Raw genomic sequence first — 56,436 nt, forward strand, 5'->3', positions numbered from 1 at the left:
ACTGGAACGTCCATGACTTGCCCACGTCCCCTCCCCGACGCTCTTCCGATCTGCCCGCTGAGCGCCGCCGTCCGCACCCGCGGATCGCCGGGCACGGCCCCCACCGCGGCCGTCACCCCCCAGGGCAGCGCCGCGTACAGTCCCGCCCCGCCCGAGGGGGCGGTGTGCTCGCCCAGCAGCGCGACCCGGCCGGGGGCGTGCCACACCCCGGCCGGCGGCTCCGCGAACAGGGCGTCGAAGCCCTTGGCCAGCTCGTCGGCGTCGGGCGCCCCCGTCGGCCATTCCCCCCGCGGCCCCGCCGACCGCATGCCCAGCGCGGCTCTCCACCGCGCCCCCGCGCCCCCCACGTGCTCACCTTTCCCCCGGTCGACCGCCGTCCCTTCAAGTCTGCCCAAGTCCGGGAGCGTCCGGTGTGGGACCTTCGCAACAGAGTGGGTAGGCCGTTAGCGTTGCGGGTCGGTGAGGCGGGGGAGGGTGCGGTGGCCGCGGTGCTGGACAGGGCACGGGAGACGGTCCGGCACTACCGGAACGCGTCCATGGACGCCTACTGGGCGCTGCGGCGGCGCCGTCCGGGTGTGGACCACCTGGTGCGGGCCTATGAGCGCTACGCCGACCGCAACGGGAACCAGCTGGCGGGCGCGGTCACCTACTTCGCGTTCCTGTCGTTCTTCCCGCTGCTCGCGCTGGCGTTCGCCGCGGTCGGGTTCGTGCTGGCCACGCTTCAGATCGAGCTGGGGGACCAGCTGGACCAGGCGCTGGACGACGTGCTGCCCGGGCTGTCGCAGCAGCTGCCCATCGACCAGATCGCCGACGCCCGGGTGGGCGCGGGGCTGTTCGGCCTGGTGGGCCTGCTCTACGCGGGCCTGAACTCGGTGTCGGCGCTGCGCGAGGCCCTGCACTCGATCTGGCTGAAGAACCCCAAGGAGGGCCCCAACATCCTCCTCAGCAAGGGGACGGACCTGTTGGTGATGCTCGGTCTGGGGCTGGCCCTGCTGCTGTCGGTCTCCCTCACCGGTGTCGCCCAGGCGGCCACGCAGTGGTCGCTGTCCCTGGTGGGGCTGGACGGATCGATCGTGGCGAACATCGCACTGCGGCTGCTGGCCCTGGCCATCGCCATCGGCGCGAACACGCTCATCTTCATGTTGACGTTCGCGCTGCTGTCCGGCAGCGGACGGCCCGCCCGCATGATGTGGCGGGGCGCCCTGCTGGGCGCGGTGGGGTTCGAGATCCTCAAGGCCGCCGCGGCCCTGCTGCTGGCCGGAACGCTGAGCAACCCGGTGTACGCGTCGTTCGCGGTGCTGGTCGGCCTGCTGGTGTGGATCAACCTGGTGATGCGCCTGGTGATGTTCAGCGGCGCGTGGACGGCGACCTGGCTGCCGGTGCCGCCGCCCTACACGGGTTCGCTGACGCTGCCGAAGGAGAACGGCATCGACTGGACCCGGCCCGCCGTCGTCCTGCGGGCGGACCCCGGGGAACAGGCCGAGCGCAGGCGGGCCCGGCGCGGCCTCGCGGTGGGGCTCTCCGCGGTGGGGGCGCTGGGCACGGGAGGGCTTGTCGCGTGGCTGTTGCGGCGCCGGAAACGTCCTGTTGCCTAGTGTGACACTCTGTTAGCGGAAAATGACGCCGAAGGTCCTCCGTGCCCGTATGTTCAAGGTTCCGAGGGGGTAGTCCTCCCGTGTCCCGGCCGAGAGCCCCGCCGGGGCACGACCGGTTCGCCGAACGAAAAGTTCGGCAGACACCCCCCCTCGGAGGGCAGATGGGAACCGCATTCAAATCGTCCGAACGCGCGACGATCGGTGTGGAGTGGGAACTCCAGCTCGTCGACCGCCGCAACCGCCACCTGCGGCAGGAGGCGCAGAAGCTTCTCTCCGAACTCCCCGAACTCAGCTCCGCCGCGGCGGTCCCCCCGCTGCGCCACGAGCTGATGCAGTCCCAGGTGGAGGTCGTCACCGGGATCTGCGAGACGGTCGACCAGGCCAAGGAGGACCTGGCCCGCAACGTCTCCCGGATGCGGCGGGTGCTCGCACCCTGGGGCACCACGCTCACCTGCTCCGGCACCCACCCCATCGACGACTGGCGGGACCAGGACTTCAGCCCCGGGGCCCGGTACCGGGAACTCGTCGACCAGATGCAGTGGGTCGCCCGACGCATCCTCACCTGCGGTGTCCATGTGCACGTGGGTGTGCGGCATCAGGACAAGGCCATTCCGATCGTGAACGCGCTCGCGAGGTATCTCCCGCATTTTCTCGCTTTGAGCGCTTCCAGTCCATTCTGGGCGGGTCACGATACCGGTCTGGCCTCCGCCCGTTCCGTGATCTTCGGTGCGCTGCCGACATCCGGGCCGCCGCCGAACCTCCCGAACTGGTCGGCTTTCGAGGAATACCTCGAAACGCTTCTCCGGGCGGGTACCATCGCATCCATCAAAGAAGTGTGGTGGGACATTCGTCCTCATCCGGATTTCGGGACCATCGAGATCCGGATGTTCGACGGGATCCCCACCCTGCGCGAGGTGGGAATGGCCGCCGCGCTCTCCCAGAGCCTGGTGGAGTTGTTCGATCACCAGCTCGACCGCGGGTATCGACTGCCCAGCCCGCCGTCCTGGCTGGTGAGGGACAACAAGTGGCGGGCCACCCGCTACGGGCTCGACGCTCGCGTCATCACGGACGGCCGAGGGACCACCGTCCCGATCCGTGACGACCTCTACGAGCTGGTCCGCGAGCTGAAGCCGGTCGCGACCCGGCTGGGCTGTGCCGAGGACCTGGACCAGATCTCCGAGATCCTGGACAAGGGCGCCTCCTACGAGCGTCAGCGCGCGGTCATCGCCGGGGGCGGCACCCTCGACGACGTCGTCGACATGCTCGCGGCCGAGCTCGACGACGGCCCCACCCGTGCAGGGGTCGGTGCCGGCGACGGCGCCGGTGCTCGGTAATACATGGGCGAAAGCGTAGAGAGGGCCCTCGCATGCAGGGACGAGACCTGCCGGAACAGTTGACCGCTTTCCTGGCGCGCCGTGAGCGGGACTTCATCGGCTTCCGCCGTGACCTGCACATGCACCCCGAACTCGCCTTCGCCGAACATCGCACCACGGGACGGATCGTCGACCGGCTGCGCGGTGTCGGACTGCATCCTCAAGTGCTCCCCGGCGGCACCGGGCTGATCTGCGACATCGGCTCGGGCCCCGGGCCCACCGTCGCGCTGCGGGCGGACATCGACGCCCTGCCCCTCGCCGACGAGAAGGACGTCCCCTACCGCTCCACCGTCCCGGGGGCCGCGCACGCCTGCGGCCACGACGTCCACACCACGGTCCTGCTCGCCACCGGGGTCTTCCTGGCCCAGCAGGACCGCGCGGGCGCCCTGCCCGGCCGGGTCCGGCTGATCTTCCAGCCGGCCGAGGAACTGCCCGGCGGCGCCGTCGAGGTGATCAACGCCGGGGCGCTGGAGGGTGTCGACCGGATCTTCGCGCTGCACTGCGACCCCCGCCTCATGGTCGGCCGGGTGGGCCTGCGCACCGGCGGCATCACCGCGGCCTGCGACCAGCTGATGGTCCGGCTGTCCGGGCCGGGCGGGCACACCGCGCGCCCCCACCTGACCGCCGACCTGGTGTACGCGATGGGCAAGGTCGTCACCGAGCTGCCCGCCGCACTCTCCCGCCGCATCGACCCGCGCGCCGGGTTCAGCCTGGTGTGGGGCCGCATCAGCGCCGGATCCGCGCCCAACGTCATCCCCGACGACGCGGTCGCCGAGGGCACCGTGCGCTGCCTGGACGACGAGGCCTGGCACGCGGCCCCCGACATCGTCAAGGGGCTGGTGGATTCGGTGGCCATGGCCTACGGGGCCGACGCCGAGGTCACCTACAAACGCGGCGTCCCGCCCACCATCAACGAGGCGTCCAGTGTGGACGTCATGCGCCAGGCCACCGCGCTGGCCCTGGGGCCGGACGCGGCCTCGCCCACCCCGCAGAGCCTGGGCGGCGAGGACTTCGCCTGGTACCTGGAGAACGTCCCCGGCGCGCTGGCCCGGCTGGGCACCCACTCGCCGGACTGGGACGGGCCCATGCTGGACCTGCACCGCGGGACCTTCGACGTGGACGAGCGCGTCATCGGCGTCGGCACCCGGTTCATGGTGACCACCGCCCTCACCGCCCTGGACACGGACGGCCGCGACCGCGTCCCCGCCGCGGCCGAGGAGGCCGTGTCCTTCTGAGCCCCGCTCCGCCGTGCCCGGTGGTCATGGATCTGCCGGGTTCTCGGTAACTTCGCGCCGGGGTGTCGGGCCGGGTGCGGCGCCGGTGGCATGCTGAATACATGAACCAGCCACTCACAGTCGAACAGATCCGGCGGGCGCCCAAGGTACTCCTGCACGACCACCTCGACGGCGGGCTGCGGCCCGCCACCGTGGTCGAACTGGCCCGGGAGGTCGGGTACAAGGACCTGCCCACCTACGAACCGGTGGAGCTGGGGCACTGGTTCCGCGAGGCCTCCGACTCCGGTTCGCTGGAGCGCTACCTGGAGACGTTCGCGCACACCACCGCGGTCATGCAGACCCGCGACGCCCTGGTCCGGGTCGCCGCCGAGGCCGCCGAGGACCTGGCCGCCGACGGCGTGGTCTACGCCGAGCAGCGCTACGCCCCCGAGCAGCACCTGGAGCGCGGGCTCACCCTGGAGGAGGTCGTCGAGGCCGTCCAGGAGGGGCTGGAGCTGGGTGAGAAGCGCGCCGCCGACGCCGGGCGGAGCATCCGCACCGGGCAGCTGGTCACCGCCATGCGCCACGCGGCGCGGTCCTCGGAGATCGCCGAGCTGGCGGTCCGCTACCGCGACGCCGGGGTGTCCGGGTTCGACATCGCCGGGGCCGAGGCGGGCAACCCCCCGACCCGGCACCTGGACGCGTTCGAGTACCTGCGCCGGGAGAACTTCCACTTCACGATCCACGCGGGCGAGGCGTTCGGGCTCCCGTCGATCTGGGAGGCGCTCCAGTGGTGCGGCTGCGACCGGCTCGGCCACGGCGTGCGCATCATCGACGACATCACCGTCACCGAGAACGGCGCCCCGCGTCTGGGCCGGCTGGCCCAGTACGTGCGCGACAAGCGCGTCCCCCTGGAGATGTGCCCCAGTTCCAACGTGCAGACCGGGGCCACGCCCTCCATCGCCGAGCACCCCATCCGACTGCTGCGCGACCTGCGCTTCCGGGTGACGGTCAACACCGACAACCGGCTCCAGAGCGGCACCACCCTGTCGGAGGAGTTCGCCCGGCTCTCCGCGGCGTTCGGGTACGACTGGGACGACGTCCAGTGGTTCACGGTCAACGCCATGAAGTCGGCGTTCCTGCCCTTCGACGAGCGGCTGGCGCTCATCAACGGCGTCATCAAGCCCGGGTTCGCGCAGCTCAAGTGGGCGGCCGACCGATGAGCAGACCGGCGGCGGGGGCCAACCCGACGGTGCACTACTCCCTCTCCTCGCGGGTCCTGGCCGCGGGCTGGATCGTCATCGCCGTGCTCCTGCTGGCCGACCTGTTCATCCGCGGTCAGGGGACGGAGGTCTGGCTGTACGGCGCGGTCCTGGTGGCCAGCGCCGCGCTGGTGTACCTGGTGTGGCTGCGCCCGCGCATCGTGGTCACCGAGCGCGGCATGCGGGTGATCAACCCGCTGCGCGAGACCTTCGTCCCCTGGGCGGCGGTGCGGTGGGTGGACGTGGTCGACGTGCTGCGGGTGCACACCACCGACGGGATCGTGCGCTCCTGGCCGCTGCGCGAGACCAAACGGAGCCGGGTGCGCGACAACATGCGCCGCGAGGGCGGGTTCATGGACGGCCCCGACGAGGAGGACCCGCGGGAGATGCGCCCCATGGACCGGGCCGCCCTCCAGCTGCGCCAGGACGCCGAGCGCCACAAGGCGCGCCCGCTGTCCGGGCCGATCCGCGACATCGACGAGGCCGGGCCCGCCGCACTGGGCGCCGAGGACCGTCCCCAGACGATGGTCTCGGTCGAGGTGATCGTCATCGCCGGTGCCGTCGCGGCCCTGGTCGTTGCGGCGTTCCTGCTGGCCTGAGCGTTCTCCTCCCGGATCCGGACCCGGCCTCCCGCCTGTGCGGGGGCCGGGTCCGCGCTTTACCGGTGCGCGGGGTTGACGGAACCCGGTCGGCTCTGGTTAGGTAAGGCATGCCTAATGGAGAGTGTTCCGGGCGGGAGGGCTTCGCGCGGATGGTCGCCCGCCCGGACCTTCTCCAGGGCATCACGCTGTTCTGACGAACAACGGGAAGAGAGAAACCGGTGTCCCATCGGCCCGTGAGTCCAACGGGGTCTGCGGGGATCCTGCACGGGCGGGACACCGGAGCGAGGCACACGCCTCCGGACGGAGTACGGCCGGTACCGTCCACCCCAAGGCCTCGGGGTGTACGCTCGCCACGCCGGTACCGGACGGATCCGCCCGGAGGCGGCCTCGGAACGACGCGTCCGGGCGGCGTCGCGCGATCGAAGGACCTGCGGGGGTCCTGCGCGGCGCGCCCGGAACGCGGTGCGGGACCCGGCGGTGCCGGGTCCCTCTCTTCTTCGCCCGCCCGGGCCGGGACCGTGCCCCACCGAGTGGTGTGCCCCCGTTCGACCCCGGAGCCCCGGAACCGGTTCCGGCACTGATCTCGTGGGTTGATCGCGAAGGGCCACGAGGCCTGTGGTCCTGGGGCGCGCAAGAACTCCGTTCGACCCTCGTCACACCCGGGTTCTCGAATCCCGGCTCGTGACGTGCTGTCGCCACACCACGGGATCGGTGCCGGAGCCCCGGAACCTCGGAGGCGGCGACGCGCCGACCGGCGACCCGCCCTTGTCCGGACGGCCGCTGTTCCCACACCGTTGCACGGGACGCGGCCCCCGCGGGCTCAGGCGCGGACCAGCATCCGGTCCCGGCTCGTGACGTGCTGTCGCCAAACCACGGGATCGGTGCCGGAGCCCCGGAACCTCGGAGGCGGCGACGCGCCGACCGGCGACCCCGCCCTTGTCCGGACGGCCGCTGTTCCCACACCGTTGCACGGGACGCGGCCCCCGCGGGCTCAGGCGCGGACCAGCATCCGGTTGAGCAGCTCGCCCAGGCGGCGCGCCCGCTGCCGGACGATCTGCATCGCCTGCTCCTGCTGGAACGGGTCCAGCACCGCGCCCAGGGCGTCGTTGCTCACGATCGCCAGCCCCAGCACCTCGGCGCCCATCTCCACGGCGGCGATGGTCTCCAGCGGGATCGACCGCCCCACCACGTCCGCCCCCGCCTGGCGCAGCACCTTCGACTCCGCCTGGGTCTGCAACTGCGGCCCCAGCGTGGCGGCGTACACGCCCTCCGCCAGTGAGGCGTCCACCTCGTGAACGAGCCGGCGCAGCCGCGGACTGTACGCCGCCGACAGGTCCACGAACGTCGGGCCGGTCAGCGGCGACCGCGCGGTCAGGTTGATGTGGTCGCTCAGCACCACCGGCTGCCCCGGCGCGATGTCCACCCGCAGGGAGCCCACCGAACCGGTCAGCACGGCCAGCCGCGCCCCGGCGGCGATGCCGGTGCGCACCGCGTGCACCACCCGCATCGGGTCGTGGCCCTCGTACAGGTGCAGGCGCCCTGTGAAGACCACCACTCGTTTGTCGCCCACCCACATGCTGCGGACGGCGGAGCCGTGTCCCTCCGCGGTCGGCGCCAGGAAGCCGGGCAGTTCCCGCGCCTCGAACTCGATGTCCGGGGAACCGAGCGTGTCCACCGCGTCCGTCCACCCGGAACCGAGCACCACCAGGGCGTCGAAGCCGTCGGCGCCGGCCCGGGTCAGGAGTTCGTGCGCAGCCTCGGCCGCCAGTTCCCTGGCCTCTTCGGTCGTCGTCGGCGGTTGCTCTGTTTCGCTCACACAGCGGATGCTACCGCCCTGTAGTCGGATGATTCCGGAACGCAACGCTACGGGGGCGGTAAGGGGAATGCCCGGCCCCCGGACCGGGGCGGGTGCGGAATCCGCCGGTCGGCATGGCCGACAATAGGGGTAAGGCGAGAGAACCATGTGCCGCCCCGTCATGCCCTCCGCCCCCGATCGGGGCGGGCGGGACGACGGCCCGGCCGCAGAGGGAGTGAAGCAGAGTGACGAAGGTCGTGATCATCGGGGGCGGTCCCGGGGGCTACGAGGCGGCACTGGTCGCCGCGCAGCTCGGCGCGGACGTGACGGTGGTGGACCGCGACGGTATCGGCGGTGCCTGCGTCCTCACCGACTGCGTTCCCTCCAAGAGCCTGATCGCCACCTCCACCCGCACCACGTACGTGCGCGAGTCCGAGACCCTGGGCATCCAGGTCGACGACCAGCTCGACGGCAAGTCCTCCGTGCACGTCGACATGCCCACGGTCAACAACCGGATCCTGGCCCTGGCCCAGGCCCAGTCCGACGACACCCGCGCCCGCCTGGTCAAGGAGGGCATCGAGGTGATCAGCGGCGAGGCCCGCCTGGTCGACCCGCGCATCGTCGCCGTCGGCGACACCCGCATCCGCGCCGACGTCGTCCTCGTCGCCACCGGCGCCCACCCGCGCGAGCTGCCCTCGGCCCGCCCCGACGGCGAGCGCATCCTCACCTGGCGCCAGCTCTACGACCTCGACGAGCTGCCCGAGAAGCTCATCGTCGTCGGTTCCGGTGTGACCGGCGCCGAGTTCGCCAGCGCCTACCAGTCCCTCGGCTCGAACGTGACCCTGGTCTCCTCCCGCGAGCACGTCATGCCCACCCAGGACCCCGACGCCGCCCGCGTGCTGGAGGAGGTCTTCCTGCGCCGCGGCATGACCGTCCTCAACCGCACCCGCGCCGAGTCGGTGGTGCGCACCGACGACGGGGTGCTGGTCACCCTCTCCGACGGCCGCACCGTCGAGGGCTCCCACTGCCTGATGACCGTCGGCATGATCCCCAACACCGACGGGCTCGGCCTGGAGGAGGCCGGCGTGCGCCTGGGCCAGGGCGGGTTCGTCGACGTCGACCGGGTATCGCGCACCACCGTCCCCGGTGTGTACGCGGCGGGTGACTGCACCGGCGTCAACATGCTCGCCTCCGTGGCCGCCATGCAGGGCCGCATCGCCATGTGGCACGCCCTGGGCGAGGCCGTCGCCCCGCTGAAGCTGTCCACGGTGGCCTCCACCGTGTTCACCCACCCCGAACTGGCCGCCGTCGGCGCCAGCGAGGACGACGTGCGCAGCGGCCGCATCGACGGCCGCTCCGTCACACTGCCGCTCAACACCAACCCGCGTGCCAAGATGAACGAGGTCAAGGACGGCTTCGTCAAGCTCATCTGCCGCCAGCACACCGGCATCGTGCTGGGCGGCGTCATCGTCGGCCCGCGCGCCAGCGAGCTGATCCTGGCGGTGTCGGTGGCGGTGCAGCAGCGGCTGACCGTGGACGACCTCGCGCACACCTTCGCGGTGTACCCGTCCCTGTCGGGCAGTGTCACCGAGGCGGCCCGCTCCCTGATGCTGGCCTCGCCGGAGTAGGCTCCACGGCAACGGCCCGACCCCCTGCGGGCCGGGCCGTTTTACGTTTCCTTAACGCCGGTGAGAGTAGCGTGGTGTTGTGATCTGTCCCAAATGCCAAAGCAACATGCGCACGTTCGACCGCCACGGCGTGCACATCGAGCGGTGTGACGGGTGCCAGGGCATCTTCCTGGACCGCGGCGAGCTCGAACGCATCGTCGACGCCGAGCAGCGCCACTACGGCGCGACCCCGCCGCCCGACCCGCTGGCCCCGCCGCCCTCCGGCGGTTACGCGCCCCAGGACCGGCCCCGGCAGGGCTACCCGGCCCCCGGGTACCCCGACTCGCCCCGCGGCTACCGCGGCGGCTACCCGGACTCCCCGCGCGGCTACAGCGACTCGCCGCGCCCCTACCGGCGCCGCAAGAAGAGCTTCCTCGAAGAGCTCTTCGACTAGAGATACCGCCCCGTGCACCCGCTGATCTGTACTCACTGCGGGGAGTGGGACCCGGCCCCCGACACCTCGTCGGGGGCCGCCGTGCTGCTCTGCTCCTGCTGCGGGCGCACCCGCCCCTTCCTGCGCCTGCCCCTCTACTGCGTCTCCGGGCCCAGCGGCACCGGCAAGTCCACCATCGCCGGACTGCTGCTGGAACGCCTGCGGGACCGGTTCGTCGTGCTCGAACAGGACCTGCTCTGGGTGGGCGGCCTGCGCGACCCCGCCGACCACCACCGCCTGTTCCGCTCCACCTGGTTGCGCACCGCCGCCATGGTGCAGCAGAGCGGGCGGCCGGTCGTGCTGTGCGGGACGGTCGTCCCCCCGGAGTTCGAGCCGCTGCCCGAACGCGCCCTCTTCACCGCCGTCCACTACCTGGCGCTCACCTGCGAGCCGCGGGTGCTCGCACAGCGGCTGCGGGGCCGGCCCGCCTGGCGGGAGTGGGACGAGGAGCGCATCGCCGAGACCCTGGAGTTCGCCTCCTGGGTGGAGCACGAGGCCGACCGGCTCGAACCGCCGCTCACCCTCGTGGACACCACCGGCACCGACCCGGTGACCACCGCGGACCGCGTCGCCGCCTGGATCGAGGGCCTGCACGCGGTCGGCGGCTGAACACGTGACGGGGGCCGCGGGCGTCGCCCGCGGCCCCCGTCGTCCGGATACGCCGGGTCAGAAGTCGAAGCCGCCGAAGTCGCCGCCCCCGCCGAAGTCGCCCCCGCCGAAGTCACCGCCCCCGAAGTCGCCCTCGGCACCGACGTCACCGGTGACGTCGCCCATGCCCATCCCCATGCCCATGCCCATCATGGAGCCCATCATCTGGCCCATCATCATGCCGGTGAACATGCCCATCATCATGTCCATGCCGAAGTAGCCGCCCGCGTAGGGCGAGTAGGCCGGGCCCGCGTCGTAGTACGGGACACGGCGGCCGTCGACCTCGACCATGCGCACGTCGTTGGGGTCCATACCGCTCTTGACCGCCTGGGCGCAGGACGCGCAGGCCGTGACCGAGCGGGGCGAGCCGCCGGGCGGGGCCCAGGTGACGTCCTCCGTGGACGGGCCGTGCTGCGGGTTGAAGAAGCAGGGCCCGCGCCGGTCCGGCACCGGCGTCCCGTTGAGCCGGGCGCGGGTGGCCGTCATGTAGTAGCGGCCGTCCTCCAGGGAGTTGGTGACCTGGCGGATCTCCTCCGGCTCGCGGATGGTGTCCAGCCGGGTCTTGGCCTGGTCGTAGGCGTCCATGGCGCGCGAGTAGTCGGCGCGGGTGTCGTCGTCGACCGCGGACAGGTCGATCTCCAGCCGCGCGACGTCCTCGCCCAGGCGCACGACGTCCTCGGTGGCCATCTGCTTGATCTCGGCCAGTTCCCTGGCCTTGCGCTCGGCCTGCTTGCGGCGGTTGTTGCGGACGAACAGGAAGATGCCCCCGGCGATCAGCAACGCGACGACGAGCAGGACCCACAGCGTGGTGGCCCCGGCCGCGGCGGCGTCCTCGACCTCCTGGGCGGCGTCCGGGATCGCGACCAGGGTGTCCACCTGGTTGCCGCCCCCCTCGCGCAGCGCGACCTCGCGGATGGCCTCGGTGTCCTCGACGTTCGGTGACAGGACCCGGAACTCCTCCGAGCCCGCCAGCACGCCGTACACGCCGTCGCCCACGTCGGCCATGACCGGCTCCATCAGCGCGTTGAGCGCGGAGTCGGAGCCGACCGCGTCGGTCGGCAGGATCACGTAGTAGACGGGGGTGTCCGCGCCGGCCGCGGCGGCCTCCAGGGCGCTCTCCTCGGCGGTGGGGATCGCGTCCCCGACGCCCGGATCGATGAAGACGCCGTCGTCCTCCAGTTCCTGGGCGATGGTGTTGCTCTCCGGGGGCTGCACGGTGTCGGCGGCCGCGGGCACCACCGCGGCGCTCACCACCGCGGCCGCGATACCGGCGGTCAGCACAGTGGGTGTTACCAAGCGGCGCAACATGTCGTTCCTCTCGCTACCCTCACACTCCAGAGACGAATGGAACGTCCCCGGGGTTCCCATCGTGACGCCTCTCTCCGGGGACGCGAAACGGCCCGCCGGATCACCGGCGGGCCGTTTCGGCGGCAGGCGGACTATTCCTTCGCGGTGCCCGCGGGCACCTTCGCCATCTCTTCGACCTCGGCCTCGACGTCCGCGTCCTCCGCGGCGGGCGTGTCCAGCGGGACGAACCCGGAGGCGTCGCGCGGCGCGTTGTAGCGGGCCAGGTCCAAGATGCCCTCGCGCTTGGCGACGATCGCCGGGACGAGGGCCTGGCCGGCCACGTTCACCGCGGTGCGGCCCATGTCCAGGATCGGGTCGACGGCCAGCAGCAGGCCGACGCCCTCCAGGGGCAGGCCCAGGGTGGACAGGGTCAGGGTCAGCATGACCGTCGCGCCGGTGGTGCCGGCGGTGGCGGCCGAGCCGATGACCGACACGAACACGATGAGCAGGTAGTCGGTGATGCCCAGGGAGATGTCGGGGAAGAACTGGGCGATGAAGATCGCCGAGACCGCCGGGTAGATCGCGGCGCAGCCGTCCATCTTGGTGGTCGCGCCGAACGGCACCGCGAACGCGGAGTAGTAGCGCGGCACGCCCAGGTTCTGCTCGGCGACCCGCTGGGTGACCGGCATGGTGCCCATCGAGGAGCGCGACACGAAGGCCAGCTGGATCGCGGGCCAGGCGCCGGTGAAGTACTTGACCGGGGACAGGCCGTTGACGCGGGCGAGCACCGGGTAGACGACGAACAGCACCAGGGCCAGGCCGAGGTAGACGGTCAGCGTGTACTTGCCCAGGGCGCCGATGGTGGTCCAGCCGTAGCTGTAGACGGCGTTGCCGAGCAGGCCGACGGTGCCGATCGGGGCCAGGCGGATGATCCACCACAGCGCCTTGAGGACGACCTGGAGGGCCGACTCGGTGAACGAGATGAACGGCTCGGCGGCCTTGCCGGTCTTGACGGCGGCGATGCCCAGGACGATCGCGATGACGATCAGCTGGAGGACGTTGAAGCCCAGCGAGGTGCTCAGGGTGCCGTCGTCGGCGGCGGAGGTGTTCGCGGCCAGGCCCAGGAAGTTCGAGGGCACCAGGCTCTCGATGAACGCGAGCCAGGAGCCGCTGCCGGAGGGCTCGGCCACGGTGCCGGGGTCGACCGAGCTGTTCACGCCGGGGCGGACGACCAGGCCCAGGGTGATGCCGATGCCCACCGCGATCAGGGCGGTGATCGCGAACCAGAGCAGGGTCTTCCAGGCCAGTCGCGCGGCGTTGGTGACGTTGCGCAGGTTGGCGATGGAGGAGATGACGGCGAGGATGATCAGCGGCGGGACGACCGTCTTCAACAGCGAGACGAACGTGCCGCCGATGGTCTGGAGGGTGACGGCGAGCCAGTTGGGCCCATCGTCGCCGACGGGGCCGATCCGGAGGGCGGCGAAGCCCAGGACCAGGCCCAGGACGAGGCCCAGCAGGACCTGGACGCCGAACGAGGGGAGCCGCAGGCGGCGCTGCGGCTTGACCGTGGCGGTCTGTGCGGACACGGAAGTGACTCCAAGCGGTGAGTGCAACCGGAGCACGGGCACGCCACGGCGGTCGGCCTGTGGGCGTGCGGGATCTCCGGCTCGGGGAATGTGTGCGGGTGTCACCGGAGAAGAGGTGACGTGCGGGCGCCGCCCCGGAGGCGGGGCGGACGGGGGAAGGGTGTGCGGCGCGTCGCCCGGACGGGCGCGCGTGGACCTAGCTACACGCCTGACAGCCGCGACGGCACAGGTCAATGTGCCAGCGGCGGGTCAGTCCCCAGATGTTCGTCACAAGGGGGAACGATATACGCCCTTTCCTACCTTTTCCAGGGGAGTCGACCGAGGTTTCTTACATCCGATGACCGGATCGTCGGCCAGGAAGGGCCTGTCGTGCCTCTTCCCGCCGCGGGTGCGGCGAGAATCACGCTCCCGGGGGTGTCGGTGGCATGATTTCCGGAAAGCACCCCGGTGAGGTGATGGACGTGGTTGCCGTGAGCGACGAGAACGATCCGACGATCGGAGACGAGATGTCCGCACCCGCCGTGGCCGCACCGTCGGCCAGGGAGTTCGGTCCCGATGTGACGGTCCCGCTGCCCCCCGAGGGCGGGTTCACCGCCGAGGACCTGGACCGCATCCCGGATCTTCCGCCGCACACCGAACTCATCGACGGAAGCCTGGTCTTGGTGAGCCCCCGGAAGCGTTTCCACATGCGCATGATCCGCCTGCTCGAACTCCAGATGCTCGACCAGGTCCCCGACGACCTGATCGTGGAGAGGGAGATGTCGGTCGTGCTGGGGAAGAGACAACGCCCCGAACCCGACCTCATGCTCGTCGACACCGAGGACCCGGACGATCTGGAGGCCACCTGGGTGGCGCCGGAGGACGTGAAGCTGGCCGTCGAGGTGATCTCGCCGGAGTCACGACCGCGCGATCTGGAGCGCAAGCCGCAGCTCTACGCCGAGGCGGGCATCCCGCACTTCTGGCTGGTCGATCGGGTGGACGGCGACGCGGTGGTCCACGTCTACGAACTCGACCCGGTCCGCAAGGAGTACGTGTCGACCGGCGTGCACCGCGGGCGGCTCCGGACCTCAGCGCCCTGCGAGCTGGACCTGGACCTCACCGGGCTGTCACGCAAGCACGGCCGCTGACACGGCGAGGGGGAGGCGACGTCGGCGCCTCCCCCGTATGCGTCCGGACGCTAGGCGTCCTTGATCTCGCAGATGACGGCGCCGTTGCCGACGGCCTCGCCCGCGCTCACCTTCAGGCCGGTCACCGTGCCCGAGCGGTGTGCGGTCAGCGGCTGCTCCATCTTCATCGCCTCGATGACCACCACGGTGTCGCCCTCGGACACCTCCTGGCCCTCGGCCGCCACGACCTTGACCACGGTCCCCTGCATCGGCGACACCAGCGCGTCGCCGCTCGCCGCGGCGGCCGCACCGCCGCCGGAGCGGGAGGCGCGCTTCTTCTTCCCGCCCGCCGGGGCGGCCGGGGCCGCGCCCACGTTGAGGGCGGCGGGCAGCACCACGTCGATGCGCTTGCCGCCGACCTCGACGGTCACGGTCTCGCGCGCCACCGGCTCGGCCTGGCCCGGGGTGCCCGCCCAGGGCTCGATGCGGTTGTCGAACTCGGTCTCGATCCAGCGCGTGTACACGCCGAACGGCTCGTCCGGGTCGGCCGGGGCGAACGCCGGGTCCTCCACGACGGCCCGGTGGAAGGGGATCACCGTCGGCATCCCGCCCACGGTGAACTCCGCCAGCGCCCGCCGCGACCGCTGGAGGGCCTCGGTGCGGGTGCGCCCGGTGACGATCAGCTTGGCGACCATGGAGTCGAACGCCTGCGGCACCGTGAACCCCGTCTCGCAGCCGGTGTCCACCCGCACCCCCGGCCCGCCCGGCAGGGCGAACTCGGTGATGGTGCCCGGCGCGGGCATGAAGCCCCGCCCCGGGTCCTCGGCGTTGATCCGGAACTCGAAGGAGTGCCCGCGGATCTCCGGGTCCCCGTAGCCCAGCTCCTCGCCGTCGGCGACGCGGAACATCTCCCGCACCAGGTCGATGCCGGTGACCTCCTCGGTCACCGGGTGCTCGACCTGGAGGCGGGTGTTCACCTCCAGGAAGGAGATCGTGCCGTCCACCCCGACGAGGAACTCGCAGGTCCCCGCGCCCACGTACCCGGCCTCTTTGAGGATGGCCTTGGACGCCGAGTACAGCCGGTCCATCTGGTCGGCGGACAGGAACGGCGCCGGGGCCTCCTCCACCAGCTTCTGGTGGCGGCGCTGGAGCGAGCAGTCCCGGGTGGAGACCACCACGACGTTGCCGTGGGAGTCGGCCAGGCACTGGGTCTCCACGTGCCGGGGCCTGTCGAGGTAGCGCTCCACGAAGCACTCGCCGCGCCCGAACGCGGTGACGGCCTCGCGCACCGCCGACTCGTAGGCGTCGGCGACCTCCTCCAGCGTGTGGGCGACCTTGAGCCCGCGCCCGCCGCCGCCGAACGCGGCCTTGATGGCGATGGGCAGCCCGTGCTCGGTGGCGAACGCCACGACCTCGTCGGCCGAGTCCACCGGGTCGGGGGTGCCCGCGACCAGGGGGGCGCCGACCTTCTGGGCGATGTGGCGGGCCTGCACCTTGTCGCCCAGGGCGGTGATCGCTGCGGGGGGCGGCCCGATCCAGGTGAGCCCGGCGTCGATGACGGCCTGGGCGAAGTCGGCGTTCTCGGCGAGGAACCCGTACCCGGGGTGCACGGCGTCGGCTCCGGATTCGGCGGCCACGGCCAGGAGCCTGCCGATGTCGAGGTAGGAGTCGGCGGGGGTGGAGCCGCCCAGCGAGTAGGCCTCGTCGGCGACCTTGACGTGCAGGGCGTCCAGGTCGGGTTCGGCGTACACGGCGACGCTGTCCAGCCCGGCGTCGCGGCAGGCGCGGGCGATGCGCACGGCGATCTCGCCGCGGTTGGCGATCAGAACTTTACGCACGGTGGAGATCCTTCTGCTGTGGGGTGGGGCGGATGCGCCGGCCGCTCCCCTTGGGGTCTGGGTAGTGGCGGTGCCACCACGGGGGTGTCACCGCAGGCTCGTGCGCCAGGCGCCGGGGCCGGGGCGCAGCGGGGCGCGCAGCCCCCGGGCGCGGTCGCGCCAGGCGGAGGGCCGCTCCGGGGCGGCCGGGGCGTCGGCCGCGGCTCGTGCGGCGGCGGCGCGTGCGGCGAGCACCGCGGTGAGGGCGGCGATCTCCTCGGCGGTGGGCTCGCCGCGGACGACGACCAGGTGCGGTGGTGTGTTCGGGGCGCTCACAGCGGGATGTTCCCGTGCTTCTTGGGCGGCAGCTGCGTGCGCTTGTTCGCCAGCGCGCGCAGCGCCCTGGTGACCTGGACCCGGGTCTCCGACGGCAGGATCACCCCGTCGACGTAGCCGCGTTCGGCCGCCGAGTAGGGGTTGAGCAGGGTGTCCTCGTACTCGCCGATGAGGCGGGCCCGCTCCGCCTCCACGTCGTCGGCGGCCGCGAGGGTGCGCCGGTGCAGGATGTTCACGGCGCCCTGCGCGCCCATGACGGCGATCTGCGCGGTGGGCCAGGCGAGGTTGATGTCGGCGCCCAGGTGCTTGGAGCCCATGACGTCGTAGGCGCCGCCGAACGCCTTGCGGGTGATCACGGTGATCAGCGGCACGGTGGCCTCGGCGTAGGCGTAGAGCAGCTTGGCGCCGTGGCGGATGATGCCGTCCCACTCCTGGTCGGTGCCGGGCAGGAAGCCGGGCACGTCCACGAAGGTCAGCACCGGGATGTTGAAGGCGTCGCAGGTGCGCACGAACCGGGCCGCCTTGACGGACGCGTCGATGTCCAGACAGCCGGCCAGGCTCATGGGCTGGTTGGCGATGATGCCGACGGAGCGCCCGTCCATCCGGCCGAAGCCCACCACCATGTTGGTGGCGAACATGGCGTGGACCTCCAGGAAGTCCCCGTCGTCCAGGACGGTCCCGATGACGGTCCGGATGTCGTAGGGCTGGTTGGCCGAGTCGGGGACGAAGGAGTCCAGCGCCAGGTCGGCGTCGTTGACCTCCTCGCCGGGGTCCTCCTCGGGGGCCAGGACGGGGGCGTCCTCCAGGTTGTTGCCGGGCAGGTGCGCCAGCAGGGCCTTGACGTAGTCGAGGGCGTCCTGTTCGTCGGCGCCCATGTAGTGGGCGACGCCCGACCTGGTGTTGTGGGTGCGCGCCCCGCCCAGCTCCTCCATGGAGACGTCCTCGCCGGTGACGGTCTTGATGACGTCGGGGCCGGTGATGAACATCTGCGAGGTCTCGTCGACCATCACGATGAAGTCGGTGAGGGCGGGGGAGTAGACGTGGCCGCCGGCGGCGGCGCCCATGATCACGGAGATCTGCGGGATGACGCCGGAGGCGTGGGTGTTGCGCTTGAAGATCTCGGCGTACAGCCCCAGGGAGACGACGCCCTCCTGGATGCGCGCCCCGCCGCCCTCGTTGATGCCGATGACGGGGCACCCGTTGGTGAGGGCGTGGTCGAGGACCTTACAGATCTTCTCACCGTAGACCTCGCCGAGCGATCCGCCGAAGACGGTGACGTCCTGGCTGAACACGGCGACGGGGCGGCCGTCGACGGTTCCGTAGCCGGTGACGACCCCGTCCCCGTAGGGCCGGTTGGCGTCCAGTCCGAAGTTGGTGGACCGGTGGCGGGCCAGGGCGTCCAGCTCGACGAACGACCCCGGGTCGAGCAGGGCGTCGATGCGTTCGCGGGCGGTCATCTTGCCCTTGGCGTGCTGTTTCTCGACGGCGCGCGCGGATCCCGCGTGGACCGCCTCGTAACGTCGTCGCTGTAGGTCGGCGAGCTTGCCCGCGGTGGTGTGGATGTCGATCTCGTCCGCGGACAGTGGTTCAGGGGCTTCGGTGGCCATAACTACGCAGGTTAACTCCGCAGGGCGGGCCGTTGACGATGCGCCCTCCGGTTACTGACTAGTAACATCGGGTCCCCGGAGCGGCCCCGGCCGGCCCGATCGGGGGCCGCGAACGTGACCGGCTGTGAATTCCGCACCCTTTCGGAACAATTGTTAACGCCATGGCAAAAGCTCGGAAATGCGCCCCCGGGAACGCTCCGGAAGAACCGTTCTCTGTAGTGTCTGCCTTATGACAGCGGTAAGCGCAGAGCGCGACAGTGCGCGCCAGGAAGTGCCCGAACAGCTCCGGAATGACGTCAAGCTGCTCGGTGAGATGCTCGGAACCGTGCTTCGGGAGAGCGGCGGCGAGGATCTGCTCGCCGATGTCGAAAAACTCCGCCACGCGGTCATCGGCGCCCGCGACGGTTCCGTCACCGGCGAGGAGATCACCGCATTGGTGGCCGCCTGGCCCCTCGAACGCGCCAAGCAGGTGGCGCGCGCCTTCACCGTCTACTTCCACCTCGCCAACCTGGCCGAGGAGCACCAGCGCATGCGCACCCTGCGCGAGCGCGACGACGCCGCCAACCCGCCCCGCGAGTCCCTGGCCGCGGCCGTCCGCGCCGTCCGCGAGGGCGCCGGGGGAGAGGAGCGCCTCGAAGAGCTGGTCGCGGGCATGGAGTTCCACCCCGTGCTCACCGCCCACCCCACCGAGGCCCGCCGCCGCGCCGTCTCCACCGCCATCCTGCGGATCAGCGCCCAGCTCGACGCCTGGCACAGCGCACACCAGGGCAGCACCGAGGCCGCCGAGGCGCACCGTCGCCTGCTGGAGGAGATCGACCTGCTCTGGCGCACCTCCCAGCTGCGCTACACCCGGCTCGACCCGCTCGACGAGGTGCGCACCGCCCTGGCGGCCTTCGACGAGACCATCTTCTCCGTCATCCCGCACGTCTACCGCTCCCTGGACCGGGCCCTGGACCCCGAGAACACCGGCGTCCGCCCGCCCCGGGCCGTGCCCTTCGTCCGCTACGGCACCTGGATCGGCGGCGACCGCGACGGCAACCCCTTCGTCACCCACGAGGTGACCCGCGAGGCCATGCGCATCCAGTCCGAGCACGTGCTGCGCGGCCTGGAGACCGCCTGCGAGCGCGTCGCCCGCACCCTCACCGCCTACGGCAACCTCACCCCCGCCTCCCCGGCACTGCTCGACGCGCTCTCCTCCGCCCGTGCCGGACAGCCCGCGCTGCTGGCGGAGATCTCCGAGCGCTCGCCCAACGAGCCGCACCGCCGGTTCCTGCTGTACGCCACCGCCCGGCTGCGCGCCACCCGCGAGCGCGACGCCGACCTGGCCTACCCGAACGCCGAGGCGTTCCTCGCCGACCTGCGCACCGTCCAGGAGTCCCTGGCCGCCGCCGGGGCGGACCGGCAGGCCTACGGCGAACTCCAGCACCTCATCTGGCAGGCCGAGACCTTCGGGTTCCACCTGGCCGAGCTGGAGATCCGCCAGCACAGCGAGGTGCACGCCGCCGCCCTGGCCGAACTGCGCGAACACGGCCCCGACGGGGAGCTGACCGAACGCACCCGCGAGGTCCTGGACACCATCCGGGTCGTCTCCTGGATCCAGGAGCGCTTCGGCGTGGAGGCCTGCCGCCGCTACATCGTCAGCTTCACCCGCTCCGCCGACGACATCGCCGCCGTGTACGAGCTGGCCGGGTACGCGCTGCCGGCCGACCGCCGCCCCGTCCTGGACGTCATCCCGCTCTTCGAGACCGGCGCCGACCTGGACGCCTCGCCCGGGGTCCTGGACGGCATGCTCGAACTCCCGCAGATGCAGGAGCGCCTGGAGCAGAGCGGCCGCCGCGTCGAGGTGATGCTCGGCTACAGCGACTCCGCCAAGGACGTCGGCCCGGTCAGCGCCACCCTGCGGCTGTACGACGCCCAGGCCCGGCTGGCCGCCTGGGCCCGCCGACACGACGTGCGCCTCACCCTGTTCCACGGCCGCGGCGGCTCCCTGGGCCGCGGCGGCGGCCCGGCCAGCCGCGCCCTGCTCGCCCAGGCGCCCGGCTCGGTCGACGGCCGGTTCAAGGTCACCGAACAGGGCGAGGTCATCTTCGCCCGCTACGGCCAGGCCGACCTGGCCCGGCGGCACATCGAGCAGGTCGGCCACGCCGTCCTGATGGCCTCCACCGACGAGGTGCAGGAGCGCGAGCGCTCCGCCGCCCTGAAGTACCGGCCGCACGCCGACACCATCGCGGCCGCCGCCCAGCGGGCCTACCTCGACCTCATCAACGCCGACGGGTTCGCCGCCTGGTTCTCCCGGGTCAGCCCGCTGGAGGAGCTGGGGGAGCTGCGCCTGGGCTCGCGCCCGGCCCGCCGCGGCGCCGCCCGCGGCCTGGGCGACCTGCGCGCCATCCCGTGGGTGTTCGCCTGGACCCAGACCCGGGTCAACCTGCCCGGCTGGTACGGGCTGGGCACCGGGCTGGCGGCCGTGTCCGACCTGTCGCTGCTCCAGGACGCCTACCGCGAGTGGCCCATGTTCGCGTCGCTGCTGGACAACGCGGAGATGAGCCTGGCCAAGACCGACCGCACCATCGCCGAGCGCTACCTCGCCCTGGGCGACCGGCCCGAGATGAGCGAACGGGTCCTGGCCGAGTACGACCTCACCCGTGACCTGGTGCTGCGGGTGACCGGGCACTACCGGCTGCTGGAGACCCGCCGCGTGCTCTCGCGCGCCGTGGACCTGCGCAACCCCTACGTGGACGCGCTGTCCCACCTCCAGCTGCGGGCCCTGGAGGCACTGCGCTCGGAGGACGCCGAGACCCTGTCGCCCGAGGACCGGCAGCACCTGGAGCGGCTCCTGCTGCTGTCGGTCAGCGGCGTCGCCGCCGGACTCCAGAACACCGGCTGACCGCCCGGCCCCACGCGCGGCGCGCCCCGGTCCTCCCGCGAGGGCCGGGGCGCGGTGCCGTCCGGGGCGGCTCAGTCCGTGGGGAAACCGGAGGTGTCGACGGTCAGGTCGAAGGGGGCGGGGAGGCGGATCTCCTTGCCGAAGGCCGTCTTGGCGATGGTGGTGTACACGCCGTCGGCGGGGTCGGAGTAGAGGGTGACCTCGCCCTGGCCGGTCTCCGGGTCCCACCGGTCCACCAGCAGGTACAGAGGGATGCCGGCGTGGGCGTAACCCCAGAGCTTGGCCTTGCGGTCCTTGTGCGCGGTGCTCTTGGACGTCACCTCCACCACCAGAAGGGCGTCCGCGGCCACCTGGTCGGCGTCGAGCCCCGGAGCGGGGGAGGGCAGGACCAGCAGGTCGGGGATGTAGTGGTTGTCCAGGACCGGCAGGCGCATGCCGATGGCCTGGTAGACCTCGGCGTCGGCCGCACCGCTGCCCGGGCGCATGGTCTCCACGATCAGCTGCCGGTGCAGCAGGCTCACGATGTGCCCGTGCTCGTTGGTGGGGGGCGTCATGATGTGGATGTCGCCTTCGATGATCTCGGCCCGCCATCCTTCGGGCAGGTCCAGCTGTTCCCAGGCGCGCAGGACGACTTCCCAGCGTGACGGCACCCGGGGTGCGGTCTCCGCTCTCGCGACGCTCATCTGCCGTGCCGCCTCCGATCGCTCGGTGAGGTCAGTGAGGGTGAGCACTCCTTCGATGATCTCGGCCCGCCGGTCCCCGGTCGGGTCCAACCGCTGCACGAGGCGCAGCAGGGTGTCCCAGCGGGACGGTCCGGCCACCTGCGCGTCGACTTCCGTGATGCTCACAGATGCATCACCTCCGGTAGCCGAATGTAGCGGCGGGCGATCACCGATGTGCCGGTTTCAGCGTAACCGGTGGGCCCTGGCCGCACCCGCGTTTCCCTACGGGGGTTCGGCGATGCCGCAATGCTGTAATGGGTGCATGGCCGCATCCGATCCCTTTCCGCGCCCGCCGCTCGATGCGGCGGCGCTCAACGCCGCCCTCATCCGCCCCGGCGGGATGTGGGAGCGGATCGAGGTGGTGCCCGAGGCCGGGTCCACCAACACCGAACTGGCCGCCCGCGGCCGGGAGGGGGCACCGCACGGCAGCGTGCTGGTGGCCGAGCACCAGAGCGCGGGCCGGGGACGGATGGGGCGCGGCTTCATCACCCCGCCGCGTGCCGCGCTCACGGTCTCCCTGCTGCTGCGCCCCGCCGTGGAGCCCGCCCGGCTTGGCTGGCTGTCGGCCCTGATGGGTGTGGCCGCGGTCGGCGCCGTGCGCCGCACCACCGGGATCGAGGCGGCCCTCAAGTGGCCCAACGACCTGCTGGTCCCCGCGGGGTTGCGGGCCGACCCGGCCGCCGGCGACGGCAAGCTCGCCGGGATCCTCGCCGAGGTCGACTTCTCCTCGGGCGAGGCGGCCGTGGTCGTCGGCATCGGCCTCAACGTCTCCCAGACCCCCGACGAACTGCCCGTGGACTCCGCCGCCTCCCTGCGCGGGGAGGGCGCCGCCGACGTCGACCGGGGCGTGCTGCTGGCCTCCCTGCTCGGCGAGTTCGAGGAGCTGTACACGATGTGGACGGCGGCCGGCGGCGACGCCGAGCGCAGCGGCCTGGCCGCGGTCTACCGCGACGTCTGCACCACCCTGGGCCGCCGGGTCCGGGTCCACCTGCCCGACGACCGGACCCTGGAGGGCGTCGTGACCGGGATCGACGCCGAGGGGCGGCTGGTGGTCGACGGACCCGAGGGGGAACGGGCCCTGAGCGTGGGCGACGTCGTGTACGTACGGCCCGCGCGCTGAGGCCCGGCCCGGGCGGGCCGGTGGAGGACGTTCCGGGGAACTTCCGGGCAACGTCGTCCACAGGGCACCGACATGGCCTTTCTGGGCGGTACCGGCCTGTGCCATGATCCAACCATGCCTATCGCGGACCGATATCTCTCCGACGACGAGGAACTCGTCCACGTCGTCCGCCAGCACTGGACCGTGCTCATCGAGGAGTTCACGGCCCTGGTGCTCATCATCGCCGCCACCGCCGCGGCGCTGTGGTTCCTGCCCTGGCAGGAGGAGTGGGCGCCCATCGCCGCCGGGGTGCTCGGGATCCTCGCCCTGATCGCCGCGCTGGCCTTCTGGCTCATCCCCCTGTTGCGCTGGACCTCGACCGTCTACATCCTCACCAACCGCCGCCTGATGACGCGCGACGGACTCATCTCCCGGCAGGGGCGGGACATGCCGCTCACCCGGGTCAACGACGTCGCCTTCAGCATGTCGGTGTGGGAACGCATCATGAGGTACGGGACGTTGACGGTGCAGTCGGCCTCCGAGCAGGAGGCCATCATCCTCAAGAAGGTCCCACGCCCGGAGTGGTTCCAGTCGGAGATCTACAAACGGGTCAACGACGCGCACCGGCCGGAGTCCCCCACCGACCCCCGGTGACGGCCGCCCGGAGCGGCGGCGGTCTCCGGCGTAAGCTGGAGGTGGACCCCGCGGCGCCGACGCGGTGGCCCCCAGTACTCGCTCCCCGCACGGGCGGGGACGGTTCCGTGAAAGAGAACGTATGTCGTCGCGTCCTGACCCGAAAGTGATCGAGACCGCTCTCCTGGGCGGTGAGGCGGTCTACACCAGGGAGCAGGCGATCGAGCTGGCCGCGGCCGACCCCGAGCTCGCCGGTCGCATCTGGCGTGCCCTGGGCTTCCCCACACAGAGCGACGACACCGTCATCTTCACCGAGAGCGACGTCGAGGCCCTGCGCCTGGCCACCGGGCTGCTGGACGAGGACGTCCTCGACGAGGAGGCGGTGGTCCGCTTCGCCCGCGCGATGGGGCAGACCATGGCGCGGCTGGCCGACTGGCAGACCAGCATCCTCAGCACCCTGCTGTTCCGCGAAGGGACCGGCGTCGGGGGCGCCGGGCCGCTGATGAACCAGGTCAAGGAGCTGCTGCCGGACGTGGAGCGGTTGCTGCTGCACATCTGGCGCCGCCAGCTGGCCGCCTCCACCGCCCGCACCCTGGCCGTGATGTCCAACGGCGTCGACGGGGTGGTGCCCAACTACTACCCGCTCATCGTCGGGTTCGCCGACCTGGTCTCCTTCACCACCCTCAGCCGCGAACTCGACGAGGTGGAGCTGGCCCAGGTGGTGGAGGGCTTCGAGGCCACCGCCGCCGACATCGTCGCCTCCGGCGGCGGCCGGGTCGTCAAGACCCTCGGCGACGAGGTGCTCTACGTGGCCGACGACCCCGTCAAGGCCGCCGACATCGCCCTGCGCCTGGCCTCGGGGGTGAAGACCCACGTGGAGGTCCCCGACGTGCGGGTGGGCCTGTCCTCCGGTCCGGTGCTCACCCTGCACGGCGACGTGTTCGGCACCACCGTCAACCGGTCCAGCCGCCTCACCTCCTTCGCCCGGCCCGGCACCGTCCTCATCGACGAGGAGCTGGCCCACAGCCTGGGCGAGGCCGAGGGACTCCAGGTGGTCAAGGTGCGGGCGCGGCACGCCCACGGGCTGGGCCTCATCCAGCCCTACGCCCTGCGCCGCAACTTCGAGCCCGGTGTCACCGCCTGAACCCGCGGCTCTCCGGCGGCTCCGGGCCGAGGACGTGTGCGGGCGGGTTCGCTCGGGATAGGCTCGGAACCGCCGGAACCAGTAGCGGACGTCAGGTGGTGGAGGCTTCAATGACCGACCCGTACCCGGTCGTGCACCTGCGCACCTCGGGGGTGCTCAGTCTTGAGGGCGCCGAATCCGCGATCGAGAACAACGTGTGGATCGTCGGCGACGAGGAGAGCGCGATCGTCATCGACGCCGCCCACGACCACCAGGCCATCGCCCGCGGCCTGGGCGACCGCGAGCTCATGGCCATCGTGTGCACCCACGGCCACACCGACCACATCAACGCGGCGGTGGCGCTGGCCGAGCTGACCGACAGCCCGATCCTGCTGCACCCCGACGACGCCGACCTGTGGCACCGGGTGTACCCCGACCAGGAGCCGGACGCCCCGCTGCTGCACGGCGAGGCCCTCCAGGTCGGCGGGATCGAGCTACAGATCCTGCACACCCCCGGGCACACGCCCGGCGGGGTGAGCCTGTACGCCCCCGCCATCGGCGCGGTGTTCACCGGGGACACGCTCTTCCCGGACGGGCCGGGGGCCACCGGGCAGCCGCTGTCGGACTTCCCGACCATCATCGCGTCCATCCGCGACCACCTGGCGGTGCTGCCGGGGGAGACGGTCGTCCACCCCGGGCACGGGGAGTCGACCACCGTCGCCGAGGCGGCCGCGCACCTGGACGACTGGGCGGCCCGCGGCTTCTAGCCGGCGCCGGGGCCGACGGGCGGATCATGTCCCGTGGAGTGGTGTGAGGACAACGGTCGTCCGAACGGAAACGAATCGCCGACCAGCGCGTCGTCGCCTCCGTGGCTCTGGAGTCGAACGAAGTCGCACCACTCGGTGGGACACCATCGACGGGCGGAAAACCCGTGGCGTACCGGGGCCCGTGGTCCCTACCGTGGTGCCCGCCACCGTCCCCGACCGAACGAGGCCCCGATGACCATGCCCAGGAAGGGCACCCGCAGGATCATCGTCGACGGCGTCGCCTACCGCTGGCGCCACCGCTCCCGCCGCAGTATCACCGAGGCCCGCTCCCGTCCCCTGACGTTCGCCGTCGAGCGTGAGGACGCGCCCGGCCGCCTGCTCTCGGTCACCCTGGGCGACTTGCCCCCGCTGTCCCATTACTGCTGCACGTACTGCTCGCCCGACGAGGCCATGCCCGAGCCCATCACCCCGTCCCGGGTCGCCGCGTCGATCCGCACCGCGCTCGCCGACGGCTGGGACCCCCGGGGCCCCGCCGGGGTGCACCGTCTGGACATGCGCCCGCTCATCGCCGCGGGGGTCTGACCGGCCGGGCGGCTCAGACCCGCAGCTCGAACGGGGCGGCCGCCTTGATCACCCCGTTGACCTGCACCTCCACCAGGTGCTCGCCCGGGTGGTGGGTGCGGGTGCTGATCGGCTTCACCCGGTGCCGTTTGACCAGCGTGCGACGTTCGCCCGCGCACAGCTCCACCGTGGTCCACTTGAACACCTTGGGGCGGCGGGAGCCGTCGGCCTTCACGTAATGCACCCGGTAGTCCACGATGACCGTGTGCGGGCGGTCGTCGGTGTTGACCAGCTCCACCCGCACCCGGAGTTCGCCCCCCAGGTCCAGCACGGCGGGGGACAGGGCCGGCTCCCGGGCGTCCACGCGGTCGCCGCCGGTCGCGCCCAGCAGCGCCAGGGCCCGCTGGTCGCCCTTCTTGACCAGGGTGCGCAGTGCGTGCCGGACGGTCCAGGCGGTCTCCGGTGTCGGGCTCTCCCGGGACCACCGCTCGGCCAGGTCCAGGACGCGGCCGGGGTGGTCGCGCGAGATGTCGTTGAGGTTGTTGGCGACCGAGGTGCGCACGTACGCCGACGGGTCGTTGCGCAGCACCTCCAGGACCTCCAGCACCGGTTCCGGGTCGGCGACGAACTCCGGCAGCCGCCGGGCCCAGGGCAGCCGTGGCCGCAGGCCCTCGCTGGCGAACCGCCGCACGTTGGGGTCGGGGTCGACGGCGCAGGCGTGCATCAGCTTCAGGGCCGCCTCCCGGTGGTGCACCAGGAAGGGACGCACCGCGAACTCGGAGGTGTGGCGCCGGGTGATCGCCACCAGGGCGGGCAGCGACGCCTCGGGGTGGGACACCCCGTACTCCTCCACGAACCGGGCCACCGCCATCAGGTGGAAGCCCTGCGCGTACATCCCGGCACCGTCCACCAGGTCCTCGCCCAGGGAGTCCACGAGCACCGCGACGGCCTCGGGGTAGGCGGCGGGCAGCCGGGCGCGCAGGCCCTCGGCCATCACCATCACCCGGTCCTTGAGCTCCAGCGGGCCGACCCGGGCCGCCACCTCGGCGGCGTAGCCCTCCACATCGAACTCCGGGAGCCGCTCCCGGACCGCTGTGCCCAGCACCCGCGCGGCCTCGCCGCCGACGTGCCTCTTGAGACTGCTGTCGTCTGCCATGCACCCCCCGTTCGAGGGGGCACAGTGTGCCGCTCCGCCCTGGAAAAGTCGAGATTCGCCATCAAGCGGATGATCGGTTGCTTTCATCGCGACCGTCGCATACACCCCATTACTCGCAGAGGGTGCGGGCCGCCGACACCGGGGGTGCGGGACGGCCGGCCCCGCACCCCCGGCCGGGATCAGTCGTCCGCCGGGCGGCGGATGTTGGGTGCGATCGGGGTGTCCTTGGGGCGGACTCCGATCTTGGACCCCAGCCACACCAGCGGGTCGTACCTGCGGTCGGCGGCGCGCTTTTTCATCGGGATGAGCGCGTTGTCGGTTCAGTCGTCCGCCGGGCGGCGGATGTTGGGTGTGATCGGGGTGTCCTTGGGGCGGACTCCGATCTTGGACCCCAGCCACACCAGCGGGTCGTACCTGCGGTCGGCGACGCGCTCCTTCATCGGGATGAGCGCGTTGTCCGTGATGTGGATGCCCTCCGGGCACACCTCCGTGCAGCACTTGGTGATGTTGCAGTAGCCGAGCCCGAACTCGTCCTGGGCGATCGCCCGCCGGTCGGCGGTGTCCTCCGGGTGCATCTCCAGTTCGGCCACCCGCATGAGGTACCGCGGACCGGAGAAGTGCGGCTGGTTCTCCTCGTGGTCGCGGATCACATGGCACACGCTGTTGCACAGGAAGCACTCGATGCACTTGCGGAACTCCTGCGAGCGTTCCACATCGACCTGCGCCATGCGGAAGTCCCCGGGCTCCGTCGCCGGGTCCGGGGTGAAGGACGGGATCTCCCGCGCCTTGTCGTAGTTGAACGAGACGTCGCACACCAGGTCCCGGATCACCGGGAACGTGCGCAGGGGCGTCACCGTGACCGTCTCGTCCTCGGTGAACACGCTCATCCGCGTCATGCACGACAACCGCGGCATCCCGTTGATCTCCATCGAGCACGAGCCGCACTTGCCCGCCTTGCAGTTCCAGCGCACCGCCAGGTCGGGGGTCTGGGTGGCCTGGAGGCGGTGCAGCACGTCCAGCACCACCTCGCCCTCGTTCACCTCCACCCGGTACTCCGACAGCTCCCCGTCGGCCCCGCCGCGCCAGACCCGGAACAACCGCTCGCTCATGCCCGCTCCTCCTCGTCCACGTCGTCGGCCGCCTCGGGCAGCTCCTCCTTGGTCAGGTACTTGGCCAGCTCGTCGGGGTCGAACACCGACAGCAGCTCCCCGGGGATGTCGGGCACCGGACGGTGCCCGACCGTGACCAGGTCGCCGCCGTCGGTACGGACCTCCAGGTTGATCCGCCGCCACTGCGCCGACATCTCCGGGAAGTCGTCCCGGGTGTGCCCGCCGCGCGACTCCTCCCGCTCCAGCGCCGCCGCGGCGATCGCCCGGGACACCACGAGCATGTTGGGCAGCGACATCGCCAGGTGCCAGCCCGGGTTGTAGACCCGGTCGCCGGGGGCGCTCAGCCCCGCGGAGCGTTCCAGCAGGCCGTCCAGCCGCTCCAGGGCCTGCGCCAGTTCCGGCCCGCGCCGGATGATCCCGACCAGGTCGTTCATGGTGTCCTGGAGGTCGGAGTGGAGCGTGTACGGGTTCTCCCCGGTGCCCTGCTTGAGGAACGCCAGCGCGTGCTCGGCGGCCGCGGACACCCGGTCCGCCACGCGGTCGTAGGGCGCGCGCTCGGCGAGCCCGGCGACGTACCCGGCCGCGCCCAGGCCGGCGCGGCGGCCGAACACCAGCAGGTCCGACAGGGAGTTGCCGCCCAGCCGGTTGGAGCCGTGCATGCCGCCCGCCACCTCGCCGGCCGCGAACAGCCCGGGCACGTCGGAGGCGGCGGTCTCCGCCGCCACCCGCACCCCGCCCATCACGTAGTGGCAGGTGGGGCCCACCTCCATCGGTTCGGCGGTGATGTCCACGTCCGCCAGCTCCTTGAACTGGTGGTGCATGGACGGCAGGCGGCGGCGGATCTCCTCGGCGGGCAGCCGGGTGGACACGTCCAGGAACACCCCGCCGTGCGGGGAGCCCCGCCCGGCCTTGACCTCGCTGTTGATCGCCCGCGCCACCTCATCGCGCGGCAGCAGCTCCGGCGGCCTGCGGTGGTTCGCCGGGTCGTCGTACCAGCCGTCCGCCTCCTGCTCCGTCTCCGCGTACTGGGCGCGGAACACGTCGGGGACGTAGTCGAACATGAAGCGGCGGCCCTCGGAGTTGCGCAGCACCCCGCCGTCGCCGCGCACGGACTCGGTGACGAGGATGCCCCGTACCGACGGCGGCCAGACCATGCCGGTGGGGTGGAACTGGACGAACTCCATGTTGATGAGCGACGCCCCGGCCCGCAGCGCCAGCGCGTGGCCGTCGCCGGTGTACTCCCAGGAGTTGGAGGTGGTCCGGAACATCTTGCCGATGCCGCCGGTGGCCAGGACCACCGCCGGCGCCTCGAACACGACGAACCCGCCGTCCTCGCGGCGGTAGCCGAACGCCCCGGCGATCGCCCCGTCGTGCAGCAGCAGCTCGGTGACCGCGGTCTCGGGGAAGACCCGCAGCATCGCGTCGGGGTCGCCCAGCTCGGCTGCGTCGGCCTGTTGGAGCGCCACGATCCGCTGCTGGAGGGTGCGGATCATCTCCAGCCCGGTGCGGTCGCCCACGTGCGCCAGGCGCGGGTACTCGTGCCCGCCGAAGTTGCGCTGGCTGATCCGGCCGTCGGGGGTCCGGTCGAACAGCGCTCCCCAGTACTCCAGCTCCAGGATGCGGTCGGGGGCCTCGCGCGCGTGCAGCTCGGCCATGCGGGGGTCGTTGAGGAACTTGCCGCCGCGGATGGTGTCGCGGAAGTGGACCCGCCACTCGTCGGCGGGGTTGGCGTTGCCCAGCGCGGCCGCGGCGCCGCCCTCGGCCATCACCGTGTGCGCCTTGCCGAACAGCGATTTGGAGATGACGGCGGTGCGCATGCCCTGTTCGCGGGCGGCGATAGCGGCGCGCAGTCCCGCGCCGCCCGCCCCGATCACGACCACGTCGTAGGTGTGGCGGGTCACGCCGGGTGCTCTCGGAGGAGCCATCGTGTGCCTTTCCGGGTCGGCCTCGTGCCCAGAGGGTTCAGTTGAGGAAGCGCAGGTCGGAGATGACCCCGCTCGCCATGAGCGCGACGTAGGCGTCGGTGGCGATGAGGGTGGCGATGCTCGCCCAGCCGAAGTACATGTGCCGGTCGTTGAGCCGGGAGACGCCCGTCCACAGGCGGTAGCGGACCGGGTGGCGGCCGAAGTTGCGCAGGCGGCCGCCCATGATGTGGCGGCAGGAGTGGCAGCTGAGCGTGTAGCCCCACAGCATCAGCACGTTGACGACCATGATCACGTTGCCCAGGCCGATGCCGAAGCCGCCGTCCGTCCCGTGGAAGAAGGGGACGAGCATGTCCCAGGTGTTGATCACGGTGATGACGAAGGCGACGTAGAAGAAGTACCGGTGCGCGTTCTGCGGGAGCATCAGCGGCCGGGTCTCACCGGTGTAGGACCGGTGCGGCTCCCGGACGGCGCAGGCCGTGGGCGCCTGCCAGATCGAACGGTAGTAGGCCTTGCGGTAGTAGTAGCAGGTCAGCCGGAACAGCAGCAGGAACGGCAGGCTGAGCAGGGCGTAGGGGACCAGCGGCGGGAACTCCACCGGCAGGCGCCCGAACAGCGCGGCGTCGGGCGCGCACTGGGCGGCCAGGCAGGGCGAGTAGAACGGGGTCAGGTAGTGGTGTTCCTGGACCCAGTAGTGGTCCTGTTGGAAGACCCGCAGGGTCGCGTAGACGACGAAGGTGGCCAGGCCCAGTGTGGTGAACAGGGGGCCGAGCCACCATCGGTCGGTGCGCAGGGTGCGCTGCGGGATCTGTATCCGGGCGCGTGCGGGGGTCGCGCCGTCGGGCGGGGTCACCGTCGTCTCCACCTCCAGTGGGAGGGCCCCGGGGAAGGGCCGCGGGGTGACCGCGCCTCCACCGTGGCGCCTCCGTGAGTGCCGGCCGGCCTGGGGTGGCCGGAAGGGAACCGCTCTGTCACGCCACGTTAGGTGGCTGTGATGACGGTCACATATCAGGTTCCACGAAACCCCGGGGAAAAAGATGTGAAACGCGTCACTCTTTTTCTGTTTTTTGTGCGCCTATGTCATAAAAACAGAAAAAGATAGCCCTTTGGGATGTTCGGCTCTTTTGGTGGTCAAGTGATGTAAGTGGTAGTGGTCAACCCCCGTCCCTTTCCCGGCCGCCCGCCTCCGGGTCGGTGATCAGCACCTCCAGATCCGGCCCCAGCTCCTGCGGCGACATCCCCAGCAGGTACTCGTTGAGGTGGCGGCGGAACGCGTCCGCCGAGTGCGAGGGGTCCACGTCCTTGCGCCGCGCCAGCGCCACCGTCCGCAGCAGCCGGGGCCGGGCCAGCGGCGTCCCCCGCAGGCCCGGGCGGTTCTTCAGCACCATGCTCGGCACCACCGCCAGGCCCAGCCCCGCCTCCACGAACCGCAGCACGGCGTCCATCTCGCCGCCCTCCACCGCCAGCTCCGGCTCGAACCCCGCCGCCCGGCACGCCCGCAGCGTCGCCTCGCGCACGTCGTACCCCCGCCGGAACATCACCAGCGGCCGGTCCCGCAGCTCCGTGATCCGGATCGACGCCCGCCCGGTGGGGGAGGGCCGCGCCATCGGGCTGGCCACCACCAGGTTCTCCCGCAGGATCGGGATGGTGGACAGGTCCGGGTCGCTGCTCTGGAGGGGCAGGATGATCAGCGCCAGGTCCAGCTCGCCCCGGCCCAGGTCGCGGATGAGGTCACGGGACCCGCTCTCCTCCACGTTCAGCTCGATCCCCGGGAAGCGGGTGTGGAAATCGGCGAGCACGTCCGCGAGCAGCCCCGCGCACAGCGAGGGGGTGGCCCCCAGGCGGACCCGGCCCCGGCGCACCCCCGCCAGTTCGGCCACCTCGCGCCGGGCCGTCTCCAGGTCCGTCAGGATGCGCTGGGCCAGCGGAAGCAGCGCTTCGCCGGCCGGAGTGAGTGTGATATTCCCCCGGGCACGACTGAATAACGGCGCGCCCAACTCCCTCTCAAGGCTGCGGATCTGTTTGCTCAAGCTCGGCTGGGCGACGCGGGAAAGCTCGGCTGCGCGGGTGAAATGGCGTGTGCGGGCGACGGCGACGAAGTAGGCGAGCTGTTGGAACTGCATGATCCATAGCCTATGGCTATGGAGACCAGAGTCCTGATGCCTTAGACGTCGGACTTAACTCGAATTTAAAGTGGCAGGCTGTGGCGAACAGTACCTTGACCAAGAAGCGGTCTACGGCCTACGGGTCCACGGTGGCACTCAAGTCAGCGATGGCTGTCACCGGGACGATCCTCGTGCTGTATTTGATCGCGCACATGTACGGCAACCTGAAGGTCTTCTCGGGCCAGGCGGCGTTCGACGGCTACGCGCACGGCCTGCGCGAGCTGGGCTACCCGATCCTGCCCGAGTCCGGCTTCCTGTGGATCGCGCGCATCGTCCTGCTGGCGAGCGTCCTGATCCACATCTACGCGGTGGTCATCCTGTGGCGTCGCGCCGGCCGCGCCCGGCAGAACCGCTACCAGGTGAAGAAGCGCGTCCAGCGCACCTACGCCTCGTACACCATGCGGTACGGCGGCGTCCTCATCGCGCTCTTCGTGGTCTTCCACATCCTGCACCTGACCGTCAACGTCATCGCGCCCGGCGGCGCGTCCGACAGCCCCTACGAGCGGCTCGTGAACGGGTTCCAGCCCGAGTTCTGGTACATCACCCTGTTCTACGTCGCCGCCGTCATCGCGGTCGGCTTCCACCTCCGGCACGGCATCTGGAGTGCCATGGCCACGCTCGGTGCGAACAAGGAGTCCCGCCAGGGCAAGATCAACGCGGTGGCCGTGGCCATCTCCCTGATCGTGACCATCGGCTTCCTGCTCCCGCCCCTGGCGGTCACCTTTGGACTGGTGAGTAAGTAATGTCTGACACCGACTACTTCGTCGTCGGCGACCCGATCCGGGACGAGAAGGCCCCCGAGGGGCCGATCAACGAGCGCTGGGACAAGCGCCGCTTCTCCGCCAAGCTGGTCAACCCCGCGAACCGGCGCAAGCTCTCCGTGATCATCGTCGGCACCGGCCTGGCCGGCGCCTCCGCGGCCGCGACCCTGGGCGAGGCGGGCTACAACGTCACCTCGTTCTGCTACCAGGACAGCCCGCGCCGCGCCCACTCCATCGCGGCGCAGGGCGGCATCAACGCGGCTAAGAACTACCGCAACGACGGCGACAGCATCTACCGGCTGTTCTACGACACCGTCAAGGGCGGCGACTTCCGCTCCCGCGAGTCGAACGTCTACCGCCTGGCCCAGACCAGCGTCGAGATCATCGACCAGTGCGTGGCCCAGGGCGTCCCCTTCGCGCGCGAGTACGGCGGCCTGCTCGACAACCGCTCCTTCGGCGGCGTGCAGGTCTCCCGCACCTTCTACGCCCGCGGCCAGACGGGACAGCAGCTGCTGATCGGCGCCTACCAGGCGCTGGAGCGGCAGATCGCGGCCGGCACCGTCCAGATGAACACCCGCCACGAGATGCTCGAACTGATCGTGGTGGACGGCAAGGCCCGCGGCATCATCGCCCGCGACATGGTCACCGGCGAGATCGAGACGCACTTCGCGGACGCGGTCGTGCTGGCCACCGGCGGCTACGGCAACGTGTTCTTCCTGTCGACGAACGCCATGGGCTGCAACGTCACCGCGAGCTGGCGCGCGCACCGCAAGGGCGCGCTCTTCGCCAACCCCTGCTACACGCAGATCCACCCGACCTGCATCCCGGTCAGCGGCGACTACCAGTCCAAGCTGACCCTGATGAGCGAGTCGCTGCGCAACGACGGCCGTATCTGGGTGCCCAAGGAGCACGGCGACACCCGCGACCCGCGGCAGATCCCCGAGGCCGAGCGCGACTACTACCTGGAGCGCATCTACCCGTCCTTCGGCAACCTGGTGCCGCGTGACATCGCCTCCCGCGCCGCCAAGAACGTCTGTGACGAGGGCCGCGGCGTCGGCCCCGGCGGACTGGGCGTCTACCTGGACTTCGCCGACGCGATCCAGCGCATGGGACGGGCGGCCGTCGAGGCCAAGTACGGCAACCTGTTCGACATGTACCAGCGCATCACCGGCGAGAACCCGTACGAGGTTCCGATGCGCATCTACCCGGCCGTCCACTACACCATGGGCGGTCTGTGGGTCGACTACGACCTACAGAGCACCATCCCGGGCCTGTTCGTGACCGGTGAGGCCAACTTCTCCGACCACGGCGCCAACCGCCTGGGCGCCAGCGCGCTGATGCAGGGTCTGGCCGACGGCTACTTCGTCCTGCCCAACACCATCAACGACTACCTGGCCGCCGGCCCGTTCGAGAAGATCGACGAGTCGCACCCCGAGGCCGTCGCGGCCAAGGAGCAGGTCACCTCCCGGATCAACACGTTCCTGTCCCTCCAGGGCTCCCGCACCGTCGACTCCTTCCACAAGGAGCTCGGCCACATCATGTGGGAGTACTGCGGCATGGAGCGCAGCGAGGAGGGCCTCACCAAGGCCATCGAGCTCATCCGCAACCTGCGCGAGGAGTTCTGGCGCGACGTCAAGGTGCTCGGTACCAACGACGAGCTCAACCAGGCCCTGGAGAAGGCCGGCCGCGTCGCCGACTTCCTGGAGCTGGGCGAGCTCATGTGCATCGACGCCCTGCACCGCCGCGAGTCCTGCGGCGGCCACTTCCGCGCCGAGAGCCAGACCGAGGACGGCGAGGCGCTGCGTCACGACGACGAGTTCGCCTACGTCGCGGCCTGGGAGTTCGCCGGGGACGGCAACAAGCCCGTGCTCCGCAAGGAAGCCCTGGAGTACGAGTACGTCGAGATGAAGCAGCGGAGCTACAAGTGAACATCAGCCTGCGCGTATGGCGCCAGAAGGGCCGGGACGACCAGGGCCGGTTGGTCACCTACAAGCTCACGGACGTCTCCCCGGACATGTCGTTCCTGGAGATGCTCGACGTCCTCAACGAGAAGCTCACGCTGGAGAACGAGGACCCGGTCGCGTTCGACCACGACTGCCGTGAGGGCATCTGCGGCGCCTGTGGTGTCGTGATCGACGGCGAGGCCCACGGCCCGGAGGTCACCACCACCTGCCAGCTGCACATGCGCAGCTTCAAAGACGGCGACACCATCACCGTGGAGCCGTGGCGGGCCAAGGCGTTCCCGGTCATCAAGGACCTGGTCGTCGACCGCGGCGCCTTCGACCGGATCATCCAGGCGGGCGGCTACATCAGCGCCCCGACGGGCACCGCCCCCGACGCCCACGCCAACCCGATCCCGAAGCCGGACGCCGACCGCGCGTTCGACGCCGCGACCTGCATCGGCTGCGGCGCCTGCGTGGCGGCCTGCCCGAACGCCTCCGGCATGCTGTTCACGGCCGCGAAGGTCACCCACCTCGGCATGCTCCCGCAGGGGCAGCCGGAGCGGGCCTCCCGCGTGGTCAACATGATCAGCCAGCACGACGAAGAGGACTTCGGCGGCTGCACCAACATCGGTGAGTGCGCGGCGGTCTGCCCCAAGGGCATCCCGCTGGACACGATCTCCCAGCTCAACCGCGACCTGCTGGGTTCCCTCGCCAAGGGCGTCGGCTGACCGGCCGACACCTGTCGCATCGGGGCCGTCCTCCTTCGGGAGGGCGGCCCTCGCTCATTCCCGGAGCTGCCTCCCGGTCTCTGCGAGTTCGCGGAGCCGATCGGCGACGGCCGGAATATCTTCGAGGGCGCCGGTCGTGACCGCGATGACCAGGTCGTAGGCGGCCGCGGTGTCGACAGGGGGGAAGCTCTGCCTGTTGTACCGGAGGAAGGCCTTGGCGGACAGCCAGGCAAGCCTTTTGTTCCCGTCGGACAGCGGATGGCCGATGAGAACGGACTGCATCAGGGCCGCCGCCTTCTCCCACAGGTCCGGGTAGGCGTCTTCGCGGAACGCGGAGGCCTGCGGTCGGAGGACGGCCGTATGGAGCTGCCCGGGATCCCGAAGCGTCACCGATGGAGGAAGGTTGTCCTCGACGAGGGCGAGGAGATCTTCCCTGGTGAGATAGATCGGGCGGTCGACGCTCATTCCGCCAGCCTGGCCAGCAGTTCGGCGTCCTCCCGGGCGATCTCCCGGGCCAGCTCGCGTACCCGGGCGGTCTGCCGACGCGCGAGGTAGTCGGTGATGGCGATGACGGCCTCGGCGTTCGTGCTGTTGCCGTCCTCTTCGGCGGCGGCCTTCAACCGGGCGTGGACATCGTCGGGTAGGCGCAGGTGCATGTTCATGCCCCGGATGGTACCAAGAAGTGGTATCAGTGGATGGGCCTTTCGGGTGGGCGGGCGACCTTCTCGATCCGGCCGCGGGACGCTGGCAGGGAGGCCGGGCGGCCGTGGCCGAAACGGAGTCGCCGGGGACCCTCTCCGAGGAGGCGGTGCACGCTGTGCCGAAGCCGTGTCATGTCCTGGGCGAGGAAGGGGAGCCCCGGCCGGTCGCGTCGCACCATGCTTCCGGCCAGCAGGTCCCCGACCAGGGCGTCGCCGCTCTCGCGGTGCAGCAGGGTGATCGACCCGGGAGTGTGGCCCGGGGTGTGCACGACGTCGAGCGGCACACCGTAGCGGTCCAGAGCCGTGCCGTCGGCCAGGACCACGTCCGGGGTGAACGCCGGGAAGCGCGGGTCCAGTGTGCGGGCGAGCAGCCGCCCGAACGCGTTCAGGGGGTCGTAGAACACGCTGCTCCCCGACTCCGCCCAGTGCGCCTCCGCCTCGTGGACCGCCACCGGGACCCCGAGTTCGCGCGCGAGCCGGGCCGCGCCGCCCGCGTGGTCGGGATGGCAGTGCGTCAGCACCACGAGCGAGACCGACCCCGGGTCCACCCCGGCGCGGGCGAGGCGGCCGAGCAACCGCCTCTCCCCACCCGCGAATCCGGTGTCGACCAGGACGGTGCGCTCGCCGCGCACCGCGTAGGCGGTGGAGGCGCCGAGCGGGAGCGCGACGACGGGGGACCTCATCGGACCTGCCCGAGACGCGCGAGCGGGGCCAGGGCCGAGGGCAGCCCGGCGGCCGGTCCGGCGTAGGCGATGTGCCGGTCGGGGCGCACCAGATAGGCGGCGCCGTACAGCCGGGCCGCCTCCCGTCCCCGGTCCAGCGCGGTCGGGACGGTGCCGGCTGAGACCGCCCGCGCCCAGTCGGGTGTGATCAGGCGGACCGCGACCGACTCGGGCACGGACAGCCCCTCGGCCTGGGCCGCGTCGGTGAGCAGGACGGTGTGGCGGTCGGGCGGCAGCAGGTCGTGCAGGCGCCGGGAGCGGTTCGCGCACCCGTCGAAGAACGCCGGGTCCGGCAGCCGGTCGCCGCCCGCCAGGCCGCGCACGCGGCCCTTGTTGCCCGGGACCCGCCGGTAGCCGTGGTCGAGTTGGGAGAAGCGCCGGGCCAGCGCGCGCCGGGCGCGCGGCGACGTCCGCAGCAGGGTCAGGGCCGCGTCGCGCACGTGGCGGCGCGGGTCGCCGCGCAGCAGCATCATCTGCGCGCCGCGGTGGGTGAAGGCGATGACCTGGGCGGCCACGGGGTGGCGTTCGGCCTCGTAGGCGTCCAGGGCGTCGGCGGTGCCGTGCGCGGCGGCGGCCAGCCGCCAGGCCAGGTTCATCGCGTCGCCCACGCCGAGGTTGAGGCCCTGACCGCCGAAGGGCGTGTGGACGTGCCCGGCGTCCCCGGCCAGGAAGACGCGCCCGGCGCGGTACCGGACGGACTGCTCGTGCGCCAGCGAGAAGGTCCAGAACTGGTCGACGGAGCGGATCGTGCCCTCGATGCCGGTGCGGGCCATGGCGTTCTGCGCGTCGCGCAGGTCCGGCTCCACACCCGGGGTGGCGGTGTAGGCCAGCCGGTAGCGGCGCTCGCCCGGGAGCGGGAAGACGCCGAAGATGCCCTCGGTGTCGCCGGAGAAGGTCATCTCGTTGCGGGGCAGCGGCCAGTCGACGTCGGCGTCGCACAGCACCCAGTCGTCGGCGTAGGGCGCGCCCACGCGCTCGATCCCGAGGAGTTCGCGCACGGTGCTGCGGGCTCCGTCGCAGCCGACCAGCCACCGCGCGCGGACGGTGGCCGCTCGGCCGTCGGTGACGACCGTGGCGCTGACCCCGTCGGCGTCCTGTTCCAGGCCGGTGCACTCCGTACCGCGCTCCACCCGCACACCCCGCTCCGCGAGCAGATCGATGAGCAGGTGTTCGGTCCGGGCCTGCGGGATGTCGACCATGAACGGATAGGCGGTGTCGGCGAGCGTGCGGAAGTCCACCGCGACGCGGTCGCGGTGCCCGGTCCGCAGGCACAGCACGTCGACGCGCCGACCCTCGGACAGGACGGCGTCGGCCAGGCCGAGATCGCGCAGGTGTTCCAGGGTGCGGGCGTGCAGGGCGGCGGACTTCGTCAGTTCCAGGACGCCCGCGTGCCTGTCGATGATCCGGACCGCGACCCCGAGGTGGTCGAGCCGTGCGGCGAGGGCGAGTCCGGTCGGACCGGCCCCGACGATGAGGACGTCGGTGTCCACGAGACCTCCTAAATCGAATGTTCGTTCTTTTTTAGCTTCCCTCCGGGGCGGGTGTCTGTCAAGACCGAACGTTCGTTCTATGATGAGGGCATGCCACGAGTCACCGAGGCCTATCTGGCCGAGCGCCGCGAGCACATCCTCTCCTCGGCCGCCACGTGTTTCGCCCGTGAGGGGTTCCACCGCACGTCCATGCGGGACGTGATCGCCGAGGCGGGTCTGTCCCCGGGGGCCGTCTACCACTACTTCCGGGGCAAGCACGACATCATCGTCGCGATCTCCCTGGACGCGGTCACGGCCGTCGGCGGGGCGGTGCGCTCGTCCGTCGGGAGGGGGCGGTCCCTCCCAGAACTCGTGGCCGGGCTGCCGGCCGCCATCGAGGCGTTGGACCGGGCCGACGACCGGGCCCGCCTGGCGGTCCAGGCCTGGGGCGAGGCCCTGCGCGACCCGGCTCTGGGCGCGGCCCTGCGCGAGGGGGTCGAGGACGTGCTCAACGCCCTGCGCGAGCGCGTCGACCTCGCCCGGTCGGCGGGGGAGGTCTCCGAGGACGTCGACCCGCACGCGGTGGCCCGCGTGGCGCTCGGCATCGTGCAGGGGTTCATCCTCCAGCGGGCCTGGGACCCCGAGGTCACCGCGGCCGACTACGGCCGCGGCGCGAGCGCCCTCGTGGGCGGTCTCCTCGCCCCCTGAGCCCCCTGCCCCGGCGGCCCCTCATCGTGCGCCGTGGCCGCGCTGCGTGAGAGCGCCGTGCGGCTGCCGGGCGCTCAGGCCGCCGAGTCGCGCAGCAGGCAGTAGGTCGACGGGTAACGCGAGTCGTTGAGCACCCGCACGACCCGGAAGTCGAACCGCTCGTAGTAGCCCAGGTTGGCCGGGTTCATCGTCTCCAGGTACACCGGGGCGCCGTCGGCGTCGGCCCGCTCCAGGCCCGCGTTCAGCAGCATGGACCCGACCCCCGAACGCCCCACCGCCGGGTCGGCGCCCAGCACGTGCAGGTGCCAGTGCGGCTCCCGGGGCGCGTGCGCGGCCAGCTCGGCGAAGTAGCGGAGCACTCTCGGGAACCGTGCCGGGCCCACCAGCTCCAGCCAGTGCGGCAGGGAGCGCAGGGCGGCGGCCGGGCCCCGGCCCTCCCCGCTCGGCGGCTCCCAGAGCGCGGCACCCCGGATCACCGGTCCGCGGTCGGCGTCCTCCCGGGCCTCGACGAGGGTGGAGTACCCCGGGGGGATGTACGTGAAGCCGGCCAGCAGGGCGCCGGCCCGGGTGCCCTGCGCGATACGCCGCATGTCGTCGGGGAACAGCCACAGGAACAGCGGGTCGGTATGGAAGGCACGGCCCAGGACGCGCGCCACCCCCGGCAGGTCGTCCATGGTGGCGGTGCGCACGGTGCGCGTGAGCGTACTGGTCATGGTGGTGTCCCTCTCCCTCGGCATCCCATGGTAGGTCACGGGAAGATCACGGATGGGCAGCGCGTCCGGCCCCGAGCGCACTCAGGAGGGGTCGCGCCGCAGGAACCAGCTCGTCCCCGCGTCCGGGACGGACGCCTCGCCGACCGTCCGGAAGCCGAAGCGCTCGTAGAAGCCCAGGCTCTTCCCGTTGAGGGTCTGGGTGAAGACCGGCTGGCCCTCGGAGTCCGCACGGTCCAGGCCCGCGGTGAGCAACCCGCCGCCGAGGCCGGTTCCGGCCATTGCCGGGTCCACGCCCAGCGCCGCCAGGTACAGGTGCGGCTCCTGCGGGGCGGCCATCTTCCACTCCGCGAACACCCGCACGAACCCCGCCGCCCGGGCCCGCCCCAGCAGCTGCCCCCAGTGCGGCCACATGCGCAGCGACACCAGGCGGCCCTCGGGGTTGGTCGTGTAGGGGGCCCACAGTGCGGCGCCGCGGATCACGGGGTCCGCGCCCTCCTCGGCCACCTCCACGACCCGGGTGTCACCGAAGGGCACGTAGCCGAACCCGGCGGTCAGCGCCAACATGCGCCGGGTCCGGGCCATCCTCAGTTCGAGGTCGGGGAACAGCCACTCGAACAGGGGGTCGTCGTACAGGGCGCGGCTCAGCACGCGCGCCACTCCGGGCACGTCGTCCGGCGTCGCGGCTCGGGAACCGGTGGTCACGCTCGCAGTCATACGTGGGCTCTCCAAGAGGGGGTCGTCTACCCGGCCATGTTAGATCACGAATGCGTCACGGGAGCCGTCGGGGGCGTGACCGTTTCCGGCACCTTCTGGTCGAAGACATGAGCCCGTACCCACGCGTGCATCGCGATCGCCGCGGCCGCCCCCGCGTTGATCGACCGGGTGGACCCGAACTGGGCGATCGACAGCACCGCGCGGCACACCGAGCGCACCTCCTCCGACAGCCCCGGGCCCTCCTGGCCGAACACCAGCACCGCGTCCCGCGGCAGCGGATAGGTCTCCAGCGGCACCGCGCCGGGCAGGTTGTCGATGCCGATGAGCGGCAGCTCCCGCCGTTGCGCCCACGCCACCAGCGCCCCGGTGTCCGGGTGGTGGTGCACGTGCTGGTAGCGGTCGGTGACCATCGCCCCCCGCCGGTTCCACCGGCGCCGTCCCACGATGTGCACGGCGGCGCAGCCGAACGCGTTGGCGGTGCGCACCACCGAACCGATGTTGAAGTCGTGGGACCAGTTCTCCACCGCGACGTGGAAGGGGTGCCGGACGGTGTCGAGGTCGGCGACGATCGCCTCCCGCCGCCAGTAGCGGTAGCGGTCCACGACGTTGCGCCGGTCGCCGCCCGCCAGCAGTTCGGGGTCGTAGTGGTCGCCCTCGGGCCAGGGCCCCGTCCAGGGGCCGACGCCGACCTCGCGCGTCTCGTCCTCGTCAGGGGTGCCGGGGTTCTCGTTCATCGCACCCCAGCTTAGGTACCCCCTACAGGTGGATGTCCCCCTGGACGTCCCGCGCCTGCACGACCTTGGCCCGGTCGCTCACGTCGCCGTGGATCCGGTTGGTCGTGTTGCCCTCGCCGTCCTGCCCGACGTACGTGCCCAGCCGGTTCATGAGGTCGGCGATCTCCGGGTCCGCGGCCGCGGCCCGCTCCAGGAATTCGGCCAGTGTCCCCATCGCCGCCGGGTCCTGCGGCGAGAGGCGCGCCTCGTCCATGGCCTCCTGGGCGGCGTCGTCGCCGCGGAACCGCTTGAAGACGGCCCGCTGCAACCGCTTCAGCCCCTCGCTGACGGCCTCGCTCGCGTGCTCGGAGATCGTGCCGGCCACACCGGTGACGACGGCGGTGGCCAGGGCGATGGTGATGGGGTCGGCCACGGGGGGCTCCTTCTCGCCGGGGGCGGGACACCCCCCAGTCTGGCCGATCAGGCGGCGTGCTGTCGCCCTCTCGTGACCAGGAGTGCGACCGCCCGCCAGCCGAGCATCACCGCGGCCAGGAACAGCGAGGTGACGATCACGAAGGAGAGCGGCGTCCCCTCGCCGATGATCCGCCGCACCAGCATGCCCCCGACCACGGTGATCACCCACACGGACACCCCCGTCGGCCACAGCGCCGCCGGTGCGCGCCAGGCCCGGGACACCGCCCACCCCAGCAGTGCGGCGGCCAGGAACGGCCACGCGGTCGACAGCACCGCCCCGACCGCGGTACCGGTCCCGTGGTCGGTCCTGCCGATCACGACGAACACCAGGACGCACACCAGGTCGGCCACCAGGGCCAGGGGAGCCGCATACGAACGCATGGGCCCAGGTTACGACCGCCTCCGCGCGATCCCCCGGCGGCCCCGAGAACCTTTTTCCGGCACTCGGTATCGTAAGGGGCGGTCACGGAAGGTGACCCCCACCCCCTGGCACCGAGCGAGGACCGACGTTCCCGTGAACCATCCCCCGACGCCCCACCGGCCGGGCCCTGTCGGCGTGTCCCCCGTGCAGTCCGGGGACCCCCGCGCGGTCGGCCCCTTCCGGATCGTCGGCCGCCTCGGCGCCGGCGGCATGGGCACCGTGTACGCCGCCCTGGACGACCGCGACCGGCGCGCCGCCCTCAAACTCGTCCACGCGATGTACGCGGCCGACCCGGACTTCCGGGACCGCTTCGCCCGCGAGGTCCGGCTGGTGCGCCGTGTCCGGGGCGAGGGCGTGCCGCGCTTCCTGGCCGCCGACACCCGTGCCGACGTCCCCTGGCTGGCCACCGAGTACGTGCCCGGCCCCACCCTGGACGCCCGGGTGCGCGGCGGCGGCCCGCTGCCCGCCGGGTTCCTCGCCGACTTCGCCCGCGTCACCGCCCGGGCCCTGGCCGGGATCCACGCCGTGGGCGTGGTGCACCGCGACCTCAAGCCCGGCAACGTCATCCTGTCCCCGGACGGGCCCCGGGTCCTGGACTTCGGTATCGCCCGTGCCGCGGAGGAGACCGCGCTGACCCGTACCGGGGCCCTGGTGGGCACCCCGGGGTGGATCGCCCCCGAGCAGTACCGGGGGGAGATCGCCACCGAACGCTCCGACGTGTTCGCCTGGGCGTGCATGGCGGTGTTCGCCGCCACCGGCCGGGGCCCGTTCGGTTCGGGCACCGGGGAGGGCGTGATCTCGGCGGTGCTGTCCGCCCCGCCCGTCCTCGACGGCGTCCCCGACCCGCTGCGCCCGGTTCTGGCCGCCGCCCTGGACAAGGACCCGGCCCGGCGGCCCTCCGCCGCCGAGGCGGCCGCGGCCCTGCCCGATCTCACCGTCGGTCCCTGGGCGGCGGTGCTCCCGCCCGTGGACACCGTCCCGGACTCCTGGGTGCGGGCCGCCCCGCCCCGTCGGCCCTGGGCGCGCCGCCACGGCCGCGTCCTGGCGGTGGCCGCCGCCGCGACGGCGGTCGCCGTCACCACGGCCACCGCCTCCGCCCTCCTGCCCCCGGACGACCCGGCCGGCGGGGGAGCCGCGGGCGGCCCCGCCGCGCAGGACCCCTCGGCCGATCCCGCGCAGGGGTCCGCGGCCGGGGGCGGACCCGCCGGGGAAACGACCCCCGACGACGTCCCGGAGGAGTACCGCGACCTCTACGAGAACGGCACCGTGGTCGTCACGGCGGACGCCGACACCGAACCGGCCGTCGTCCACTCCCTGGTCGGGACCGACGGCACCACCCTCGACCAGCTCCGGATCACCTTCACCGGATCGAGCCAGCACAGCGCCACCGCCCGGGTCGAGGTCCGGGCGGAGTACCTGCCGGACTTCGGGTCGCTGCAACTGCACGGCCGGGACTTCGCCTGGGTCGACGAGCTCGCGCCGGGCGACGGGTACCTCGCCTTCGAAAGGCCCACCAGCGCCGGGGTACTGGCGGAGCCGGACCCGCAGAACCCCGTGGCGGAGTTCCAGGTGACCTTCTTCGGCGGCCCTGGGGAACTGGTCTACTACCTGCCCGAGACCGCGCTCGACGAGGACCGCCGGGCCCCGGTGGACCAGCCCGGGGGCTTCTGTGTCGGTGACCCCGACTTCGACACGCACCTGCACGACCCCTATCCGGGCTCCCCGCACCTGGGTCGTGCCGACCTCGCCGCCGGCCTGCCCGAGGGATGCGCCACCACCCCTTCCTGACCACCCCCGCACAGAGGAGACCGCCCGTTGAACCCCGACCCCCGTCCCTTCGGCGACGACAGCCTGCCCCCGGGGGCGACCCCTCCCGCCGCCACTGATCCGGACCGGATCGGCCCCTACCGGGTGGTCGGCCGCATCGGAGCGGGCGGCATGGGCGCCGTCTACGCGGGGATCGACCAGGCCGGGGCCTGCGCCGCGGTCAAGGTCGTCCACCCGCAGTACGCCGCCGACCCGGACTTCCGGGCCCGGTTCGCCCGCGAGGTCTCCCTGGTCGCGAGTGTGAGTGCCACCTGCACCGCGGCCTACTTCGGGGCGGACACCGACGCCGAGGCGCCCTGGATGGCCACCGAGTACGTGCCCGGTGACACCCTGCGCGTCCACGTTCGGAAGAACGGCCCCCTCACCGGGGGGATGGCGGTCTCCCTGGCCGCGGGTCTGGCCGAGGCCCTGGTGGCGATCCACGCGGCGGGGGTGGTGCACCGCGACCTCAAGCCCGGCAACGTCATCCTGTCGCCGAGCGGGCCCAAGGTGCTGGACTTCGGTATCGCCCGGGCGACCGACGGCACCGCTCTGACCCGCACCGGCGGCCTGTTCGGCACCCCGGGTTGGATGGCGCCGGAGCAGTACAACGGCGTTCCGGCCGGCGAACGCTCCGACGTGTTCGCCTGGGCCTGCCTGGTGGCGTTCGCGGCCACCGGGCGCGACCCCTTCGCGGGCGGCCCGGTGGAGGTGGTGATCCATCGGACCCGCACCGAGGAGCCCGACCTGACCGGGGTGCCCCCGGAGCTGCTGCCCACGGTGCGCCGCGCCCTGTCCAAGGACCCGGCCGACCGGCCCACCGCCGCGCAGGCCCTGGCCGAGGTGACCGGGGCGTGGAGCGCCACCCGGGTCGACGCCCCGCCGGTCTCCGGCTCCGACCCCACCCGCGTGGTGCCCGCCATGCTCGCCGTCGAATGGCGCGGCGTGACCGCCGGCGTCCCGCAGCGGATCCGCAGGCCGCGGCGCGCGCTCCTGCTCTCCGCCGGGGCCGCCGGTCTGGCGGCGGCGCTCGTCGCGGCGTTCCTCATCGTCCGCCACAGCGGTGGGGAGGACGGCGAAGGCGGGGACCCGGTGGCCGGTGGGGACCCGGGGGCCGCGTCGTCGGAACCGACCGAATCCGCCGAGCCCGCGATCACCCGGGACCCCGGGGACGTCGCCGCCGTGACCACCGAGGCCCTCGCCCTGGCGGAGGAGGCGCCGGAGTTCTACGTGAGCCACCTCGCGAGGTCCGCCGAGACCATCGAGAGCTCGGCGAACGTGACCCTGCGGTACACCGAGGACCCGCAGCCCGTCCTGGAGCTGGTCGAGTACGCGGGGCCGGCCACCTTCTTCACCCTGCACATCGGCGAGGGGCCCGACGACGTGTTGGCCCGCACCGACTCCCACCTCGCCGGAGTGGTCGAGGGCGACTTCTACCGCCCGGGCCCCCAGGACCCGGAGGGCGACCCGAGCGGGCGGTGGGAGGAGGCGCTGGCCGCGGTGGAGGAGGTGCTGTCCGAGGAGGCCGACATCGCCTACCAGGGGGTGACGGACACCCCCTTCGAGGACTACCCCGAGGAGCTGCTGGCCGCGTACGACGTGACCGGCCGCAGCGGCCACCACTACACCGGCACCGCGCCCGCCGAGGTCATGGGCCAGGACACCGAGGTGACCTTCGACCTCTGGGTGGACGAGGACGGGCGCCTCCAGCACTTCCAGTCCTACGCGTCCTTCGGGGAGTTCGAGGAGGACGCCGAGTACGAGCGGATCGCCTTCGTCTTCGGACAGCCCGTGGAGATCGCGGTCCCCGACGAGTCGGAGATCGCGGCCGGCGCCGATGAGGCCTACCCGGGGTAGTGGTCCCGGTGCCGGGCGCCCGCGGGCGCCCGGCACCGGACCGTCAGGCCTCGCCGCGCAGGGAGTCCTTGAGGAACTCCACCTGGAGCAGCATCAGGTTCTCCGACACCGTCGGGTCCGACGGCGAGTGGGTCACCCCCGACAGCGGCAGCACCGTGTGCCTGCGCCCCGCCGCCAGCAGCGCCGAGGACATCCGCTGGGTGTGGGCGAACACCACGTTGTCGTCGGACAGGCCGTGGATCAACATCAGCGGCCGCTCCAGCTTGGCCGCGTCCTCCAGCAGTGAGCTGCGCTCGTACACGCCCGGGTCGTCCTGGGGCAGTCCCAGGTACCGCTCGGTGTAGTGGGTGTCGTACAGCCGCCAGTCGATGACCGGGGCGCCCGCCACCGCGGCGTGGAACACGTCCGGGCGGCGCAGCACCGCCAGCGCCGACAGGTAGCCGCCGAACGACCACCCGTGGATCCCCACCCGGGAGGTGTCCAGGCAGCCGAACCGCTCCGCGGCGTCCCGCAGCGCGGTGACCTGGTCCTCCAGCACCCCCGAGGCCAGGTCCAGGTGGATCTCCTGCTCCCACTCCACGCCGATGCCGGGGGTGCCGCGGCCGTCGGCGATGAGCACCGCGAACCCCTGCTCGGCGTACCACTGGGCGGTCAGGAACGCGCCGCGCGCGTGCAGCACCCGTTGGGCGTGCGGGCCGCCGTAGGGCGCCATGAGCACCGGCAGCGGGCGCAGGTCGTCCCGGTACCAGGACGGCAGCACCAGTGCGCACGGGATGCCCCGCTCGCCCGCCCGCCAGAACTCCACCCGCGGCTCCGGCAGGTCCGGGGTCTCGGCGCAGCTCTCGATGGACCCGTGGGCGCGCCGGGTCTCGGTGCTCACCTCGCGCAGTACCAGGGTGTGCACCCCGGGGAACTCCATCGACCGGTGCTGCACCACCAGGGTGTCGCCGCGCAGCCGCCCCGAACGCAGACCGCTGTGCGCGTGGGCGTCGGCCGACACCGAGCAGCCGTGCCCGGGCAGCTCGATCGGGGCGGAGAGCCCGGTGCCCAGGTCCACCAGCCACAACGACACGTCGCCGGGCCGGTCGGCGGGGGAGCCCGAGTACAGGATCCGGTCGCCGTCCACGTCCACCACACCGCGCACGTACACGTCGGCGGGGCTGACGGCGTGCCCGCCCACGAACACCCGGCGCTCGCCGGCCCCGCCCTCGCGGCCGATCCACACCAGGTCGCCCCTGTCGGTGTGGGCGGGTACGCCCGGCATCAGCTCGACCCACACGTCGTCGGTCTCGGTGCGCGTCTCCATGGCCAGCCCGGTCGCCGGGTCGGCGCCGAACAGGGTGAGGGTGCGCTGGTCGCGGCTCTGCGCGGTGAACACCACGGTGGGGGAGCCGTCCGGGCCGGTCGTCCACCCGGCGGTCGCCAGGTAGGGCAGCGCCTCCCGGTCCCAGTCGATCCACACCGGCTCGGGGGCGCCCTCCCGGCGGAACGCGGCGGAGGAGGCCACCGGGAGGGCGGCCAGCCGCACCTGCGCGTTGTCGGTGCCGGCCGCCGGGTAGCGCAGCTCGGTGGGCTCCTGCTCGGGGGCGGCCGGGTCGTCCACGTACCAGCGGCCCACCGGGGACTCGTCCACCCGGGCGGCCAGCAGCGCCGAGCCGTCGGGCGCCCACCAGAACCCGCGGTAGCGGCCCATCTCCTCGGCGGCGATGAAGTCGGCCAGGCCCCAGGTGACGTCGTCGCCGTCGGGGGAGGCCAGCGCCCGGTCGCCGTGGTCGGGTTCGGCGTCGGCGATGTCGATGACCCGCAGCGCCCCGCCGCTGACGTAGGCGACCCGGTCGCCCGCGGGGTCGATCCGCGGGTCCACCACCGGGGTGGCGGCGGGCAGTTCGCGCGGCTCGGTGCGGTCGCCCACCAGGTCCACGTAGAACAGGCGGCCGGACAGGGTGAACACGGCGCGGGTGAACGCCTGGTCCACCGTGTACGACACGATGCCGCCGCCGCTCTCGCGCAGCCGCTCCCGGCGGGCCCGCTCCTCCGGCGGCAGGTCCTCGTCGTCGGCGCCGAGCGCGCGCGGGTCGGCGACCACGTGCTCGGTGCCCTCCTCCGCCTCGTGCACCCACAGGCAGGTGGCGGTGTCGATGCCGTCGCGCCCTCTCAGGAAGGCGATGCGCCGACCGTCCGGGGACACCTCGAAGGAGCGCGGGACGCCGATGGTGAAGCGCTGGGTACGTGCCTGTTGGCGAGGAAAGCTCATGGGTCCGATTGTGTCCCACATCTCCGGTTCCCGCTCGGCCCCTGTGGACGAGCGCCCCGGGTCCGCGCTCCACCTGGCCGTTCGGGCGGGATCGCGGGCATGCGGCCGGTATTGTTCACCACGTGGTGACCGACAGACGACTCATGATGGTGCACGCCCACCCCGACGACGAGAGCATCGTCACCGGGGCCACACTGGCGAAGTACGCGGCCGAAGGTGCCGGGGTCACCCTGGTGACCTGCACCCTGGGCGAGGAGGGCGAGGTCATCCCCGCCGACCTCGCGCACCTGACGGCCGACCGCGACGACACCCTCGGCGACCACCGGGTCGGTGAGCTGGACAAGGCCTGCGTCTCCCTGGGAGTGCGCGACCACCGGTTCCTGGGCGGCGCCGGGCGCTACCGCGACTCCGGGATGGCGGGCACGCCCTCGGCCGAGCGCCCCGAGGCGTTCCGGAACGCCGACGTCGAGGAGGCCGCCCGCCTGCTCGCGGAGATCGTCCGGGAGGTCCGCCCGCACGTCCTGGTCTCCTACGACGAGCACGGCGGCTACGGCCACCCCGACCACATCCAGGCCCACCGGGTCACCCGGCGCGCCTGCGTGAAGGCGGGCGAGCGGTCGATGCCCGGCACCCCGTGGCAGGTCCGCAAGCTGTACGCGATCGCCCAGCCGGTGTCGGTGATCGAGGCGTCCATCGCCCGGCTCAACGAGGAGGCGGGGCCGTTCACCCCGCCCGGCGCGGTGTCCGACATCGCCCGGGGCACCCCGGACGAGCTGGTCACCACCCGGATCGACGCCACCGACCACTGGGCGGCCAAGGCGCTGGCGATGCGCGCCCACGCCACCCAGATCACCGTGGACGGCGAGCGTTTCGCCCTGTCCAACGACATCGCCCAGGAGATCACCGCGGTGGAGTACTTCACCCTCCTGCTCGGACCGACCCCGCGCCGTTCGGCCGGAGAGTTCGAGACCGACCTCTTCGAGGGCCTGTGAGCGCGGGTGCGGGCGGCGCCCGCCCCGCCCCGGTGGAGGGGGCCGACCCGGCCCGCTACGAGGCGCCCGGACAGGACGACCCCGTGCTGACGACGGTGGTGGCCGCGGTCACCTTCCCGGTGCTCGTGGCGGCGGGGGCGGCGGCCGGGCTGCTGTCGGCGACCGGAGCGGGCTGGCTGACCCGCTACTGGGAGGCGGGGACCCCCGCCCAGGTTCTGGGCGCGGTGGGGCTGGTGGCACTGCTGGGGGCCCTGTACGGCCTGTGCCGCCTGTGCGCGTGGGGCACCCGCGGTGTCTCGGGCGGGGTGGCCTTCGCCCTGGGCTTCATGGCCGTGGCCATGGTGCTCACCATGTACATGCCGGGCGGCGACATCGTACTGACCGACCACCTGCTCCACTACGGCTACCTCTTCGGGTCCATGGTGGTGCTGGCGATCGCGGTGGTGCGCGGCGTCCGGGAGGGCGGCAACCCCTTCCCGGCCGGACCGCCCCCGGCCCCGAAGAGCGACCGGTCCTGACCACGCCCGCCGGCCCCGGCGGCCCCGTGGCTCAGGCGTTCCAGAACTGGAGCAGCAGCTCGCCCAGGAACACGGTGCCCTCGAACGTCGGGTTGGGCATGACGGTCCGGAACAGGGTGTAGAACGCACCCACCCACAGGTCCCGCACGGCCGGGAACCACAGGACGGCGAACACCGCCACGGAACCGAACAGCGCGTTCACCCGGGCGGTGGACACCCACGGCCGGTCGGGCAGGGCCGCGGCGAGCACCTCGAAGCCGTCCAGGCCGGGGACGGGCAGCAGGTTGATCACCGCCGAGGTCAGGTTGAGGAAGGCCAGGAACGCCAGCGCGGAGATCGCCCAGTTGGTGGTGTCGTTGCCCGGCGGTACCAGGATCGACACGGTGACGGCCAGCGCGGCGAACAGCACCAGGCTCGCCAGCGGCCCGGCCAGCGCGACCGGCACCCGCCGGCCCCGCGGGATCCGGTCCCATGCCACGAACGCGGGCGGCCCGTTGAGGCCGAAGGCACCGAAGCCCAGGTAGAGCGCGGGCAGCACGGTCCCGGCGAAGGCGTGCCGGAACCCCAGCGGGTTGAGGCGCAGGTAGGCGCCGCCCCGCTGGGAGCGGTCGCCGGCCAGGTGCGCGGCGAGCGCGTGGGCGTACTCGTGCACGGCGCAGGAGACGATCCAGCCCAACAGGATGAACAACGGCGGGATCAGCGGGGTGACACCGGTGTTCTCGGGGGCCCAGTCCAGCTCCACGGCCCGCCAGGACAGCCATCCGGCGAACACGGTCAGGCCCAGCACCAGCACGAAAACCGGACTGGGCAGGAAGTCGAACACGCCCCCGGTCCGCTCCCCGTCCCCGGTGCGGGGGGCCGCTGCGGCGTCCTTCCCGTCCTTCTGCCCGTCGGCCTTCCCGGTGTCCTTGACCGGCGCCCCGGTCCCGGGTCCGCGCTCGGCCAGCTCCGGACGGTTGAGGGCGTCCTCGGGCATGCGCTCCCAGGGGTCGGCGGCGTCCGTGCGCGGGGTGTCGGGCGCGTCGGTCGGCTCCGACCCCGGGGCCGGTTCGGGCGTGGGCATGATGCTCCTGCTGGTCGCGCGGGGTTGTCCGCGCTCCAGGTTAGGCCCTGCCGGGCACCGGTCCGCAGCGGGTGCCCGGCAGCGGAGCGCCGTTCCCGCGCCCTTGCGCCGGGCCGCCGGTCAGACCACCGCGCGCGGCGCCACCGCCGACTTGTGCAGGCTGGCCAGCGCGAACACCCGGCCCGCGGCGGTCAGTTCCCGGTGGCCGCAGCCGTCGTCCTCGGTGAGCAGGCCCAGCGCGTCCAGCAGCCAGCTCACCGACATCACCATGGCCCGCACCTGGTCGGAGGCGGCCTCGGCGGTGCGCCGGTGGGAGGCGGCGTGCCGCCCCGACGGGCTCTGCGGTTCGGGCGGCGTCCACCCGGACCCGGTGAGCAGGCGCTCGGCGGTGATCATGTCCGACTCCCCGGGCCGGGAGTGCGAGCCGCTGCCCTGCGGGGTGCGCGACAGCAGCATGCCCAGCAGTGTCTCGGCGGCCGCCTGTTCGGGGCCGCCGGTGCGGCACAGGGTCTCGGTGGCGGCCCGCCACATCTCCTCGGGGTCGGCGCGGAGCTGGCGCCCGCGCCGGGTCAGCACCAGGCGGCGGCCGGACCGGCGCACCACCCGCATCCCCCGCATCATCTGGTGCAGGGCGATCAGCTGGGTGGCGTCGGTCTCGCTGCGCGGCGGCTCGGGGGAGGTGCGCCAGCCGAAGTCCTCGCACATCGACCGCACCACACCGGGGGAGATGTAGCCGATCTGGGTGAGCGCGATCCCGTCCTCGGCCAGGTCGAGCAGCCGCTGTAGGGGCGCCATGGTGGTGTCGGCGGTGCGCGGCACGTCGGCGCCGGCGATGATCCGGCCCACCAGCGGCCACAGGTGCCGGCGGTGCGGGTGGGCGGGCGAGGACAGCCAGGCCCGTACCCGCTCCTCGCGGATCCGGTCCAGGTGGCTGAGCCCGCGGTCGTCGGGCCGGGTCAGGAAGGACCGGGTGAACCGCTCCTGGGCGTGCCGCCAGCCCTGCTTGCCGGGCCGCACGTCGCCCAGCACGATCGCCAGCTCCAGCGCCGAGGCGGTCTCCTGCCGGGCCCGGATCTCGGCGTCGCCGACCACGGTCCCCCAGGTCAGCTCGGGCAGGTCCGGCGGCTCCACCCCGGACTCCCACATCATCCGCTCGTACACGGCCACCCCGGCGCCGTGGTCCCTGTCGTGGACCGACAGCAGGTGGGTGGTGGCCGGGGCCGAGCAGATCTGCGCGTACCGGTGCAGCTGGAGCAGCGAGAACAGCGTGCCCAGGGCGCGCAGCGCGGCCGCCCGGTCGGTCCGGGAGAAACGGGCCGGCAGCTCGAACCAGCAGAACCGCTGGACGGTGTGCTGGTTGAGGCTCTCCAGATCGTTGCCCGGAGCCAGCGTGTCCAGGGCCTGCCGGGCCATCTCGGCCGATCGCCCGTCGCGCCGGGCCAGCTCGGCGAGCGCGGACGCTACTGCTTCACCCATGGACGGCGCCGACCTCCCCGAAACCCCGTGGTTGACGCCCGCGTGTCCGCCGGGGGGTGCCGTCGGGGGCGCGGTACTTCGCGGTACTGCGTGGTCGCCGACGCCAGGGGGCGGCCGTCGGGACTGAGCCTGTCCTACCCAGGTGGGGCCGAAGAATGCCTCCCGGCGGACGCGACATGCACGTGCGTTCGCCCGGCGCACACCCTGGACGCGCGGGGTGCCCGCGGCCGCCGCACACCCGTCACGGGGTGCGCCCGGAGGCCGCACCGCCCCGCCGCGGGGGGACGTCGGGAACGACCCGGCTGGCGACGATGGACGACTCCTCGACGCGCGCCTCCCGGCCGTCGCGCCGGCGCACGGTCAGCACACCGTCGTCCCATGACTCCAGCACTCCGACGATATCGGTGAAACCCCCGTCGGGGAGGTGGATTCGGATGGAGACCCTGTTGCCCGTGTCCTCCCGGGTGATCCGGTGGACCAGGCGACCCGCCATGTGCAACGCGCCCCCCGAATGTGCGACGACTTCGCTTCGCCGCCATACTAGGACCACGACATCTGTGCCAATCGTTCGCAGAGGCCGGGAGCACGGTCCCGGGCGCCCGCACGCCGGACCGTGCCCGACGGACGTCTCTGCGAGGTCCCCGCCTCCCCCGTGGGAACGCGGGGGTGAGATCAAGGAGTACGACGTGACCTACGTCATCGCGCAGCCCTGTGTTGATGTGATGGACAAGGCGTGCATCGACGAGTGCCCCGTGGACTGCATCTACGAGGGTGAGCGCAGCCTGTATATCCACCCGGACGAGTGCGTTGACTGCGGTGCGTGCGAGCCGGTCTGCCCGGTCGAGGCCATCTACTACGAGGACGACCTGCCCGAGCAGTGGTCGGACTTCTACAAGGCCAACGTCGAGTTCTTCGACGACCTCGGCTCCCCGGGCGGCGCCTCCAAGGTCGGCAAGATCGACCGCGACCACCCCCTCGTCGCCAAGCTGCCGCCGCAGGCGGAGTAGCCCCGGCCCGTTCCGATCGCTCGCCGGTGCGTCTCCGTGGCGCAGAGGGCGTCCCCGCGCGCGATCGCACCGCCATCGCGCCGATCCCCCCGTCACCGGGGGGGGGTCGGCGCGATGCGTGTTCAAACCCCGCCCCCGGGCCGCGACGGCCCGGACGACCCGATGGAGACGCGAGATGACCCGGCGGCCCGTGACGGACCGGCTCCCCACCTTCCCGTGGGATCGGCTGACCCCGTACAAGAAGATCGCCGCGGATCACCCCGACGGCATCGTCGACCTGTCCGTGGGCACCCCCGTGGACCCGGTGCCGCCGGGCCTGCGCGCCGCGCTGGCCGCCGCCGCCGACAGTCCCGGGTACCCGCTGACCTGGGGCACCCCGGCGCTGCGGGCCTCCATCACCGGCTGGCTGGAGCGCCGCCACGGAGTGAGCGTCCCGGAGGAGGGCGTGCTGCCGACGGTCGGCTCCAAGGAACTCGTCGCCTGGCTGCCCACCCTGCTCGGGCTGGGTCCGGGCGACACCGTCGTCCACCCCGAGCTGGCCTACCCCACCTACGACATCGGCGCCCGCCTGGCCGGGGCGACCCCGGTGGCGGCCGACGGCCTGACCGCCCTGGGCCCGGCCCCGGTGCGGTTGCTGTGGGTGAACTCGCCGAGCAACCCGACCGGCCGGGTCCTGGGCGTGCCGCACCTGCGCAAGGTCGTCGCCTGGGCCCGCGAGCGCGGCGTGATCGTCGCCTCCGACGAGTGCTACCTCGATCTGGGCTGGGAGGGCGAGGCCCCGGTCTCGATCCTGCACCCGGACGTGAGCGACGGCTCCCACGAGGGCCTGCTCGCCGTGCACTCCCTGTCCAAGCGCTCCAACCTGGCGGGGTACCGCGCCGCGTTCGTCGCCGGTGACACCGCGCTGGTCCAGGAGCTGCTGGCGGTGCGCAAGCACGCGGGGATGATCGTGCCCGCCCCGGTCCAGGCCGCCATGGGCGCCGCCCTGGACGACGACGCGCACGCCCTGGAGCAGAAGGAGCGCTACCGCGCCCGCCGGGACCGGCTGCGCGCCGCCCTCACCGGCGCGGGCTGGCGGATCGACCACTCCCAGGCGGGGCTGTACCTGTGGGCCTCCCACCCCGACCACGACGCCTGGGGCGCGGTGGAGCACCTGGCCGAGCGCGGCGTCCTCGTCGCGCCGGGCGAGTTCTACGGGCCCACCGGCAACGGCAGCGTCCGTGTGGCGTTCACCGCCACCGACGAGCGGGTCGGGGCCGCCGCCGCCCGCCTGTCCGCCTGATGGGATGTGCCGGGTCGGTGAGACTCGGTTCCGTGGCCGCCGGCAGGTGAGCACTGCCTCCGCCAGAAGCAGTCGAGTCCTGGTGTCGGACCGTGCCCCTGCCGGGCGGCCGTTCCCGGCCCGCTGATGGGGTGGCGTGCTCGCCTCTTTGCGGGGTGTGAGCACTGGATCCATTGGGCCGCGCGCCGCTTCCCGCGGGCTGCACCACCATCACCCGGACAGGGGGATCGCGTTGCCACTGATCGGTGACGACTGGGCCGAGAACCACCACGACATCGAAACTCCAGGACGAGACCGGCAAGAGACCGGCCGCGGCCAGGCCGCCCGAGGGTGTGGCGGGCATCGCGAATCTGACACCCGCACCCCGGTCGGCCGTTCCCGGCCGGTCCCGGGAGACTCCTATGAATGCCGATCGGCTTCAGTGGCGTCGCTCCGTGTGATCCGTTGGCCGGTGCCGGTGGTGCGGATCGACCGCATGAGGACGCGGTAGACCTCGCGGGCCGACGAATCCCGTGGCAGACGGCCGGTCGGCGTCGGTCGGCCCGTGAGTCGGACCCGTCGGAGAAGCCACCGCACGTCCTCACGGTCAGCCCAGGACGAGTTCGCCCCGGGTGTCGGAGACACCGCTCTGCCACTCGGCCGCGCCGTCGGTGCCGTCGGAGGCGCGCCATACGCGGTCGTTGTAGGTGACCGAGGTCAGGCCGTACTCCTCGGCGTGGGCGACCGCCCACAGGGCCATCGCCCAGCCGCGGTCGCCGGTGGCCGACTCCGGGGTGTCGGTCAGCGCCGCGGGCGCCACCCCGAACACGCGTTCCAGCTCCTGCTCCGCGCCCGCCACGTCGGCCTCGCCCCCGGTGAGCGAGGCCAGGGTCTCAGGGTCGTACCAGCAGGTCAGCCCGGGGCCGCGGGTGCCGGTGAACACCTCGCCCATCCGCTGCGACAGGTTCTCGTGCTGGTCGTAGGCGAAGCCGTCGGCGCTGCGCTGCACCGCCTGGGCGGCCTCGAACACCGGCCTGGTCTCCCAGCCCTCGACCTCCACCAGCGCGTCGTAGAAGGCCTGGCTGGAGTACACCGGGTCGAGGATGTCCTCCGGGTCGCCCCACTCCTGCGAGGGGCGCTGCTGGAACAGGCCCAGCGAGTCCCGGTCGCCGTACTCCAGGTTGTAGAACGCGGTCTCCTGCCACACCGTGGCGTAGGCCACGGTCACGGCCTCCGGCGGCAGGTCCATGCTGAACGCCACCCCGCCGACGGTGGTCGCGCTCACGGCCTGTTCGACCTTCATCGAGTACTCGCCGTCGGACAGGTCCAGACGGCACAGGGTCTCGGGGTCGGGCTCGGTCGAGATCGGGTCCACACGGGTCAGCACGTAGTAGCCCCCGGCGACGAGGGCCCCACAAACGACGAACAGCGCGAACAGGATCTTGACGAACGCTGAGAATCTACGGCGCTTTGGCAACGGACGACCATCGGTTAGGGAACAAGGGGCAAAGTGGTCTGCGCCATTCCCGGTAGGCGGGCCGTGCGGCGCTTCGGGCGCATTGTAGTCAACGCGGCCCCGGACGCGCTTCGGCCGCGTCCGCGCGGGCACGCCGACCGGGGAGCCCGGGGCCGGGGGATCCCCCGGGAACTACTAACGTGGAACCCA

Annotated in this window: 53 protein-coding genes (1 of these 53 only partly in view); 26 read left to right on the forward strand and 27 right to left on the reverse strand. The window is 72.3% G+C overall.

Going from position 1 to position 56,436, the window contains the following annotated elements; genetic code table 11:
* On the reverse strand, positions 1-395 hold a 395-nt coding region (locus tag QJS33_RS16005; RefSeq protein ID WP_372339673.1), incomplete at its 3' end, for a galactokinase family protein.
* Positions 396-479: 84 nt separating this feature from the next.
* Here QJS33_RS16005 and QJS33_RS16010 point away from each other — a divergent pair.
* The 5 genes from QJS33_RS16010 to QJS33_RS16030 all read left to right on the forward strand — a co-directional run bounded on the left by QJS33_RS16010 (position 480) and on the right by QJS33_RS16030 (position 6,043).
* Complete coding sequence (locus tag QJS33_RS16010; RefSeq protein ID WP_306368780.1) at positions 480-1,595, forward strand: YhjD/YihY/BrkB family envelope integrity protein; 1,116 nt, start codon at positions 480-482, stop codon at positions 1,593-1,595.
* A gap of 161 nt (positions 1,596-1,756) precedes the next feature.
* Positions 1,757-2,929 (forward strand): glutamate--cysteine ligase, encoded by a 1,173-nt coding sequence (locus QJS33_RS16015; RefSeq protein ID WP_306368781.1) that lies wholly within the window; start codon positions 1,757-1,759, stop codon positions 2,927-2,929.
* A 32-nt stretch (positions 2,930-2,961) separates the two neighbouring features.
* Positions 2,962-4,203 carry a M20 family metallopeptidase gene (locus QJS33_RS16020; protein WP_306368782.1) on the forward strand — a complete coding sequence of 414 codons (1,242 nt, stop codon included), beginning with the start codon at positions 2,962-2,964 and terminating at the stop codon, positions 4,201-4,203.
* 101 nt (positions 4,204-4,304) lie between these two features.
* Positions 4,305-5,405: an adenosine deaminase gene (locus QJS33_RS16025; protein WP_306368783.1), complete on the forward strand. Its 1,101-nt coding sequence runs from the start codon at positions 4,305-4,307 to the stop codon at positions 5,403-5,405.
* Positions 5,402-6,043: a PH domain-containing protein gene (locus tag QJS33_RS16030; protein WP_306368784.1), complete on the forward strand. Its 642-nt coding sequence runs from the start codon at positions 5,402-5,404 to the stop codon at positions 6,041-6,043. The genes QJS33_RS16025 and QJS33_RS16030 overlap by 4 nt, the downstream gene beginning before the upstream one ends.
* A 994-nt stretch (positions 6,044-7,037) precedes the next feature.
* Here the strand turns inward: QJS33_RS16030 and QJS33_RS16035 are convergent.
* Positions 7,038-7,862 carry a purine-nucleoside phosphorylase gene (locus tag QJS33_RS16035; RefSeq protein ID WP_306368785.1) on the reverse strand — a complete coding sequence of 275 codons (825 nt, stop codon included), beginning with the start codon at positions 7,860-7,862 and terminating at the stop codon, positions 7,038-7,040.
* A 224-nt stretch (positions 7,863-8,086) separates the two neighbouring features.
* Between QJS33_RS16035 and QJS33_RS16040 the strand changes: the two genes are divergently transcribed.
* From QJS33_RS16040 to QJS33_RS16050, 3 genes are all read left to right on the forward strand, one after another.
* Positions 8,087-9,469: an NAD(P)H-quinone dehydrogenase gene (locus tag QJS33_RS16040; RefSeq protein ID WP_306368786.1), complete on the forward strand. Its 1,383-nt coding sequence runs from the start codon at positions 8,087-8,089 to the stop codon at positions 9,467-9,469.
* A 79-nt stretch (positions 9,470-9,548) separates the two neighbouring features.
* Positions 9,549-9,902 carry a zf-TFIIB domain-containing protein gene (locus tag QJS33_RS16045; protein WP_306368787.1) on the forward strand — a complete coding sequence of 118 codons (354 nt, stop codon included), beginning with the start codon at positions 9,549-9,551 and terminating at the stop codon, positions 9,900-9,902.
* A gap of 12 nt (positions 9,903-9,914) precedes the next feature.
* Positions 9,915-10,550, forward strand: coding sequence for an AAA family ATPase (locus QJS33_RS16050; protein WP_306368788.1), 636 nt, complete (start codon positions 9,915-9,917; stop codon positions 10,548-10,550).
* Between the two features lie 57 nt (positions 10,551-10,607).
* Here QJS33_RS16050 and QJS33_RS16055 read toward each other — a convergent pair whose 3' ends face one another.
* Together QJS33_RS16055 and QJS33_RS16060 are read right to left on the reverse strand one after the other, a co-directional pair.
* Positions 10,608-11,870, reverse strand: a complete 1,263-nt coding sequence (locus tag QJS33_RS16055; RefSeq protein WP_306368832.1) for a chemotaxis protein CheA — start codon at positions 11,868-11,870, stop codon at positions 10,608-10,610.
* A 158-nt stretch (positions 11,871-12,028) separates the two neighbouring features.
* The gene (locus QJS33_RS16060; RefSeq protein ID WP_306368789.1) at positions 12,029-13,462 is read right to left on the reverse strand and encodes a dicarboxylate/amino acid:cation symporter; all 1,434 of its coding nucleotides are present in this window, start codon (positions 13,460-13,462) and stop codon (positions 12,029-12,031) included.
* A gap of 470 nt (positions 13,463-13,932) precedes the next feature.
* Here QJS33_RS16060 and QJS33_RS16065 point away from each other — a divergent pair, with 470 nt between their 5' ends.
* Complete coding sequence (locus tag QJS33_RS16065; protein ID WP_306368790.1) at positions 13,933-14,589, forward strand: Uma2 family endonuclease; 657 nt, start codon at positions 13,933-13,935, stop codon at positions 14,587-14,589.
* A gap of 50 nt (positions 14,590-14,639) precedes the next feature.
* Here the strand turns inward: QJS33_RS16065 and QJS33_RS16070 are convergent, their stop codons facing one another.
* From QJS33_RS16070 to QJS33_RS16080, 3 genes are all read right to left on the reverse strand, one after another.
* On the reverse strand, positions 14,640-16,406 hold the full coding sequence (locus tag QJS33_RS16070) for a biotin carboxylase N-terminal domain-containing protein (protein WP_306368791.1): 1,767 nt from the start codon (positions 16,404-16,406) through the stop codon (positions 14,640-14,642).
* Between the two features lie 87 nt (positions 16,407-16,493).
* Positions 16,494-16,721, reverse strand: a complete 228-nt coding sequence (locus QJS33_RS16075; protein ID WP_306368792.1) for an acyl-CoA carboxylase subunit epsilon — start codon at positions 16,719-16,721, stop codon at positions 16,494-16,496.
* Positions 16,718-18,328 (reverse strand): acyl-CoA carboxylase subunit beta, encoded by a 1,611-nt coding sequence (locus QJS33_RS16080; protein ID WP_306368793.1) that lies wholly within the window; start codon positions 18,326-18,328, stop codon positions 16,718-16,720. The genes QJS33_RS16075 and QJS33_RS16080 overlap by 4 nt, the downstream gene beginning before the upstream one ends.
* A gap of 313 nt (positions 18,329-18,641) precedes the next feature.
* On the opposite strand from QJS33_RS16080, the gene QJS33_RS16085 reads away from it, so the two are divergent.
* Complete coding sequence (locus tag QJS33_RS16085) at positions 18,642-21,212, forward strand: phosphoenolpyruvate carboxylase (RefSeq protein ID WP_306368833.1); 2,571 nt, start codon at positions 18,642-18,644, stop codon at positions 21,210-21,212.
* A 71-nt stretch (positions 21,213-21,283) separates the two neighbouring features.
* Here the strand turns inward: QJS33_RS16085 and QJS33_RS16090 are convergent, their stop codons facing one another.
* Positions 21,284-22,060, reverse strand: coding sequence for a Uma2 family endonuclease (locus QJS33_RS16090; RefSeq protein ID WP_306368794.1), 777 nt, complete (start codon positions 22,058-22,060; stop codon positions 21,284-21,286).
* A 136-nt stretch (positions 22,061-22,196) separates the two neighbouring features.
* Here QJS33_RS16090 and QJS33_RS16095 point away from each other — a divergent pair, with 136 nt between their 5' ends.
* The 5 genes from QJS33_RS16095 (at position 22,197) to QJS33_RS16115 (ending at position 26,138) form a co-directional block, all read left to right on the forward strand.
* Positions 22,197-23,054, forward strand: a complete 858-nt coding sequence (locus QJS33_RS16095; protein WP_306368795.1) for a biotin--[acetyl-CoA-carboxylase] ligase — start codon at positions 22,197-22,199, stop codon at positions 23,052-23,054.
* A 114-nt stretch (positions 23,055-23,168) separates the two neighbouring features.
* Positions 23,169-23,687: a PH domain-containing protein gene (locus QJS33_RS16100; RefSeq protein ID WP_306368796.1), complete on the forward strand. Its 519-nt coding sequence runs from the start codon at positions 23,169-23,171 to the stop codon at positions 23,685-23,687.
* A 121-nt stretch (positions 23,688-23,808) separates the two neighbouring features.
* A complete protein-coding gene (locus QJS33_RS16105; protein WP_306368797.1) occupies positions 23,809-24,810 on the forward strand; it encodes an adenylate/guanylate cyclase domain-containing protein in 1,002 nt (333 codons plus the stop codon).
* Between the two features lie 110 nt (positions 24,811-24,920).
* Positions 24,921-25,556, forward strand: a complete 636-nt coding sequence (locus QJS33_RS16110) for an MBL fold metallo-hydrolase (RefSeq protein WP_306368798.1) — start codon at positions 24,921-24,923, stop codon at positions 25,554-25,556.
* 231 nt (positions 25,557-25,787) lie between these two features.
* On the forward strand, positions 25,788-26,138 hold the full coding sequence (locus QJS33_RS16115) for a hypothetical protein (RefSeq protein ID WP_306368799.1): 351 nt from the start codon (positions 25,788-25,790) through the stop codon (positions 26,136-26,138).
* Between the two features lie 13 nt (positions 26,139-26,151).
* Here the strand turns inward: QJS33_RS16115 and QJS33_RS16120 are convergent, their stop codons facing one another.
* The 5 genes from QJS33_RS16120 to QJS33_RS16145 form a co-directional block, all read right to left on the reverse strand.
* Positions 26,152-27,273 (reverse strand): DNA alkylation repair protein, encoded by a 1,122-nt coding sequence (locus tag QJS33_RS16120; RefSeq protein ID WP_306368800.1) that lies wholly within the window; start codon positions 27,271-27,273, stop codon positions 26,152-26,154.
* A gap of 320 nt (positions 27,274-27,593) precedes the next feature.
* The gene (locus QJS33_RS16130; protein ID WP_306368801.1) at positions 27,594-28,382 is read right to left on the reverse strand and encodes a succinate dehydrogenase/fumarate reductase iron-sulfur subunit; all 789 of its coding nucleotides are present in this window, start codon (positions 28,380-28,382) and stop codon (positions 27,594-27,596) included.
* Entirely contained in the window at positions 28,379-30,307 is a 1,929-nt protein-coding gene (locus QJS33_RS16135) for a fumarate reductase/succinate dehydrogenase flavoprotein subunit (protein ID WP_306368802.1), read from the reverse strand. The genes QJS33_RS16130 and QJS33_RS16135 overlap by 4 nt, the downstream gene beginning before the upstream one ends.
* A 37-nt stretch (positions 30,308-30,344) precedes the next feature.
* Positions 30,345-31,169, reverse strand: coding sequence for a hypothetical protein (locus QJS33_RS16140; RefSeq protein WP_306368803.1), 825 nt, complete (start codon positions 31,167-31,169; stop codon positions 30,345-30,347).
* Positions 31,170-31,458: 289 nt separating this feature from the next.
* Positions 31,459-32,427 (reverse strand): LysR family transcriptional regulator, encoded by a 969-nt coding sequence (locus tag QJS33_RS16145; RefSeq protein ID WP_306368804.1) that lies wholly within the window; start codon positions 32,425-32,427, stop codon positions 31,459-31,461.
* A gap of 131 nt (positions 32,428-32,558) precedes the next feature.
* On the opposite strand from QJS33_RS16145, the gene QJS33_RS16150 reads away from it, so the two are divergent.
* From QJS33_RS16150 to QJS33_RS16160, 3 genes are read left to right on the forward strand one after another with little or no spacing between them, the layout of a single operon-like run.
* A complete protein-coding gene (locus QJS33_RS16150; RefSeq protein WP_306368805.1) occupies positions 32,559-33,212 on the forward strand; it encodes a succinate dehydrogenase cytochrome b subunit in 654 nt (217 codons plus the stop codon).
* A complete protein-coding gene (locus QJS33_RS16155) occupies positions 33,212-35,158 on the forward strand; it encodes a fumarate reductase/succinate dehydrogenase flavoprotein subunit (protein ID WP_306368806.1) in 1,947 nt (648 codons plus the stop codon). Before QJS33_RS16150 ends, QJS33_RS16155 begins: the two co-directional genes overlap by 1 nt.
* Entirely contained in the window at positions 35,155-35,901 is a 747-nt protein-coding gene (locus tag QJS33_RS16160; RefSeq protein ID WP_306368807.1) for a succinate dehydrogenase/fumarate reductase iron-sulfur subunit, read from the forward strand. The genes QJS33_RS16155 and QJS33_RS16160 overlap by 4 nt, the downstream gene beginning before the upstream one ends.
* Positions 35,902-35,955: 54 nt before the next feature.
* Here the strand turns inward: QJS33_RS16160 and QJS33_RS16165 are convergent, their stop codons facing one another.
* The 4 genes from QJS33_RS16165 to QJS33_RS16180 are packed head-to-tail and all read right to left on the reverse strand — an operon-like array spanning position 35,956 to position 38,814.
* On the reverse strand, positions 35,956-36,366 hold the full coding sequence (locus QJS33_RS16165) for a type II toxin-antitoxin system death-on-curing family toxin (RefSeq protein ID WP_306368808.1): 411 nt from the start codon (positions 36,364-36,366) through the stop codon (positions 35,956-35,958).
* Positions 36,363-36,563 (reverse strand): toxin-antitoxin system HicB family antitoxin, encoded by a 201-nt coding sequence (locus tag QJS33_RS16170; RefSeq protein WP_306368809.1) that lies wholly within the window; start codon positions 36,561-36,563, stop codon positions 36,363-36,365. The genes QJS33_RS16165 and QJS33_RS16170 overlap by 4 nt, the downstream gene beginning before the upstream one ends.
* A 26-nt stretch (positions 36,564-36,589) precedes the next feature.
* The gene (locus QJS33_RS16175) at positions 36,590-37,285 is read right to left on the reverse strand and encodes an MBL fold metallo-hydrolase (protein WP_306368810.1); all 696 of its coding nucleotides are present in this window, start codon (positions 37,283-37,285) and stop codon (positions 36,590-36,592) included.
* Positions 37,282-38,814, reverse strand: a complete 1,533-nt coding sequence (locus QJS33_RS16180; RefSeq protein ID WP_306368811.1) for an FAD-dependent monooxygenase — start codon at positions 38,812-38,814, stop codon at positions 37,282-37,284. The genes QJS33_RS16175 and QJS33_RS16180 overlap by 4 nt, the downstream gene beginning before the upstream one ends.
* A 90-nt stretch (positions 38,815-38,904) precedes the next feature.
* Between QJS33_RS16180 and QJS33_RS16185 the strand changes: the two genes are divergently transcribed.
* On the forward strand, positions 38,905-39,501 hold the full coding sequence (locus tag QJS33_RS16185) for a TetR/AcrR family transcriptional regulator (RefSeq protein WP_306368812.1): 597 nt from the start codon (positions 38,905-38,907) through the stop codon (positions 39,499-39,501).
* Positions 39,502-39,575: 74 nt separating this feature from the next.
* On the opposite strand, the gene QJS33_RS16190 is transcribed toward QJS33_RS16185, so the two are convergent.
* The 5 genes from QJS33_RS16190 to QJS33_RS16210 all read right to left on the reverse strand — a co-directional run bounded on the left by QJS33_RS16190 (position 39,576) and on the right by QJS33_RS16210 (position 42,496).
* Positions 39,576-40,214, reverse strand: coding sequence for an N-acetyltransferase (locus QJS33_RS16190; RefSeq protein ID WP_306368813.1), 639 nt, complete (start codon positions 40,212-40,214; stop codon positions 39,576-39,578).
* Positions 40,215-40,295: 81 nt separating this feature from the next.
* Complete coding sequence (locus tag QJS33_RS16195; RefSeq protein ID WP_306368814.1) at positions 40,296-40,928, reverse strand: GNAT family N-acetyltransferase; 633 nt, start codon at positions 40,926-40,928, stop codon at positions 40,296-40,298.
* Positions 40,929-40,972: 44 nt separating this feature from the next.
* Entirely contained in the window at positions 40,973-41,662 is a 690-nt protein-coding gene (locus QJS33_RS16200; RefSeq protein WP_306368815.1) for a TrmH family RNA methyltransferase, read from the reverse strand.
* Between the two features lie 22 nt (positions 41,663-41,684).
* Entirely contained in the window at positions 41,685-42,074 is a 390-nt protein-coding gene (locus tag QJS33_RS16205; protein WP_306368816.1) for a hypothetical protein, read from the reverse strand.
* Positions 42,075-42,121: 47 nt separating this feature from the next.
* Positions 42,122-42,496, reverse strand: a complete 375-nt coding sequence (locus tag QJS33_RS16210; protein ID WP_306368817.1) for a DUF3054 domain-containing protein — start codon at positions 42,494-42,496, stop codon at positions 42,122-42,124.
* A gap of 175 nt (positions 42,497-42,671) precedes the next feature.
* Here QJS33_RS16210 and QJS33_RS16215 point away from each other — a divergent pair, with 175 nt between their 5' ends.
* Together QJS33_RS16215 and QJS33_RS16220 are read left to right on the forward strand one after the other, a co-directional pair.
* A complete protein-coding gene (locus QJS33_RS16215; protein ID WP_306368818.1) occupies positions 42,672-44,324 on the forward strand; it encodes a serine/threonine-protein kinase in 1,653 nt (550 codons plus the stop codon).
* Positions 44,325-44,351: 27 nt separating this feature from the next.
* On the forward strand, positions 44,352-46,199 hold the full coding sequence (locus QJS33_RS16220; protein WP_306368819.1) for a serine/threonine-protein kinase: 1,848 nt from the start codon (positions 44,352-44,354) through the stop codon (positions 46,197-46,199).
* A gap of 43 nt (positions 46,200-46,242) precedes the next feature.
* Here the strand turns inward: QJS33_RS16220 and QJS33_RS16225 are convergent, their stop codons facing one another.
* Entirely contained in the window at positions 46,243-48,453 is a 2,211-nt protein-coding gene (locus QJS33_RS16225; protein WP_306368820.1) for a S9 family peptidase, read from the reverse strand.
* A gap of 125 nt (positions 48,454-48,578) precedes the next feature.
* On the opposite strand from QJS33_RS16225, the gene mshB reads away from it, so the two are divergent.
* Together mshB and QJS33_RS16235 are read left to right on the forward strand one after the other, a co-directional pair.
* Positions 48,579-49,445: an N-acetyl-1-D-myo-inositol-2-amino-2-deoxy-alpha-D-glucopyranoside deacetylase gene (gene mshB, locus QJS33_RS16230; protein WP_306368821.1), complete on the forward strand. Its 867-nt coding sequence runs from the start codon at positions 48,579-48,581 to the stop codon at positions 49,443-49,445.
* Positions 49,442-49,963 carry a hypothetical protein gene (locus QJS33_RS16235; protein ID WP_306368822.1) on the forward strand — a complete coding sequence of 174 codons (522 nt, stop codon included), beginning with the start codon at positions 49,442-49,444 and terminating at the stop codon, positions 49,961-49,963. Before mshB ends, QJS33_RS16235 begins: the two co-directional genes overlap by 4 nt.
* A gap of 31 nt (positions 49,964-49,994) precedes the next feature.
* On the opposite strand, the gene QJS33_RS16240 is transcribed toward QJS33_RS16235, so the two are convergent.
* The 3 genes from QJS33_RS16240 to QJS33_RS16250 form a co-directional block, all read right to left on the reverse strand.
* On the reverse strand, positions 49,995-51,026 hold the full coding sequence (locus tag QJS33_RS16240) for a site-2 protease family protein (protein ID WP_306368823.1): 1,032 nt from the start codon (positions 51,024-51,026) through the stop codon (positions 49,995-49,997).
* A gap of 120 nt (positions 51,027-51,146) precedes the next feature.
* Positions 51,147-52,502, reverse strand: coding sequence for a hypothetical protein (locus QJS33_RS16245; protein ID WP_306368824.1), 1,356 nt, complete (start codon positions 52,500-52,502; stop codon positions 51,147-51,149).
* Between the two features lie 241 nt (positions 52,503-52,743).
* Positions 52,744-53,001, reverse strand: a complete 258-nt coding sequence (locus QJS33_RS16250) for a hypothetical protein (protein ID WP_306368825.1) — start codon at positions 52,999-53,001, stop codon at positions 52,744-52,746.
* Positions 53,002-53,188: 187 nt separating this feature from the next.
* Here QJS33_RS16250 and fdxA point away from each other — a divergent pair, with 187 nt between their 5' ends.
* Together fdxA and dapC are read left to right on the forward strand one after the other, a co-directional pair.
* Positions 53,189-53,509 (forward strand): ferredoxin, encoded by a 321-nt coding sequence (gene fdxA / locus QJS33_RS16255; protein ID WP_220564930.1) that lies wholly within the window; start codon positions 53,189-53,191, stop codon positions 53,507-53,509.
* A gap of 175 nt (positions 53,510-53,684) precedes the next feature.
* A complete protein-coding gene (gene dapC, locus QJS33_RS16260) occupies positions 53,685-54,791 on the forward strand; it encodes a succinyldiaminopimelate transaminase (protein ID WP_306368826.1) in 1,107 nt (368 codons plus the stop codon).
* Positions 54,792-55,377: 586 nt separating this feature from the next.
* On the opposite strand, the gene QJS33_RS16265 is transcribed toward dapC, so the two are convergent.
* Positions 55,378-56,247 (reverse strand): hypothetical protein, encoded by an 870-nt coding sequence (locus QJS33_RS16265; RefSeq protein WP_306368827.1) that lies wholly within the window; start codon positions 56,245-56,247, stop codon positions 55,378-55,380.
* Between the two features lie 188 nt (positions 56,248-56,435).
* Here QJS33_RS16265 and QJS33_RS16270 point away from each other — a divergent pair, with 188 nt between their 5' ends.
* Position 56,436, forward strand: a 1-nt sliver of a protein-coding gene (locus tag QJS33_RS16270) for a 2,3,4,5-tetrahydropyridine-2,6-dicarboxylate N-succinyltransferase (protein WP_306368828.1). It continues 836 nt past the right edge of the window; just 1 of its 837 coding nucleotides falls inside the window; the start codon is cut by the window's right edge — 1 of its three bases falls inside, at position 56,436; its stop codon lies beyond the right edge, outside the window.

It is taken from the genome of Nocardiopsis sp. CC223A (assembly GCF_030766825.1).
Classification (GTDB): Bacteria; Actinomycetota; Actinomycetes; order Streptosporangiales; family Streptosporangiaceae; genus Nocardiopsis.

Excerpts from the sequence above, each read along its gene's own strand:
- QJS33_RS16225 (WP_306368820.1), bottom strand. The coding sequence starts at position 48,453 with ATGAGCTTTCCTCGCCAACAGGCACGTACCCAGCGCTTCACCATCGGC.
- QJS33_RS16145 (WP_306368804.1), bottom strand. The coding sequence starts at position 32,427 with ATGCAGTTCCAACAGCTCGCCTACTTCGTCGCCGTCGCCCGCACACGC.
- QJS33_RS16210 (WP_306368817.1), bottom strand. The coding sequence starts at position 42,496 with ATGCGTTCGTATGCGGCTCCCCTGGCCCTGGTGGCCGACCTGGTGTGC.
- QJS33_RS16195 (WP_306368814.1), bottom strand. The coding sequence starts at position 40,928 with ATGACTGCGAGCGTGACCACCGGTTCCCGAGCCGCGACGCCGGACGAC.
- QJS33_RS16025 (WP_306368783.1), top strand. The coding sequence starts at position 4,305 with ATGAACCAGCCACTCACAGTCGAACAGATCCGGCGGGCGCCCAAGGTA.
- QJS33_RS16185 (WP_306368812.1), top strand. The coding sequence starts at position 38,905 with ATGCCACGAGTCACCGAGGCCTATCTGGCCGAGCGCCGCGAGCACATC.
- QJS33_RS16115 (WP_306368799.1), top strand. The coding sequence starts at position 25,788 with ATGACCATGCCCAGGAAGGGCACCCGCAGGATCATCGTCGACGGCGTC.
- QJS33_RS16165 (WP_306368808.1), bottom strand. The coding sequence starts at position 36,366 with ATGAGCGTCGACCGCCCGATCTATCTCACCAGGGAAGATCTCCTCGCC.
- QJS33_RS16200 (WP_306368815.1), bottom strand. The coding sequence starts at position 41,662 with ATGAACGAGAACCCCGGCACCCCTGACGAGGACGAGACGCGCGAGGTC.
- QJS33_RS16030 (WP_306368784.1), top strand. The coding sequence starts at position 5,402 with ATGAGCAGACCGGCGGCGGGGGCCAACCCGACGGTGCACTACTCCCTC.
- QJS33_RS16085 (WP_306368833.1), top strand. The coding sequence starts at position 18,642 with ATGCTCGGAACCGTGCTTCGGGAGAGCGGCGGCGAGGATCTGCTCGCC.
- QJS33_RS16020 (WP_306368782.1), top strand. The coding sequence starts at position 2,962 with ATGCAGGGACGAGACCTGCCGGAACAGTTGACCGCTTTCCTGGCGCGC.
- QJS33_RS16190 (WP_306368813.1), bottom strand. The coding sequence starts at position 40,214 with ATGACCAGTACGCTCACGCGCACCGTGCGCACCGCCACCATGGACGAC.
- QJS33_RS16015 (WP_306368781.1), top strand. The coding sequence starts at position 1,757 with ATGGGAACCGCATTCAAATCGTCCGAACGCGCGACGATCGGTGTGGAG.
- QJS33_RS16130 (WP_306368801.1), bottom strand. The coding sequence starts at position 28,382 with ATGAGCGAGCGGTTGTTCCGGGTCTGGCGCGGCGGGGCCGACGGGGAG.
- QJS33_RS16240 (WP_306368823.1), bottom strand. The coding sequence starts at position 51,026 with ATGCCCACGCCCGAACCGGCCCCGGGGTCGGAGCCGACCGACGCGCCC.
- QJS33_RS16175 (WP_306368810.1), bottom strand. The coding sequence starts at position 37,285 with ATGAGGTCCCCCGTCGTCGCGCTCCCGCTCGGCGCCTCCACCGCCTAC.
- QJS33_RS16245 (WP_306368824.1), bottom strand. The coding sequence starts at position 52,502 with ATGGGTGAAGCAGTAGCGTCCGCGCTCGCCGAGCTGGCCCGGCGCGAC.
- QJS33_RS16080 (WP_306368793.1), bottom strand. The coding sequence starts at position 18,328 with ATGGCCACCGAAGCCCCTGAACCACTGTCCGCGGACGAGATCGACATC.
- QJS33_RS16100 (WP_306368796.1), top strand. The coding sequence starts at position 23,169 with ATGCCTATCGCGGACCGATATCTCTCCGACGACGAGGAACTCGTCCAC.
- QJS33_RS16095 (WP_306368795.1), top strand. The coding sequence starts at position 22,197 with ATGGCCGCATCCGATCCCTTTCCGCGCCCGCCGCTCGATGCGGCGGCG.
- QJS33_RS16170 (WP_306368809.1), bottom strand. The coding sequence starts at position 36,563 with ATGAACATGCACCTGCGCCTACCCGACGATGTCCACGCCCGGTTGAAG.
- QJS33_RS16135 (WP_306368802.1), bottom strand. The coding sequence starts at position 30,307 with ATGGCTCCTCCGAGAGCACCCGGCGTGACCCGCCACACCTACGACGTG.
- QJS33_RS16105 (WP_306368797.1), top strand. The coding sequence starts at position 23,809 with ATGTCGTCGCGTCCTGACCCGAAAGTGATCGAGACCGCTCTCCTGGGC.
- dapC (WP_306368826.1), top strand. The coding sequence starts at position 53,685 with ATGACCCGGCGGCCCGTGACGGACCGGCTCCCCACCTTCCCGTGGGAT.
- QJS33_RS16155 (WP_306368806.1), top strand. The coding sequence starts at position 33,212 with ATGTCTGACACCGACTACTTCGTCGTCGGCGACCCGATCCGGGACGAG.
- QJS33_RS16120 (WP_306368800.1), bottom strand. The coding sequence starts at position 27,273 with ATGGCAGACGACAGCAGTCTCAAGAGGCACGTCGGCGGCGAGGCCGCG.
- QJS33_RS16110 (WP_306368798.1), top strand. The coding sequence starts at position 24,921 with ATGACCGACCCGTACCCGGTCGTGCACCTGCGCACCTCGGGGGTGCTC.